This is a genomic window from uncultured Plantibacter sp. (assembly GCF_963518075.1).
Classification (GTDB): domain Bacteria; phylum Actinomycetota; class Actinomycetes; order Actinomycetales; family Microbacteriaceae; genus Plantibacter; species Plantibacter flavus_A.
In genome coordinates this window covers 1-57671 of sequence record NZ_CAUQHZ010000002.1, presented here as the reverse complement: position 1 = coordinate 57671, position 57671 = coordinate 1, and the positions used below count along the sequence as shown (strand labels likewise).

Annotated in this window: 54 protein-coding genes, 2 tRNA genes and 1 riboswitch (1 of these 57 running past the window's edge); of the genes, 19 read left to right on the top strand and 37 right to left on the bottom strand. The window is 69.3% G+C overall.

The features are described from left to right. The 6 genes from pepN to RWN05_RS04000 all read left to right on the top strand — a co-directional run. A protein-coding gene (pepN, locus tag RWN05_RS04025) for an aminopeptidase N (protein ID WP_314138643.1) crosses the window boundary here: on the top strand, positions 1–570 show its 3' end. Its footprint begins 1974 nt before the window's first position; the window shows 570 of its 2544 coding nt (coding positions 1975–2544); the start codon falls outside the window, past its left edge; its stop codon occupies positions 568–570. Positions 571–714: 144 nt separating this feature from the next. Next, entirely contained in the window at positions 715–2004 is a 1290-nt protein-coding gene (locus RWN05_RS04020) for a histidine kinase (protein ID WP_314138642.1), read from the top strand. Continuing rightward, positions 2001–2675: a response regulator transcription factor gene (locus tag RWN05_RS04015; RefSeq protein WP_064295144.1), complete on the top strand. Its 675-nt coding sequence runs from the start codon at positions 2001–2003 to the stop codon at positions 2673–2675. The genes RWN05_RS04020 and RWN05_RS04015 overlap by 4 nt, the downstream gene beginning before the upstream one ends. 81 nt (positions 2676–2756) lie before the next feature. Continuing rightward, on the top strand, positions 2757–3764 hold the full coding sequence (locus RWN05_RS04010) for a mechanosensitive ion channel domain-containing protein (RefSeq protein WP_314138641.1): 1008 nt from the start codon (positions 2757–2759) through the stop codon (positions 3762–3764). 20 nt (positions 3765–3784) lie between these two features. Continuing rightward, positions 3785–4189 (top strand): globin, encoded by a 405-nt coding sequence (locus RWN05_RS04005; RefSeq protein ID WP_314138817.1) that lies wholly within the window; start codon positions 3785–3787, stop codon positions 4187–4189. A 55-nt stretch (positions 4190–4244) separates the two neighbouring features. Beyond that, positions 4245–5927 (top strand): FAD-binding dehydrogenase, encoded by a 1683-nt coding sequence (locus tag RWN05_RS04000; protein WP_314138640.1) that lies wholly within the window; start codon positions 4245–4247, stop codon positions 5925–5927. Positions 5928–5930: 3 nt separating this feature from the next. Here the strand turns inward: RWN05_RS04000 and RWN05_RS03995 are convergent, their stop codons facing one another. Continuing rightward, a complete protein-coding gene (locus tag RWN05_RS03995) occupies positions 5931–6611 on the bottom strand; it encodes a hypothetical protein (RefSeq protein ID WP_314138639.1) in 681 nt (226 codons plus the stop codon). Between the two features lie 126 nt (positions 6612–6737). Between RWN05_RS03995 and RWN05_RS03990 the strand changes: the two genes are divergently transcribed. Further along, complete coding sequence (locus RWN05_RS03990) at positions 6738–7610, top strand: acyl-CoA thioesterase II (protein WP_240555750.1); 873 nt, start codon at positions 6738–6740, stop codon at positions 7608–7610. Positions 7611–7620: 10 nt separating this feature from the next. Here the strand turns inward: RWN05_RS03990 and RWN05_RS03985 are convergent, their stop codons facing one another. From RWN05_RS03985 to RWN05_RS03965, 5 genes are all read right to left on the bottom strand, one after another. Beyond that, positions 7621–8094 (bottom strand): thioesterase family protein, encoded by a 474-nt coding sequence (locus RWN05_RS03985; RefSeq protein WP_079002296.1) that lies wholly within the window; start codon positions 8092–8094, stop codon positions 7621–7623. 87 nt (positions 8095–8181) lie between these two features. Beyond that, the gene (ettA, locus tag RWN05_RS03980; protein ID WP_064295137.1) at positions 8182–9864 is read right to left on the bottom strand and encodes an energy-dependent translational throttle protein EttA; all 1683 of its coding nucleotides are present in this window, start codon (positions 9862–9864) and stop codon (positions 8182–8184) included. Between the two features lie 13 nt (positions 9865–9877). Then, the gene (locus tag RWN05_RS03975; RefSeq protein ID WP_314138637.1) at positions 9878–11323 is read right to left on the bottom strand and encodes an amino acid permease; all 1446 of its coding nucleotides are present in this window, start codon (positions 11321–11323) and stop codon (positions 9878–9880) included. 105 nt (positions 11324–11428) lie between these two features. Continuing rightward, entirely contained in the window at positions 11429–11953 is a 525-nt protein-coding gene (locus tag RWN05_RS03970) for a DUF6993 domain-containing protein (RefSeq protein WP_240555748.1), read from the bottom strand. Between the two features lie 22 nt (positions 11954–11975). Next, positions 11976–12428, bottom strand: a complete 453-nt coding sequence (locus RWN05_RS03965; RefSeq protein ID WP_079002294.1) for a single-stranded DNA-binding protein — start codon at positions 12426–12428, stop codon at positions 11976–11978. A 282-nt stretch (positions 12429–12710) separates the two neighbouring features. Between RWN05_RS03965 and RWN05_RS03960 the strand changes: the two genes are divergently transcribed. Next, positions 12711–12911 (top strand): hypothetical protein, encoded by a 201-nt coding sequence (locus RWN05_RS03960; protein ID WP_064295136.1) that lies wholly within the window; start codon positions 12711–12713, stop codon positions 12909–12911. Positions 12912–12990: 79 nt separating this feature from the next. Further along, positions 12991–13707, top strand: coding sequence for a hypothetical protein (locus RWN05_RS03955; protein ID WP_314138634.1), 717 nt, complete (start codon positions 12991–12993; stop codon positions 13705–13707). A gap of 69 nt (positions 13708–13776) precedes the next feature. On the opposite strand, the gene nadE is transcribed toward RWN05_RS03955, so the two are convergent. The 4 genes from nadE to orn all read right to left on the bottom strand — a co-directional run bounded on the left by nadE (position 13777) and on the right by orn (position 15842). Beyond that, on the bottom strand, positions 13777–14598 hold the full coding sequence (gene nadE / locus RWN05_RS03950) for an ammonia-dependent NAD(+) synthetase (RefSeq protein WP_314138633.1): 822 nt from the start codon (positions 14596–14598) through the stop codon (positions 13777–13779). 91 nt (positions 14599–14689) lie between these two features. Then, positions 14690–15040 carry a metallopeptidase family protein gene (locus tag RWN05_RS03945; protein WP_064295133.1) on the bottom strand — a complete coding sequence of 117 codons (351 nt, stop codon included), beginning with the start codon at positions 15038–15040 and terminating at the stop codon, positions 14690–14692. Between the two features lie 55 nt (positions 15041–15095). After that, positions 15096–15171: transfer RNA gene (locus RWN05_RS03940), tRNA-His, on the bottom strand. 50 nt (positions 15172–15221) lie between these two features. Then, complete coding sequence (gene orn / locus RWN05_RS03935; RefSeq protein WP_064295132.1) at positions 15222–15842, bottom strand: oligoribonuclease; 621 nt, start codon at positions 15840–15842, stop codon at positions 15222–15224. A 52-nt stretch (positions 15843–15894) separates the two neighbouring features. Between orn and RWN05_RS03930 the strand changes: the two genes are divergently transcribed. Next, positions 15895–16119: an SCO4848 family membrane protein gene (locus RWN05_RS03930; protein WP_064295131.1), complete on the top strand. Its 225-nt coding sequence runs from the start codon at positions 15895–15897 to the stop codon at positions 16117–16119. A gap of 30 nt (positions 16120–16149) precedes the next feature. Then, a tRNA-Arg gene (locus RWN05_RS03925) sits at positions 16150–16222 on the top strand. 164 nt (positions 16223–16386) lie between these two features. Here the strand turns inward: RWN05_RS03925 and RWN05_RS03920 are convergent. The 6 genes from RWN05_RS03920 to dinB form a co-directional block, all read right to left on the bottom strand. After that, the gene (locus RWN05_RS03920; RefSeq protein WP_314138630.1) at positions 16387–16965 is read right to left on the bottom strand and encodes a hypothetical protein; all 579 of its coding nucleotides are present in this window, start codon (positions 16963–16965) and stop codon (positions 16387–16389) included. Beyond that, positions 16962–17762, bottom strand: a complete 801-nt coding sequence (locus tag RWN05_RS03915; RefSeq protein WP_314138628.1) for an energy-coupling factor transporter transmembrane component T — start codon at positions 17760–17762, stop codon at positions 16962–16964. The genes RWN05_RS03920 and RWN05_RS03915 overlap by 4 nt, the downstream gene beginning before the upstream one ends. Then, complete coding sequence (locus RWN05_RS03910) at positions 17759–19156, bottom strand: ATP-binding cassette domain-containing protein (RefSeq protein ID WP_314138626.1); 1398 nt, start codon at positions 19154–19156, stop codon at positions 17759–17761. The genes RWN05_RS03915 and RWN05_RS03910 overlap by 4 nt, the downstream gene beginning before the upstream one ends. A gap of 86 nt (positions 19157–19242) precedes the next feature. Next, complete coding sequence (locus RWN05_RS03905) at positions 19243–19833, bottom strand: ECF transporter S component (RefSeq protein WP_314138625.1); 591 nt, start codon at positions 19831–19833, stop codon at positions 19243–19245. Between the two features lie 75 nt (positions 19834–19908). Then, positions 19909–20017, bottom strand: a riboswitch (TPP riboswitch). Between the two features lie 50 nt (positions 20018–20067). Then, on the bottom strand, positions 20068–20397 hold the full coding sequence (locus RWN05_RS03900) for a hypothetical protein (protein ID WP_064295126.1): 330 nt from the start codon (positions 20395–20397) through the stop codon (positions 20068–20070). Positions 20398–20406: 9 nt separating this feature from the next. Continuing rightward, complete coding sequence (dinB, locus tag RWN05_RS03895; RefSeq protein WP_314138623.1) at positions 20407–21705, bottom strand: DNA polymerase IV; 1299 nt, start codon at positions 21703–21705, stop codon at positions 20407–20409. 82 nt (positions 21706–21787) lie between these two features. On the opposite strand from dinB, the gene RWN05_RS03890 reads away from it, so the two are divergent. Next, a complete protein-coding gene (locus RWN05_RS03890) occupies positions 21788–23113 on the top strand; it encodes an acyltransferase (RefSeq protein ID WP_175116015.1) in 1326 nt (441 codons plus the stop codon). Here the strand turns inward: RWN05_RS03890 and RWN05_RS03885 are convergent. From RWN05_RS03885 to gatC, 4 genes are all read right to left on the bottom strand, one after another. Continuing rightward, complete coding sequence (locus RWN05_RS03885; RefSeq protein WP_064295123.1) at positions 23084–23680, bottom strand: hypothetical protein; 597 nt, start codon at positions 23678–23680, stop codon at positions 23084–23086. The genes RWN05_RS03890 and RWN05_RS03885 overlap by 30 nt on opposite strands. 115 nt (positions 23681–23795) lie before the next feature. Further along, entirely contained in the window at positions 23796–25295 is a 1500-nt protein-coding gene (gene gatB / locus RWN05_RS03880; protein ID WP_064295122.1) for an Asp-tRNA(Asn)/Glu-tRNA(Gln) amidotransferase subunit GatB, read from the bottom strand. Between the two features lie 3 nt (positions 25296–25298). Then, the gene (gene gatA, locus RWN05_RS03875; RefSeq protein WP_314138620.1) at positions 25299–26810 is read right to left on the bottom strand and encodes an Asp-tRNA(Asn)/Glu-tRNA(Gln) amidotransferase subunit GatA; all 1512 of its coding nucleotides are present in this window, start codon (positions 26808–26810) and stop codon (positions 25299–25301) included. After that, entirely contained in the window at positions 26807–27106 is a 300-nt protein-coding gene (gene gatC / locus RWN05_RS03870) for an Asp-tRNA(Asn)/Glu-tRNA(Gln) amidotransferase subunit GatC (protein ID WP_064295120.1), read from the bottom strand. The genes gatA and gatC overlap by 4 nt, the downstream gene beginning before the upstream one ends. 90 nt (positions 27107–27196) lie before the next feature. Between gatC and RWN05_RS03865 the strand changes: the two genes are divergently transcribed. Continuing rightward, positions 27197–28918 (top strand): long-chain-fatty-acid--CoA ligase, encoded by a 1722-nt coding sequence (locus tag RWN05_RS03865; RefSeq protein ID WP_314138618.1) that lies wholly within the window; start codon positions 27197–27199, stop codon positions 28916–28918. A 2-nt stretch (positions 28919–28920) separates the two neighbouring features. On the opposite strand, the gene ligA is transcribed toward RWN05_RS03865, so the two are convergent. After that, entirely contained in the window at positions 28921–31248 is a 2328-nt protein-coding gene (ligA, locus tag RWN05_RS03860; protein WP_314138617.1) for an NAD-dependent DNA ligase LigA, read from the bottom strand. A gap of 151 nt (positions 31249–31399) precedes the next feature. Here ligA and RWN05_RS03855 point away from each other — a divergent pair, with 151 nt between their 5' ends. After that, positions 31400–32878 (top strand): sugar porter family MFS transporter, encoded by a 1479-nt coding sequence (locus tag RWN05_RS03855; protein ID WP_064295118.1) that lies wholly within the window; start codon positions 31400–31402, stop codon positions 32876–32878. Positions 32879–32937: 59 nt separating this feature from the next. Here RWN05_RS03855 and mnmA read toward each other — a convergent pair whose 3' ends face one another. Both mnmA and RWN05_RS03845 read right to left on the bottom strand, forming a co-directional pair. Continuing rightward, complete coding sequence (gene mnmA, locus RWN05_RS03850) at positions 32938–34056, bottom strand: tRNA 2-thiouridine(34) synthase MnmA (RefSeq protein WP_314138616.1); 1119 nt, start codon at positions 34054–34056, stop codon at positions 32938–32940. Positions 34057–34116: 60 nt separating this feature from the next. After that, positions 34117–35340: a cysteine desulfurase family protein gene (locus RWN05_RS03845; protein WP_079002283.1), complete on the bottom strand. Its 1224-nt coding sequence runs from the start codon at positions 35338–35340 to the stop codon at positions 34117–34119. A gap of 68 nt (positions 35341–35408) precedes the next feature. Here RWN05_RS03845 and glgX point away from each other — a divergent pair, with 68 nt between their 5' ends. Both glgX and ybaK read left to right on the top strand, forming a co-directional pair. After that, complete coding sequence (gene glgX / locus RWN05_RS03840; RefSeq protein WP_285039198.1) at positions 35409–37451, top strand: glycogen debranching protein GlgX; 2043 nt, start codon at positions 35409–35411, stop codon at positions 37449–37451. A 2-nt stretch (positions 37452–37453) separates the two neighbouring features. Further along, complete coding sequence (gene ybaK / locus RWN05_RS03835) at positions 37454–37945, top strand: Cys-tRNA(Pro) deacylase (RefSeq protein ID WP_314138615.1); 492 nt, start codon at positions 37454–37456, stop codon at positions 37943–37945. Positions 37946–38002: 57 nt separating this feature from the next. On the opposite strand, the gene glgP is transcribed toward ybaK, so the two are convergent. Beyond that, positions 38003–40576, bottom strand: coding sequence for an alpha-glucan family phosphorylase (glgP, locus tag RWN05_RS03830; RefSeq protein ID WP_314138613.1), 2574 nt, complete (start codon positions 40574–40576; stop codon positions 38003–38005). Between the two features lie 149 nt (positions 40577–40725). On the opposite strand from glgP, the gene RWN05_RS03825 reads away from it, so the two are divergent. Both RWN05_RS03825 and glgB read left to right on the top strand, forming a co-directional pair. Then, positions 40726–42780 (top strand): alpha-1,4-glucan--maltose-1-phosphate maltosyltransferase, encoded by a 2055-nt coding sequence (locus tag RWN05_RS03825; RefSeq protein WP_314138611.1) that lies wholly within the window; start codon positions 40726–40728, stop codon positions 42778–42780. Positions 42781–42845: 65 nt separating this feature from the next. After that, entirely contained in the window at positions 42846–45068 is a 2223-nt protein-coding gene (gene glgB, locus RWN05_RS03820; RefSeq protein WP_153303581.1) for a 1,4-alpha-glucan branching protein GlgB, read from the top strand. A 78-nt stretch (positions 45069–45146) separates the two neighbouring features. Here the strand turns inward: glgB and RWN05_RS03815 are convergent, their stop codons facing one another. The 11 genes from RWN05_RS03815 to rpsB all read right to left on the bottom strand — a co-directional run bounded on the left by RWN05_RS03815 (position 45147) and on the right by rpsB (position 54999). Next, positions 45147–46127 (bottom strand): tetratricopeptide repeat protein, encoded by a 981-nt coding sequence (locus tag RWN05_RS03815; protein WP_071260873.1) that lies wholly within the window; start codon positions 46125–46127, stop codon positions 45147–45149. Next, on the bottom strand, positions 46124–47989 hold the full coding sequence (locus RWN05_RS03810) for a hypothetical protein (RefSeq protein WP_079002278.1): 1866 nt from the start codon (positions 47987–47989) through the stop codon (positions 46124–46126). The genes RWN05_RS03815 and RWN05_RS03810 overlap by 4 nt, the downstream gene beginning before the upstream one ends. A gap of 118 nt (positions 47990–48107) precedes the next feature. After that, positions 48108–48851, bottom strand: a complete 744-nt coding sequence (locus tag RWN05_RS03805) for an alpha/beta hydrolase (RefSeq protein WP_314138607.1) — start codon at positions 48849–48851, stop codon at positions 48108–48110. 52 nt (positions 48852–48903) lie between these two features. Then, on the bottom strand, positions 48904–49194 hold the full coding sequence (locus RWN05_RS03800) for a hypothetical protein (RefSeq protein ID WP_071260877.1): 291 nt from the start codon (positions 49192–49194) through the stop codon (positions 48904–48906). 50 nt (positions 49195–49244) lie between these two features. After that, positions 49245–49913, bottom strand: a complete 669-nt coding sequence (locus tag RWN05_RS03795) for a hypothetical protein (RefSeq protein ID WP_064295109.1) — start codon at positions 49911–49913, stop codon at positions 49245–49247. A 75-nt stretch (positions 49914–49988) separates the two neighbouring features. Continuing rightward, positions 49989–50546 (bottom strand): DivIVA domain-containing protein, encoded by a 558-nt coding sequence (locus RWN05_RS03790; protein WP_285039205.1) that lies wholly within the window; start codon positions 50544–50546, stop codon positions 49989–49991. 55 nt (positions 50547–50601) lie between these two features. Beyond that, positions 50602–51648, bottom strand: a complete 1047-nt coding sequence (locus RWN05_RS03785) for a phosphatidate cytidylyltransferase (protein ID WP_314138604.1) — start codon at positions 51646–51648, stop codon at positions 50602–50604. Positions 51649–51719: 71 nt separating this feature from the next. Further along, entirely contained in the window at positions 51720–52274 is a 555-nt protein-coding gene (frr, locus tag RWN05_RS03780) for a ribosome recycling factor (RefSeq protein ID WP_079003892.1), read from the bottom strand. Positions 52275–52346: 72 nt separating this feature from the next. After that, complete coding sequence (gene pyrH, locus RWN05_RS03775; RefSeq protein WP_056006822.1) at positions 52347–53060, bottom strand: UMP kinase; 714 nt, start codon at positions 53058–53060, stop codon at positions 52347–52349. 169 nt (positions 53061–53229) lie between these two features. Further along, the gene (tsf, locus tag RWN05_RS03770) at positions 53230–54057 is read right to left on the bottom strand and encodes a translation elongation factor Ts (RefSeq protein ID WP_079002272.1); all 828 of its coding nucleotides are present in this window, start codon (positions 54055–54057) and stop codon (positions 53230–53232) included. An 18-nt stretch (positions 54058–54075) separates the two neighbouring features. Then, a complete protein-coding gene (gene rpsB / locus RWN05_RS03765) occupies positions 54076–54999 on the bottom strand; it encodes a 30S ribosomal protein S2 (protein ID WP_064295105.1) in 924 nt (307 codons plus the stop codon). Positions 55000–55312: 313 nt separating this feature from the next. Between rpsB and RWN05_RS03760 the strand changes: the two genes are divergently transcribed. Beyond that, a complete protein-coding gene (locus RWN05_RS03760; RefSeq protein WP_314138596.1) occupies positions 55313–55837 on the top strand; it encodes a M23 family metallopeptidase in 525 nt (174 codons plus the stop codon). On the opposite strand, the gene RWN05_RS03755 is transcribed toward RWN05_RS03760, so the two are convergent. Continuing rightward, complete coding sequence (locus tag RWN05_RS03755) at positions 55810–56739, bottom strand: tyrosine recombinase XerC (protein WP_071260881.1); 930 nt, start codon at positions 56737–56739, stop codon at positions 55810–55812. The two genes, RWN05_RS03760 and RWN05_RS03755, sit on opposite strands and share 28 nt — an antisense overlap. 57 nt (positions 56740–56796) lie before the next feature. Further along, positions 56797–57671: DNA-processing protein DprA (gene dprA, locus RWN05_RS03750; protein WP_314138592.1), on the bottom strand; the 875-nt coding region annotated here is incomplete at its 5' end.

The window sequence follows — 57671 nt, the reverse complement described above, 5'->3', positions numbered from 1 at the left end:
ACCCCCGAGCACGGCGAGCACCTGCGTGCGCTGCGAGACGGCTCCGCGGCACTCCCGGGCCTGGAGATCGACACCGACCTCCACTGGGAGCTCCTCGAGGGCCTGGTCCTCCTCGGTCTCGCGGACGGTTCGGACATCGATGCGGCGCTCGCCGAGGACAACACGGCGAACGGTGCGCAGGCGGCCGCTCGCGCACGGGCGACGATCCCCACCGTCGAGGGCAAGCGTGCAGCGTTCGACTCGGTCGTCGAGCACGACGACCAGCCGAACGCGATCGTCCGGAACGTCGGTCTCGGGTTCGGGCATGTCATCGACCCGGCCGTCCTGCAGCCGCTCGTCGAGCCGTACTTCGCCGCGCTCACCTCGGTCTGGGAGTCCCGCAGCTACAAGATCGCCGAGTACATCGTCGAGGGGCTCTACCCGGCGGCGCTCGCCTCCACCGAGCTCCGCGACCGCACCCGCGCGTGGTTGGACGCCAACGCCGATGTCCCGGCACTCCGACGCATGCTCGTCGAAGCCCTCGCCGGGGTCGAGCGGGCACTCGCGGCACAGGCACGGGACGCCGCATGATCCACTCGGCCGGATAGCACTCCGGTACCAGGATCCTCTGGCGAGAACCCCTCCACGGCACGACCCGCTGTGGAGGGGTTCTCCGTATCCTGGAGGGATGCGCCGACCAGTGAACGACGACCGACCCTCAGGGTCGTCCTCGTCGTGACCGCTCGGAAGCCCTCCTCCGCCCCGGACCGGGCCGCGACGGAAGCCGCACTGATGCTCCCGCGCCCGCCCGGGGTCGTCCGACGCTGGTGGTCGAGGCATCCGTGGACCGCCGACTCGCTCATCGCCGCCGGGTACCTGCTCGTCGCGCTCTCGGTCAGCACCGTCGAGTGGTTCGACGTCGACCTGGCGGCCCAGCCCGGTCGCATCGCCCTCGCCGTCGCGATCGTGGGCGTCACGACGCTCGCCGTCCTGCTCAGGCGACGGCGTCCGCTCGCGATGGCCGTGCTCGTCATCGTCGTCGGGCTCGTCTCAGTCGCGCAGACGGTGGGCGTCGACGCGTTCGCGGTGCCGATCCTGCTGTACTCCGTGGCCGTGTACCGGACCGTCGCACTGGGCTGGCAGGCCTTCGCCGCCGCCGCGATCGTCGCCGTCCTCGCCCCCTTCCTGCCCTGGGCCGCGCCACACGCACCGGGAGAGCCGCAGCAGACCATCATCTCGGTCGTCCTCTTCGCGCTCTTCGGGCTGCTGATCGGGATCAACGTCGGCAATCGCAAGCGGTACGTCGAAGCCCTCGTCGATCGGGCGGCACAGCTGGCCCGCGAGCGCGACCAGCAGGCCCAGCTCGCCGCCGTCGCCGAGCGGACCCGCATCGCCCGCGAGATGCACGACATCGTCTCCCACAGTCTCACCGTCATCGTCGCACTGAGCGAGGGGGCCCTGGCGACGAAGGACCCGACGGCGTCCCGATCCGCCATGACCGCTGTCACCGACGCCGCCCGGAGCTCCCTCGTCGACATGCGACGCATGCTGGGGGTCCTCCGTGAGACGGGCAGCGCGCCCCTCGCTCCGCAACCCGACGCCGCGTCGATTCCCGCGCTCGTCGAGACCTTCCGCGGACTCGGTCTGCCGGTCGCCCTCACCGCCTCCGGGCCGTCGACGGACGACCCGTCGATCCTGCTCGCCGTGCACCGCATCACGCAGGAGGCCCTCACGAACGCGCTGCGGTACTCGGAGCGGCCGAAGCGCGTCGACGTCGTCATCACCACCGACGACGAGCACCTCGAGCTCATCGTCGAGAACGACGGGTCCATTCCGGACGCGCCGTCGCTCGGCGCCGGCCAGGGCTTGCTGGGCCTCCGCGAACGCGTCGCGTTCCAAGGGGGTCAGGTCACCGCCGGAGCCGTCGGCGATCGACTGTGGCGCGTCCATGCCGTCCTGCCACTGGAACCACGTCCGACGAGAACGTCTCCGCCGACCACCGAACCACGAGGAACCACACCATGACCGATCCCGTCCGCATCCTGCTCGTCGACGACCAACAGCTCATCCGGCTCGGATTCGGTCTCGTGCTCGGCGCGGAGGACGATCTGGACGTGGTCGGTGAGGCTTCGAACGGCGCCGAGGCGATCCTCCTCGCCGCCACCCTGCGGCCGGACGTGATCCTCATGGACGTCCGGATGCCGGGACTCGACGGGATCGAGGCGACCAGGAGGATCGTCGCCGCGAACCCGGACAGTCGCATCATCATCCTGACGACCTTCGACCTCGACGAGTACGCCTTCGGAGCGCTGCGGGCCGGCGCGAGCGGCTTCCTGCTGAAGGACGCCCTGCCGAACGAGCTGACGTCCGCGATCCGTGCGGTCCACGCCGGCGACGCCGCCGTCTCGACCCGCATCACGAAGCGGATGCTCGAACTCTTCGCGACGGCCCTCCCCGGCACCCCCGCGGCCGCCGAGGACGGCTCGGCCGCAGAACTCGCCGAGCTGACACCGCGGGAGCACGACATCCTCGTCGCCATGGCGGAGGGGCTGAGCAACGCGGAGATCGCCGCCCACTTCGTCCTCTCCGAGTCGACGGTGAAGACACACGTCGGTCGCGTGCTCATGAAGCTGCAGCTGCGCGACCGCGTGCAGGCCGTCATCTTCGCCTACAAGCACGGACTCGTGCGTCCATGACCGTCCACGCAGGCACCGTCCGGCTCGCACTCGGGCGGCTCACACGGTTCACTCCGGGTCGCTCGATACACTGGGGCCCATATGAACTGGGATGAGATCTGGCCTGACGTGACCGCCTTCCTCTGGACGGCGGGGTGGAAGATCATCGGCGTGGTGATCGTGATCGGCCTGGCGTTCGCCGCCGCATGGGTGCTCCGATTCGTCATCCGACGCGTCGTGGGCCGCATCGTGAGTGGCGTCAAGAAGAGCGCCGACGTCACCGACACGCAATCGCTGCTCGCCTCGCCGCTGGCCGCCGTCCGACTCGTCCAACGCACACGGACCCTCGGCACCGTGCTCAGCAACATCGTCAACGTCACCATCGTCATCGTCGCGGCCATCCTCGTCGTCAACGTCATCGACTCGAGCATCATCGGCTCCTTCGCCCTGCTGACGGCAGCGGTCGGCGCCGGTCTCGGTTTCGGCGCGCAGAACATCGTCAAGGACATCCTCAACGGCCTGTTCATGGTGGTCGAGGACCAACTGGGCGTGGGCGACGTGGTCGACCTCGGGCCCGCCACCGGCGTCGTCGAGACCGTCGGCATCCGGATCACCCAGGTACGCGACGTCAACGGCACGCTCTGGTTCGTCCGCAACGGCGAGATCCTGCGGGTCGGCAACATGTCGCAGGGCTGGTCGCGGGTCATCATCGACCTGGCGATCCCGTACGACACCGACGTCGAGGCCGTCCAGGAGCGCATGCTCGACACGGCGAACGAACTCGCCCACGACCCCAAGTGGCGCTCCCGCATCCTTGAGAAGCCCGAACTGTGGGGTCTCGAGTCGATGTCGGGCGACGCCCTCGTCATCCGCCTCGTCATCAAGACGCGCACGAGTGCCAAGGACGACGTGGCTCGCGAACTGCGGATGCGGTTGAAGCGGGCCGTCGACGAGATGGACGTCAAACTGCCGTCGCTCAACAGCATCGTCCTCTCGGGTTTCGAGGGTGCCGCAAGCGTGACCGGTTCGCGTCCCCCGCGCACCCACCCGACCACGGTGGTCCCGCCACGGGCGCCGAAGACCAAGCGACCCCCGAGAGGGCAGCAGTGACCGACTCCCAGGCACCGGGCATGTCCTTCTACGAGCAGGTCGGCGGACACACCACCTTCAAGGCCCTCGTCGACGAGTTCTATCGCGGTGTGGGCGGCGACCCCGTCCTGAAACCGATGTACCCCGAGGAGGACCTCGGTCCGGCGGCCGACCGGCTGATGCTCTTCCTCGAGCAGTACTGGGGCGGGCCCGGCACCTACAGTGCCGAACGCGGCCATCCGCGTCTCCGGCTGCGGCACCAGCCCTTCCACGTGAACCCCGACGCTCGCGACCGCTGGCTGCTGCACATGCGCGCCGCCGTCGACAGCCTCGACCTCGCGCCGGTGCACGAGGCGACGCTCTGGGACTACCTCGAGCGGGCAGCCCACGCCATGGTCAACACCTTCGACGAGGATCCAGGGGCACCGCGCCGCAGTCTCCTCTGATTCCGGCCGCGCGGTCGTAGGATCGGACGCACGTCCGTGCCGAAGGAGTCAACAGATGCCAGCAGCCGTCCCTCCCAATCCGTCCGCCGATCGAACCGAGGCCGACGCGATCGTGATCGGCAGCGGGCTGGCCGGGCTCGTCGCCGCCGCAGAGCTCATCGATGCCGGCAAGCGGGTCATCCTGCTCGAACAGGAGCCGGAGTCGAACCTCGGTGGCCAGGCGCACTGGTCGTTCGGCGGCCTGTTCCTGGTCGACTCCCCCGAGCAGCGCCACCTCGGCGTCCGTGATTCACTCGAGCTCGCGACCCAGGACTGGTTCGGCGCAGCAGCGTTCGACCGTCCCGAGGACCACTGGCCCAAGCGCTGGGCAGAGGCGTACCTCGATTTCGCCGCGGGCGAGAAGCGCGCCTGGCTCCACGACCAGGGCGTGCGGTTCTTCCCGGTCGTCGGCTGGGCGGAACGGGGCGGTTACGGCGCCATCGGCCACGGCAACTCCGTTCCCCGCTTCCACATCACCTGGGGCACCGGACCCGGTGTCGTCGCGCCCTTCGTCCGACGGGTGGGCGCCGGCGTCGAGGACGGCACGGTGTCGGCGCATTTCCGGCACCGCGTGGACGAGCTGCTCACCGAGGACGGCGCGGTCGTCGGCGTGCGCGGCTCCGTGCTCGCCCCGTCGCATGCCGAGCGCGGTGCTCCGAGCTCACGCGACGTCGTCGGCGAGTTCTCGTGCAGGGCGCCCGCGGTGCTCGTCGCGAGCGGTGGCATCGGAGGGAACCACGACCTCGTCCGCGAACAGTGGCCGGCCCGGCTCGGGACGCCGCCGACGACCATGCTCTCCGGTGTCCCCGCGCACGTCGACGGACGCATGCTGGCGATCAGCGAGCGTGCGGGCGGGCATCTCATCAACGGCGACCGGATGTGGCACTACGTCGAAGGCATCACCAACTGGGATCCGATCTGGCCGCAGCACGGCATCAGGATCCTGCCGGGGCCGTCGTCGCTCTGGTTCGACGCGACCGGGAAGCGGCTCCCGGTGCCGCTCTTCCCGGGCTTCGACACGCTCGGTACCCTCGCGCACCTGCGTGCCACCGGCCACGACCACAGCTGGTTCGTGCTGACCCAGCGGATCATCGAGAAGGAGTTCGCGCTGTCGGGGAGCGAGCAGAACCCCGACCTCACCGGGAAGGACCTCGGGCTGCTCGCGAAGCGCATCGGTCCGGGAGCGCCCGGCCCCGTCGAGGCGTTCAAGGAACACGGCGCTGACTTCGTCGTCGCAGACACGCTCACCGAGCTGGTCGCCGGCATGCAGGAGCTGAGCCCGGAGACGCCCATCAATGCGGCGAACGTCATCGCCGAGGTGGAGGCCCGCGATCGCGAGATCGACAACCCGTTCACGAAGGACCTGCAGATCACGGCGCTCCGCGGTGCCCGCTCCTACCGGGGCGACAAACTGATCCGCGTCGCCGCACCGCACCGGCTCCTCGATCCGAAGGCCGGACCGCTCATCGCGGTGAAGCTGCATGTGCTGACCCGCAAGAGCCTCGGTGGGCTCGAGACCGACCTCGCGAGCCGGGTCCTCGGTCCCGACGGGAACCCGGTGCCCGGTCTCTACGCCGCCGGTGAGGCGGCCGGCTTCGGCGGTGGAGGGATCCACGGCTATCGCGCGCTCGAGGGGACCTTCCTCGGCGGCTGTCTGTTCAGCGGTCGGACCGCCGGCCGCGCGATGGCCGCCGGCTGAGGATCAGGACACGGCACCCGCGAGCACATGCCCGCGTCGGGTGCTCAAGCGGACCCATCCGCCTGAGCGGAAGACGGCCGCACGCTCCGGCTCGGCGATGAAGCCGAGGCCCACCGCGGCGAACGCGGCACCGGTCGGGAGTCCGTGGCCGTCGCCGAGGGGCCGGGACCAGACCTGCGACCGCACCTTCTGGACGATCTGATCGCCCACCGCTGTGGGGAGCGTCTCGGCGATCTCCGAGGCCCCGGTCCTTGCGACGAGTTCGAGCTCGATGGTGTCCACGTCGCCCGCGCGTTCCCAGCCGCCACGCGGCGGCGCCTGTCCGACCCACGGAGCCGTCCTCGTGGACGGCGGCAGCTCGAGCGGCACGGTCTCGCGAGCATCCGCGACCAGGTCCTCGGGAGCGACGCCGCCGAGCGTGCGGACGATGCGGTCGATGAGTTCACGCGGGGTCGCGAGCACGTCGGCCGTGGCGGGTTCGGCGAGTGCGAAGGTACGCATCCCGATGATCGTCGGACTCCGGTCGAGCAGACCCTGCGGGTGTAGCACCGGAGCGGAGACCGCCAAGACGTCCCCGGCGGCCAGGAGTCGCACGCCGGAGTCGTCGATCCGGGCGGCGCGTGCGAGGAAGGTGCGGAGGTCGGCGAGCGAGGTGGCGTCGAGGAGCTGCAAGGTGGTGGACATCTCCTCTCAATCTACGCCACCGCCGCGTGCGCTCCGGCACCGCGCCGCCGGGGCCTGGATAGACTCGGCGGGTCGGGTCGGGCATCGACGACCGAGCCTCGACCCCCGGATGAAAGGCGTGTTCGCGTGAAGGAACCGATCCACTCCCTGCTGACCGCGCTGGACCTCAGTGCTCCCGGTGTCCGGACCGACGAGGACATCTTCACCGGTCCGTCGCAATGGATGCCACAGGGGCGGGTCTTCGGTGGTCAGGTGCTCGCCCAGTCCGTCGTCGCCGCGACCCGGACCGTCGACGCCGAGCGCATCATCCACTCGATGCACGGGTACTTCCTCCGACCGGGCGACGTCGACCTGCCGATCACCTTCGCGGTCGACCGCATCCACGATGGACGCTCGTTCGCCACCAGGCGCACCCAGGCCTACCAGAACGGGGTGCCGATCCTCTCGATGATCGCGTCCTTCCAGACCCAGGACGAGGGTCCGGAGCATCAGATCGAGCTGCCCGACGGGATCCCGGACCCGGAGACGCTCCCGTCAGCCGCCGAGCTCCTCAGCGGGATCGACCACCCGGCGGCCGAGGCGTGGGCGACGGGACGCCCCTTCGACCTCCGACACGTCGGCTCCCCCGTCTACCTCCGGGTGGAGGGCGAGCGGACCACCCGGCAAGCGGTGTGGTTCAAGACGATCGAAGACCTGCCCGACGACCCGGCGCTGCACCGTGCCGCGCTCGCCTACGCGAGTGACTACACGATCCTGGAGCCGGTGCTCCGTCGTCACGGCGTTCCGTGGGCCACGCCCGGCATCAAGATCGCCAGTCTCGACCACGCCATGTGGTGGCACCGTCCCGCGCGCGTGGACGAATGGCTGCTCTACCTGCAGGATTCCCCGAGCGCCACCGGCGGGCGAGGTCTGTCCCTCGGGCGCATCTACGATCGGGCGGGTCGCCTCGTCGCGAGCGTCGCCCAGGAGGGCATGGTGCGATTCCCGAAGCCTCGGTGACCGGGGTCGCTCAGCGTCGCGAGAACTCGATCGGATCCTCGAGGAACGGCTCCCATGCGGCACGTTCGACGTCCGAGATCCGGCGCGGCTTGAGGGTCTTGGCGTCCACCATGACGACCGTCGTCGAGGCTCGGGCGTACAGCGTCTGCGATGCCCCGCCCAGCGGCGAGTACACCTCGTACGCGACCTGCAGGCTGGCCCCGCCGATCTTGCCCATCCAGAGCTGGACGTCGAGCGGATCGCGCTGGTACGGGATCGGGGCCAGGTACTCGATCTCCTGGTGCGCCACGAGCGTCAGCGTCTCGGCCTCGACGCTCGCGTCGATGACCGCGGTCGGCGGCACGTCCTCCGACGCCAGCGTCGGGATCCAGAAGACGCGGACACGCGCCTCCTCCAGCAGTTTGAGCATCGAGGCGTTGTTGACGTGGTTGAAGGCGTCGAGGTCGCCCCACCGCAGTGGGATCGGCACGTGGAGTCTGGTCATTGCTGGGCCCTCCGTGGGTCGGGGACGTACGGGTCGTGAACGGACGACGGCCCACCGGCAGAAGCCGATGGGCCGTTCGCACGAGTCCTAGTCGCGCGTGAGCTTGCGGTAGGCGGAGCGGTGCGGCTTGGCCGCGTCCGGTCCGAGGCGCTTGATCTTGTCCTCTTCGTAGGACTCGAAGTTGCCCTCGAACCAGTGCCAGTTCGACGGGTTCTCCTCGGTACCCTCGTACGCCAGGATGTGCGTCGCGATGCGGTCGAGGAACCACCGGTCGTGGGTGATGACCACGGCACAACCCGGGAACTCGAGGAGTGCGTTCTCGAGGCTCGAGAGCGTCTCGACGTCGAGGTCGTTGGTCGGTTCGTCGAGCAGGAGGAGGTTGCCGCCCTGCTTGAGCGTCAGCGCGAGGTTCAGGCGGTTGCGCTCACCACCGGAGAGGACACCCGCTTTCTTCTGCTGGTCCGGGCCCTTGAATCCGAACGTCGACACGTAGGCGCGGGACGGGATCTCCTGGTTGCCGACCTGGATGTAGTCGAGCCCCTCGGACACGACCTCCCAGAGCGTCTTGTTGGGGTCGATGCCCCCGCGGGACTGGTCGACGTAGGAGAGCTTCACGGTCTCGCCGACCTTGAGCTCGCCGGCGTCGAGCGGTTCGATGCCGACGATGGTCTTGAACAGCGTGGTCTTACCGACACCGTTGGGGCCGATGATGCCAACGATGCCGTTGCGCGGGAGGCTGAAGGAGAGGTCGTTGATGAGGACGCGTCCGTCGAAGCCCTTCTCGAGCTTCTTGGCCTCGAGGACCGTCGAGCCGAGTCGTGGACCGGCGGGGATCTGGATCTCCTCGAAGTCGAGCTTCCTGGTGCGCTCGGCCTCCGTCGCCATCTCCTCGTAGCGAGCGAGACGCGCCTTCGACTTCGCCTGGCGGCCCTTCGCGTTGCTGCGGACCCACTCGAGTTCGCTCGCGAGGCGCTTGGCGAGCTTCGCGTCCTTCTTGCCCTGGACGTTGAGGCGCTCGCCCTTCTTCTCGAGGTAGGTCGAGTAGTTGCCCTCGTAGGGGTACAGGCGGCCGCGGTCGACCTCACAGATCCACTCCGCGACGTGGTCGAGGAAGTACCGGTCGTGGGTGACGGCGAGCACGGCGCCCGCGTACTGAGCGAGGTGCTGCTCGAGCCAGAGCACGCTCTCGGCGTCGAGGTGGTTGGTGGGCTCGTCGAGGAGCAGGAGGTCGGGCTTCTGCAGGAGGAGCTTGCAGAGTGCGACGCGACGCTTCTCACCACCGGAGAGGTGGGCGACCGTGGCGTCGGACGGCGGGCAGCGCAGGGCGTCCATCGCCTGCTCCAGCTGCGAGTCGAGGTCCCAGGCGTCAGCGGCGTCGATCGCCTCCTGCAGCACGCCCATCTCGGCGAGCAGGGCGTCGAAGTCGGCGTCGGGCTCGGCCATCGCGAGCGAGATCTCGTTGAACCGGTCGATCTTGCCCTTGATCTCGCCGACGCCCTCCTGGACGTTCTCGAGCACCGTCTTGTCCTCGTCGAGTTCCGGCTCCTGCATGAGGATGCCGACGCTGAAGCCGGGCGTGAGCTTCGCCTCGCCGTTCGAGGGGGTGTCGATCCCCGCCATGATCTTCAGGATCGTGGACTTACCGGCACCGTTGGGGCCGACGACGCCGATCTTCGCTCCGGGCAGGAACGCCATCGTCACGTCGTCGAGGATGAGCTTGTCGCCGACCGCCTTGCGGGCGCGGACCATCGAGTAAATGTATTCAGCCATGTCGCCGTCCAGTCTACGGCCGGACCCGCCGTCTGCGCTGCACGACGACGCCCGCGACGACGGCCGCCGCCGCGATCGCGCAACTCGTCGTCACCTCGAGGAGCCGGGCGGGTCCGCCGAAGAACATGGACGCCAGCAGCGCGACGAGCGCGACGACGACGATGACCGTGAGCCACGGGTGTCCCCACATGCGGATCCCGCCGACGCGGTCGCAGCTCTCCGACGCCGAGATCTGGTCGAACCGTCGGCTGCGCAGTTGGGCGACGGCGATCACGATCCACACGAAGATCGCGATCGCGCCGGTGGAGTTGACGAGGAACGTGAAGACCTCGTCCGGTGCGAGGTAGTTCAACAGGACGCACACGAGCCCGACGACGGCCGAGCACAGGATCGCGACCGCCGGCGTGCCGCTTCGCGTCGTCGCGCGGACCGCTCGCGGAGCCTCCCCGCGGCCCCCGAGCGAGAACAGCATGCGCGACGCCGTGTACAGCGACGCGTTGAGCGTCGACAACAGGGCTGTGAAGACGATGATGTCCATCGCCACCCCGGCACCGGGGATCCCGGCGGCGTGCAGCATGGTGACGAAGGGGCTGATCCCCGGCGTGATCTCCGTCCACGGCACCACGATGAGGACGACCAGGATCGAGCCGATGTAGAACAGCAGGATCCGCCAGACGACCGAGTTCACCGCTCGCCGGACGGCACCCTTCGGGTCCACCGATTCTCCTGCCGCGATCGTGGCGACCTCGGCACCGAACATCGAGAAGATGATCGGCAGCAGGGCCGCCAGGACGCCGCCGATGCCGAACGGCAGGAAGCCCCCGTCGGTCGGAGCGAGGTTGGCGACGGTCGCCGTCTCGGTCGGGACGACGCCGACGATGATGAGCGATCCGAGCGCGATGAACAGGATCACGGCCGCGATCTTGATCGACGAGAACCAGAACTCGAACTCACCGAAGGACTTCACCGAGACGAGGTTGGCGGCGAGGAACGCGACGGTGATGACGAGCGCCGGGATCCATTGCGGGAGACCTGGCACCCACTGGCTCACGATCTGCGCTGCGGCGGTCGCCTCGATGCCGACGACCACGACCCAGAACCACCAGTAGAGCCATCCGATCGCGAGACCGGCCCAGGGTCCGATGAATCGCGAGGCGTAGGCGGAGAACGACCCGGTCTCGGGCGACGCGGAGGCCATCTCCCCCAGCATGCGCATGACGAGCACCACGACCACGCCGGCCAGGGCGTACGCGAGGATCACGCCGGGCCCCGCTGCGAGGATCGCCGTGCTCGACGCCACGAGGAGCCCGGCGCCGATCATGCCACCGAGGGCGAGCAGCGCCAGGTGACGAGGCTTGAGCGTGTGCGCCAGCGCCGCCGGAGCGACGGCGAGACGTCCGTCGGCCAGGAAGACGGCCTCGGTGGCAGGTTCCCCGCCAGGTGATGGGTTGGCGGTCATGCGGGCCCTCGATTCCGGATCGAGCCACCCAGGAGGTGGCGATATCTGAAATGTCAGGTTATGGCATGCTCACTGCTTGCACCAGCCCGGGAGTGGTCAGCGGCTCTACCAGTCGATCGCGCGGGTGACCCCGACGAGGCATCGCCCGGTGTCGAGCTGCGACACCACCGACGAGTGGTATCCCGTCGCCGGCCCGTTCTGCCCGAGGATGCACTGTCCTTGCCACCGGATGGCGAACTGGATCGAGTCGGCCGGCTCGCCGATGCTCGTCGTGTCCGAGGAGACCTCCATCTCCGCCTTCGGGAAGCCGGCGGCGACGAGACCGTCGATGATCGCCTGGCCGCCAGCGGCGGGGTTTGCGGCGAGCGTGGCGGCGTTGACCGCGTCGAAGAACGGCAGGTTGTCGGTGGCGGTGCCCTCGGGGAGCAGCACCGGTGCCGCCGGAGCCGTCTCAGTGGCGGTCGGCGTCTGGCTCGGCGTGGCCGTCGGCTCGGGAGCGGGCTGGGTGCAACCCGTCACGACGATGCCGAGCAGGCCGAGCACCACGCCGGCCCGGACGCCGGCGATCGACGAGCGGCGACGGATCGAGGTGACGGCTGAGGCGGGGCGGTCGCGGAGGCTCTTCTGCACGTCGAGCAGTCTACGTGGCGCGTCAGAACGGCGTGTCCTGCGGCGACGCCGACGCCCACTCCCCGGTTCCGGATCCGGTCGACTCGGATGCGGCGGACGCCGGACTCGCCCCAGCTCCGACCGGCGACTCGACGGCCCCCTTCGGCTTCCAGCCGATGTCGGGCCCGATGTGATCGGCTTCGATGTCGACCGACGTTCCTCGTCGCTCACCCTGCTCCCAGTCGCGGATCCGCAGCCGACCGAGCACGATCACACGTTGTCCTTTGACGATCGATGCGGCGGAGGCGGTCGCCAATCCACGGAAGGCGCTCACCGTGTACCAGTTCGTCTCCTGCGCCACCCAGGAACCCTGCTTCTGGTCGTAGCGACGTTGCTGCGACGCCAGGCGGAAACTGGTGATGTCCAACCCGGACGTCGTGCGATGGTGCTTGGGGTCTGTCGCGACGTGTCCGCAGACGGTGATCTGGTCGTTCATGGGTTCCTCTCCTGTCGGTCCGACGATCCTGGCGGTGGATCGACGAAGCGTCCGGGGCGGGTCCGTGCCGATCGCCACCCCGGACGCGCTGCCAGCCTCACCGATTCCATAGGCCCCGTGTCGAGCCGGGCGGCCCTCGTCGATGTCCACAACCGCGCACCTCGCTGTGGAGGACCCTCGCTCCGCTCCGACCAGGGCCGATGTCGGTGGCCCCGCATACGCTGACGAGTACCAGCCGGCAGTCCCAGTCCGGTATCGCCCCAACGACGCACGAGGAGTCCCATGCCCAACGCCCTGAGCATCCGTCCCGGCTACTGGCGCGTGACGACCCCCGACGGCCGCGTGCTCGGCAACATCGAGGCCGTCGGAGCGGACGGCGTTCCGGAGTACCGGGCCAACCGGTTCCGACCGGCCGTCCTCGGGTACGCCCCATTGGGCAGCTTCAGCGATCTCGCGGTCGCCATCGACGCCTTCCGCAACTGAACGACGACCCTCCCGCCGTTCCCGTCGAACCCGGTGCGTCGCCCGTGTTCACGCCCGAACGAGGGGTAGTCTGCGGCCCATGCAGTGGTGGAATGACTTCGTAGAGTGGGTGACCTCAGCTGAGGTCCGCCCCATGCTGTTCGCTGCGGCCCTCTTCATCGTGGCCGTCGTGGTGTCCTCGCTCGTCGCCGCCGGCGCAAGCCGTCGTGCGCTGCGAGCCATCGTGGACCAACGCGATCGAGAGCAGAAGAACGTCGCGATCCTGGCGCTCGTCGATGCCGCCACCGAGGCCAGCGTCTGGAACTCGCTCACCCCGCAGGAGCAGGTGCTCAGCGATCGGGCCGTCGCCCAGGCCGACACGCTCGTGCGGCTCAGCCCGATCAAGGGCGCGGCGGTCGCAGCGGACTGGGCGAACCATCAGCTCCACGAGATGAAGCGCAACTCCGCGACGTTCGGGTACGAGTTGGATCCGGTGGTCGAGGACTTCCGCGACCGCCTCGTCGAGTGGTCGAAGAAGCCTGCACGGGCCCGGAAGGACTTCGACGGCGACCTCCGTCGCTGGCGCGCCGAGTCCTCCGGATCAGAACAGGCGCTGGTCGCGGAGCAGGAGTCCTGGGTGGCCAAGCAGCACCACGAGCAGCACGCCGGTGTGAAGCCCGCGTCCACCGCACCGGCTTCACGGCCCGGCGACATCACCCGCTCGACGGGCGGCACGATCAACACGAGTACGACGCAGCGCATCATCGACGACGTCGCGGTCCTGGAAGCCGAACGCAAGCAGTCCAGCGTCAGCTGACCACCGCGACTGACAGACGGCGGTCCGATCATCCGATCGGGCCGTCGTCTGCATGTCAGGGGTTCGTGGTCAGCGCCACCAGGTGTCGAACTTGCTGACCGGGACCTGGCGCTTGTGCTCCGTCGCCGCATATCGGGCCTCGATCGCTTCGGCGGCCACCGGATCGATCTCGCTCCCCTCGAGGAAGTCGTCGATCTGCTGGTAGCTGAGTCCGAGGTTCTCCTCATCGGTCTGGCCGGGAGTGCCGTCGAGGAGATCGGCGGTCGGTGCCTTCAGGTAGAGCCGTTCCGGAGCGTCGAGCGACTCCAGGAGGGCTCGCCCCTGACGCTTCGTCAGACCGCTGAGCGGGAGCACGTCGGCTCCGCCGTCGCCGAACTTCGTGAAGAAGCCGGTGACCGCCTCGGCCGCGTGGTCCGTCCCGACGACCAGGAGGCCCTGCTGACCGGCGATCGCATACTGGGCGACCATCCGTGCCCGGGCCTTCGCGTTGCCCTTGACGAAGTCACTGAGGGGTTCACCGGTCGCATCCGCGTACTCGGCTTCGAACCCGTCGACCGCGCGCTGGATGTTGAACACGACGGAGTCGTCCGGGCGGATGAACGACAGCGCCAACTGGGCGTCATCCTCGTCATGCTGCACGGCGTACGGCAGACGGACGGCGACGAACCGGGCCTCGCCACCCTCGGCTCGGACCTCTTCCGCCGCCAGCTGGCACAGGCGCCCGGCGAGCGAGGAATCCTGCCCCCCGCTGATGCCGAGAACGAACCCTTTCGTGTGTGTCGCCCGCAGGTACGACTTCAGGAAGTGGATCCGGGAACGGACCTCGGCCGCTGGGTCGATCGTGGGGCTGACATGGAGTTCCGCAATGATGCGGGCCTGGATCTCGCGCATGTCCCCAGGCTACTCGATCGCCGGAGGCGCACCCGGAACTCCGAGGCACTTGCAACACACCGGAAACACGACTCGGTGGGCGAGGCGGATCTCAGGCCCAGCCGAGCTCGTGCAGCCGCTCGTCGTCGATCCCGTAGAAGTGCGCGATCTCGTGGACCAGGGTGGTGTGGATCTCGTCGGCGAGCTCGTCGAGCGTCTCGCATGCCGCCAGATGCGGCTCGCGGTAGACGATGATCCGGTCGGGCATCTCGCCGAAACCGTAGCGGTCACGCTCCGTCAAGGCGACACCGTCGTACAACCCGAGCGTGTCGAGCGTGCCGTTCTCAGGGCGATCCTCGACGACGAAGACGACGTTGTCGAGACCGTCGACCATCTCGTCGGGTAAGCGGTCGAGTTCGTCCACCACGAGGGCTTCGAACGCCTCGGTGTCCAGCTCCAACATGCCCGCTCCCCGGATACGACAGAAGCCGGAGGGATCCTCCGGCTTCTGTACGACATGGGGTGAGTAACGGGGCTTGAACCCGCGACCTCCTGGACCACAACCAGGCGCTCTGCCAACTGAGCTATACCCACCATGCGACCTGCTCCGCGGAGACCGCGTCACAAGCGACTGGATGAGTCTATTACATGTTTGGGGCGTACCGTGACACGACCGCTTCCGAAACCTGCTTCGCGTCGTCGGAGGACGGGCCGGGGAGGTCGACGAACAACGCTCCGCGGTAGTAGGCGAGCTCACGGATCGACTCGAGGATGTCCGCCAGCGCGCGGTGACCGCCGTGCTTCGACGGGGCGTTGAAGTAGACACGCGGGTACCACCGACGGGCGAGTTCCTTGATCGAGGAGACGTCGACGTTGCGGTAGTGCAGGTGGGCGTCGAGTCGTGGCATGTAGCGCGCGAGGAACCCTCGGTCGGTCCCGATGGTGTTCCCTGCCAGCGGAGCCTTCGACTCGTCGGGGACGAAGCGCTGGATGTACTCGATGACCTGGAACTCCGCGTCCGCGACGCTCACGCCGTTCGGGATCTCCTCGAGCAGCCCCGAGGTGCGGTGCATGTTCGTCACGAACTCACCCATGTTGTCGAGTGCCGACTGATCGGGCTTGATCACGACGGAGTAACCCGGGTCGAGGATGTTCAGTTCGAAGTCGGTGATCACGACGGCGATCTCGACGAGTTCGTCGACCTCCAGCTCGAGTCCGGTCATCTCGCAGTCGATCCAGACCAGACGGTCCCCAGCTGTGCTCATGGGTCGAGTCTACTCAGCACGACCGACGCCGCCGGTTCCGTAGACTCGAGCGGTGATCATCGCCATCTCCGTCCTGCTGCTCGTCAACGGTGTCTACAACGTCGTCGTCTGGCCCCGCTTCCTCAAGCGGATCGTCGCCGACCCGCGTGCCCGCGATGATCAGGGACGTGCGACGACGTTCCTGCGCGTGCACGTCATCCTCATCAGCATCGCCCTCGTCCTCGCAGCCCTGTCGCTCGTCTTCGGTGTCCTCGGCCTCCTCGGCGTCGGCGCCTGAGACACCGCTGCGGTATCCTGGACGACGCCCGCCTCCGTAGCTCAGGGGATAGAGCAGGAGCCTTCTAATCTCTTGGTCGCAGGTTCGAATCCTGCCGGGGGCACCTCACACGACATCGCGGACCCTTCTCATCTCTTGGTCGCAGGTTCGAATCCTGCCGGGGGCACCTCACACGACATCGCGGACCCTTCTCATCTCTTGGTCGCAGGTTCGAATCCTGCCGGGGGCACACCCTTCGACAAGCTCAGGGACCGAATACCCGGAAGCTCATGGTTGCTCGCGCAACCAAGGATTCCAACGTCCACGACCGTCGTGAGCGAGGGCGTCGAGGACGAGTGCGGAGACCTGGTCCGCCGCGCCGGTCGCCTCGATGCGGAGCCCGGCATCGAGGTCGGGCCGCTCCCGCTCGATGAACGCGTCCTCCTGGAGGGTCCACCCCGCGAGCCAGTCCACACCGTCACCGCGCCCGATGAGGCGGTCGGTGCGCTGGACCACCGGCGCGTCGAGCCACAGCGCCGTGTCGGCGAGTATTCGCGACGCCCGCGACGACGAGCCGCAGCCCTCGACGATGAGTGGACGGTCGCTCGGCACGAGGTGCACCTCCGCACGGGCGGACCGTTCCCAGTCCCAGCGCCGCCACTCCCCCGCGCGCCGCTCGGCGAACGGTCTGACGATCCACTCGACGAGGAGTCGAGCACCTTCCTCGAGCCCTTCCCACCCCGGATACAGGTCGTCCATGTGGATGACCGTGCTGTCGGTCAACGCGGACGCCACCGAAGAGGCGAGCGTCGTCTTCCCCGTGCCCGAGCGACCGTCGACGAGCAGGACCGGCGGGACCGCGCTCACTGACCCACGACCCGGAACGTACCGGCGAGGACCGCCGTGGACAGCGCGAGGGCCATGATCACGACCGTCACCAGGACGGCCACGAGATCGGCCCGGCCCAGGCGGGACGGTCTCGCCCAGGTGCGTTCGATCGGCGCCCCGAACCCCCGCGCCTCCATCGCCGTCGCGAGTTTGCTCCCGCGGCGGATGGCGAACACGAGCAGCACGAACGCCATGGACGCGAACCGGCGGACCACTCCCCGGTCCCCCAAGCCACGGGCACGACGGGCGAGCGCGAGACTGCGCCAGTCGTCGATGAAGAGTCCGAGCATCCGCGCTCCAGCGAGGATCCCGAGCACGAACCTCGACGGCAGCTTCGCGATCTGGGACAGGCCGTCGGCCAGATCGGTCGGGTCCACCCGCGCGAAGAGCAGGATCGTCGGGAGACCGAGCGCCAACACGCGGATCGTCACGGCGACCGCCAGCTCGATCGAGTTGTCCGTCACGCGGACGAACCCGAGCGACAGGTACTCCGTCCCTCCCGGCTTCGCGTACAACAGCATGCTGATCCCGCCGATGGGCGCGAAGACGAGCACCGGCAGGGCCCGCTTCAGCAACGCGGTGAACCGCAGGCCGGAGAGCGGGAACAGCATCACTTCGAGCAGCACCGCCGTGCTCGCACTCACCCAGTCGATCGTCAGCAGCAACGGGATGGACAGGATCAGGACGGCCAGCACCTTCGTCACCGGATTCACCCGGTCGAGCGGCGGTCGATGGTGCAGCACCGTCGAGCGCTCCGCTGCCGTGAGGCTCGTCATGCGGCCCGCCTCCGGAGCTCCGGCGGTTCGAGGAGGATGCGATGGTCGCCCAGATGCTCGACGACCCCCGCGTCATGCGTGACGGAGACGATCGTCGCGCCGCGTTCGAGCTCGTGCTGCAGCAGGCGGACGAGTGACAACCACGTGCGTCGATCCTGCCCGAACGTCGGTTCGTCGAGGACCATGACCGCCGGCCGGGCGGCGAGGACGGTGGCCACCGACAACCGGCGCTTCTGCCCCCCCGAGAGACTGAACGGGTTCGCCTCGGCGAGACGACCGAGACCGAGCGCATCGAGGATCTCGGAGACCCGCTCGTCGATGGCGGTCCGGGACCAGCGGAGGGCCTGCAGGCCGACACCGAGCTCGTTCCGCACGGTCGATGAGACGAACTGGTGCTCGGGATCCTGGAAGACCGTCCCGATGCGCGTGAGCAACTCGGTCGACTTCCAGCGGATCGGCCGGGATCCCAGCCTGCCGGCGAGCTGCGGAGCGGCGGTCACCGTCCCCGTGATCTCCGGCAGCAGTCCCGCCAGCGTGAGCGCGAGCGTGGACTTCCCCGCGCCGTTGGGGCCGACGATGACGGTCCCCGCGCCTTCGGGCACCGCGAGCCCCAGGTGCTCCTGTACCGGCTGCTTCCGCGTTCGACCGATCGCCAGGTCGTCGGTCGTGATGACCGCCGCTGACGGGCCGGACACCGGACGAGGGGCCAACCCCAGCGGGATGCCCGGCACCCAGACGCCCGCATCGGCCAGGCGCCGCCCGACGTCGTCGAGGACGAGGTCGGGTGGCCCGTCGGCGAGGACACCGCCGTCGGCGTCGAGCACGACGACCCTGGTCATCAGCTCGCGCCAGACGTCGACGCGGTGTTCGATGACGACCAAAGTGGACGAACCGTCATCGACCAGCCGAGCGACGGCGTCCCGCACCTCGGCCACCCCGGCCGGGTCGAGGTTCGCGGTCGGTTCGTCGAGCAGGAGGAGCGAGGGCTGCATGGCGAGTACGCCGGCGAGGGCCAGCCGCTGTTTCTGACCGCCGGACAGCGCCGAGGTCGAGTGGTCCAGCGGCAGGTCCAGTCCGACGGCCTCCAGCGAGGCGTCGACGCGGCGCCAGATCTCCTCGCGCTCGATGCCGAGGTTCTCGCAGCCGAAGGCGACGTCGTCGCCGACCTTGGACAGGATCACCTGCGAGTCGGGATCCTGCAGCACGAGCCCGATGCGACCCCTCGCTCGTTCAGGCGGAACGCCGTCCACGAGGAGCGAGCCGTGGGACTCCCCCTCGTCCGCTCCGCCGAGCACGCCGGCCAGTGCGTGAATCAGCGTCGACTTGCCGGCACCGGATGCCCCCAGCAGGAGGACCCGCTCGCCCGGTTCGATCACGAGGTCGAGGTCGCTCACCGCCCAGGCCTTCCGACCGGCATGCCGCCACCCCCAGTCCCGCGCGACGACGCGCGCCGGACCGGTCGCAGCCGCTCCCGGCACGGTCAGACCTCGCGCCGAGCGTCCCGCCCCGACGCGAACCGACTGAGCGCTCCGGTCGACGCGAGTGCCCTGACGAGTGCCCAGCCGACGACACCGGCGAGGATCGCGCCCGAGACGAGCAGCGAACCGAGGTAGATCGCGTTGAACTCGACACCCTTCTCGAGGTTGCCCGACATGACGAGTTCGAGGAGCCACGCGCCGGCCCCGGCACCGGCCCCGGCGAGGATCGCCGGAACGAGGCCGAAGCGCTTGTACGCGAACGCCGCGAACACCAGCTCGGCACCGAGGCCCTGAGCGAGCCCGGAGTACACAGTCGTGATGCCCCATGCGTTGCCGATGAGGGCGGAGACGATCGCCCCGATGGTCTCGACGAGGAGGGCAGCGCCGGGCTTCCGGATGATGAGTCCGCCGAGCACCCCGCCGAGGAGCCATATCCCGACGGCGATCCCGCCGAAACCGGGCGTGACGGCGCTGGCACCCGCGTACCAGAGTGATCCGAGCGTGTTCCACGCCCAGAAGATGAGGCCGGTCGCGACGCCGAGTACGGCGACCACGACGATGTCGACGACCCTCCAGCGCAAGGTGAGCGACACAGCGCGTTCAGAGGGTGAGATCTTGGTCGATGCTGACACGATACGTGCCCTTCCTGTAGACGGAAAAGAGCACGGGATAGCGAGAAATGGTCTCCCTGCGCTGGCATGATCCAGATCAGGTTCGACGGTCGAAGGCGAATACCTTCCTCTCAGCCCGGTTCACCGGACTCCCGTGGTGGCACGAGTCTAACCCCTGCCGTGCGGAGCCGCACGACAGGGGTTGGACGGAGGGGGCTACTTCTTGAGGGCCTTGATGAGGCCGGCGAGCGCCTTGCCGCTCACCCAGATGAACGGGATCGCGACGGCGATCAGCGAGATGAGGTTCGGGTCGAAACGGAGACCCTCGTCGGTCTTGATGTAGGCACCGACGGGGATGGAGACGCCACCGCCGCCACCGCCGCTCGGGGCGTCGTCGCCGTCGCCCTCGGAGCCGCCGCCGAAGCCGTAGTACGTCAGCGCGACGGGCACGAGCTTCGTCCCGTCGATGTCCTGCTGCTCCCCATAGGCCGCGGTCACGCCGAGCCCCTTCGCCTGTTCTGCCAGCTTCTCCACGAGATTCGTCATACGGCGAGGCTATCGCTCGGCATCTCCCGGTCCAAGGGGTTGATCCGTGCTCGCAGCACCCTGCGAGTCTCCGCGACTGCCGAGTCCGCGACGCCTCGGCTTCCCGAGGAGGGAGGCGGGGGCGATCGCGAGATCGCCGAACCGGCTTGCGACCCGGTCGATCGTCTGCTCGGCTTCACGCCACTCCTCGTCCGGGTCCCAGAGCCCGGTACCGGCCTCATCGGCCGGGACGAGCTGGTCGACCTTCACCCCCACGAGGCGCACGAGGCGTCCGCCGCGATCGAGGTCGTCGAACAGCGAGGCCGCTTCGTCGTACACCCGCCGGCCCACGTTCGTGGCCTCGCCGATGGTGCGCGACCGGGTGACGACGCTGAAGTCCGCATAGCGCACGCGGATGCTGATCGTCCGGCCGGCGTAGCCGCCCTTCCGGAGTCGGATCGCGACGAGGCCGGCGAGGTTCAGCAGTTCGCGCTTGAGGATGGTCGGGTCGGAGACGTCGGTCGGGAAGGTCACCTCGTGGCTGACGCTCTTCTCGCGACGTGCCAGCTCGATGCCGCGCGGATCGATCCCGTTCGCGAGCTCGAGGAGTCGGCGACCGGAGGCTTCACCGACCGCGCGCTGGAGCATCGACAGCGGGGTGGAGGCGAGCTGACCGATGGTCCGGATGCCCCGGTTCGTCAGCTGCTCCTCCGTCCGACCACCGACGCCCCACAGTGCACCGACCGGCAACGGGTGGAGGAACGCCAGGGTCTCGTCGGCCGGCACGACCAGCAGACCGTCGGGCTTGGACAGGCCGGAGGCGAGCTTCGCGACGTACTTCGTCGCCGCCAGGCCCACCGAGCACGGCAGGCCGGTCGCGTCGAGGACCCGTTGCTTCACGAGCGCGGCGATCGTCCGCGGGCTCCCGAGCAACCGGACCGCGCCGGAGACGTCGAGGAAGGCCTCGTCGATGCTCAGGGGCTCGACGAGCGGCGTGACCGACTCGAACACCTCCATCACCCGATCGGAGTACTCGCGGTACCTGCCGTGGTGGGGCGGCAGCACGACGGCGCTCGGACAGAGCCGCATCGCCTGGGACACCGGCATCGCCGCGCGCACGCCGTACCGGCGAGCCTCGTAACTGGCGGAGGTGACGACCGACCGCCCCTCGTTGTTGCCCACGATGATCGGCAGACCGCGCAGCTCGGGCCGTTCCAAGAGCTCGACCGAGACGAAGAACGCGTCCATGTCGACATGGAGGATGGGGGTAGCGCTGTCGTCGGCATCGTGCGCCGAGACGCGACGAGACGCTCCATCCTGCCGACTCATACCTCCATTGTCGCAGTCGCCTCCGACACGCTCTCCACAAGGGCCGAGGCGGGAGCGCCCGGCGACGCTAGGCTGTCCGGCGATGAGCACGCGAACGCGGACCGGGTCGGCCCCGGCGGTCCCAGACCTCTCCGGGCGTGACCTCGCCCTCGACCTCGTGCGCGTCGCCTGCGTCGTCACGGTGGTCGTCGTCCACCTCCTGATGGTCGCCGTGGCGATCGAGCCGGACGGCGCGATCGGCATCTCCCGGGCGCTCGAGCAGCAGCCGTGGTTCGACACGGGCACCTGGTTCGGCCAGATCATGCCGCTGTTCTTCATCGTGGGCGGCTTCGCGACGATCACCGGCTGGCGCAGCACCGTCCGACGTGGTGGCGGGACCAGCGACTTCCTCCGGTCCCGGGTCTTCCGACTCGCCCTGCCGACGATCCCGGTCCTACTCTTCCTCGCCGTCGGACTGTGGCTCGCCGGGGCGCTCGGTGTCGACCCCGCCATCATCGAGGCAGTCGCCGCAGGCGTCGGATCCCCGCTCTGGTTCCTGGCCGCCTACCTGCTGTGCCAGGCGGTCGCGCCCTTTCTGGCCACCTGGCACGACCGCCACCCCGTCCTGACCTGCGCGGCACTGCTGGCCGGTGTGATCCTCGTCGACGTCGTCCGGTACTCGACCGGCCTCCTGGGCATCGGTCTCGTCAACCTGGTGTTCGTCTGGCCGCTGCTGCAGCAGTTCGGGTTCTTCCTGGCCGATGGTCGTCTCCGCACCGTCCCTCGCCTCGTCCTCGTGGCCGTGGTGCTCGTCTCCTACGGTGCGCTCGTGCCGATCACGACCTGGCTGCCGTACTCGACCAGCATGCTCGGCAACCTCAACCCACCGACCCTCCCCCTCGTCGTCCTCGGCGTCGGGCAGCTCGCCCTGCTCGCCCTGGTGCACCCGCTGCTCACGGCGATCATGCGGACCCGCGCCGCGCGAGCCGTCGTCTTCCTCATCGGGTCCCGGCTGATGACGGTGTACCTCTGGCATCTCCCCCTGATCATCGCGGTCGCCGGTCTCCAGCTCGCCCTCGGCATCCCCTTCGCGGAACCGCTGAGCGCGGCATGGTGGTGGACCCGACCGGTCGTGCTGCTGGTCGTCGCGGTCCTGCTCGCGGGCGTCGGCACACTCCTCGGCCGCGTCGAGCACCCCCGCAAGCTGCGCCTCGACCCGGAGCGCAAGCCGACGCACGTCGCCGTGTGGATCGCGCTCGCGAGCGCCTTCATCATGCCCTTCGCGGAGATCTCCCACCCGCTCACCGCCGCGATGGCGGCTGCCGGCGCTGTCGGCTCGATCATCGCGGTCGTGCTCCTGAACCCGACCCGTCGGCCGGTCGAGCGCGTCGCGAGCGGATCAGACCAGGCCGTGGACCAGCGGCCGTAGCCATTCGCGAAAGGCCTCCCGGTCGTCCCGGAGCGACTCACTGACCACGATCGTGTCGGGCGCGACCACCCAGGCCCCCGGTCGGCAGATCGGGAGCACCTCGAGGTCCAACCGGAACGAGCTGGATTGCCGACGCAACTCGAACTGACGCTCGCGGATGAGTTCGTAGACGTCGGTGAGACGGCTCGGCGATCGACCTGCGAGCGCGCGTTCGTACTCACGGATACGAGCCGACGCCCATCGGTGCGCCTCGTCGTACGCCCGGTAGGCGAGCTCCTGCAGGTCGAGGGCTCGATCGAACACCTCGAAGTGTGGTGGACGGACCTCGGCCATGAAGAGGCGCGTGTCGCGACGAGCGATCCCGGTCCACCAGCCGTCGAATTGGACCGCGAGCGCGTCGAGGTCGAGGCCGGCGACGTCGATCCGCTCCAGCCCCGGCGTGACGGCGGGAAGCTGCGCGACGCATCGCTCCCCGAGCCCTGCCATGTCGCGGAACGCGAGCGCCAGCATGAGGGCCATCGGAGCGTCTTCCGTGACCTGCCACCGCATGGTGCCTTCGACCAGCATGGCGGAAGTGTATGCCGGGCCAGCAGTCGGCACCAGGGCTTCCCCTCGCCGACGACATCGGGCCCGTGCCGCCGTCGTCGACGCTGGCACGGGCCCGATGGTGCAGCAGTGACCGCTACTGCGAGGCGCGTTCCAGGACGAGTTCGCGCACACGTGCCGCATCGGCCTGTCCGCGCATCGCCTTCATCACGGCGCCGATGACCGCGCCGGCCGCCTGGACCTTGCCGTCGCGGATCTTGGCGAGGACGTCAGGCTGAGCGGCCAGTGCCTCGTCGATGGCGGCGATCAGCGGACCGTCGTCGGACACGAGCGCGAGACCGCGAGCGTCGATGACCTCCTGAGGAGTGCCCTCCCCATCGATGACGCCCTCGAGCACCTGGCGCGCGAGCTTGTCGTTGAGCGTTCCGTCCTCGACGAGCGCAGCGAGTGCCGCGACGTGCTCGGGCGACACGAGGCTCGTCGCCTCGACGTCGCGCTGGTTCGCGATCCGCGAGATCTCACCCGTCCACCACTTCCGTGCGGCGGCCGGAGCGGCGCCGGCCTCGACGGTGGCCGTGATCTCGTTCAGCAGACCACCGTTCACGACGTCCTGGAACTCCAGGTCGGTGAAGCCCCACTCGCTCTTCAGCCGACGGCGGCGGACCGCCGGCTGCTCGGGCAGGGCCGCTCGGAGTTCCTCGATGAGTTCGGGCGACGGCACGACCGGGAGCAGGTCGGGCTCCGGGAAGTACCGGTAGTCGTCGGCGTCGCTCTTCGGCCGGCCGGCGGACGTGGCCCCGGTGTCCTCGTGCCAGTGCCGCGTCTCCTGAACGATGGATCCGCCGTCCTTGAGGATCGCAGCCTGCCGCTGGATCTCGTAGCGGACGGCGCGCTCGACGGAACGCAGGGAGTTGACGTTCTTCGTCTCCGTGCGCGTGCCGAGCTTCTCCTGGCCGCGCGGGCGCAGCGAGATGTTGGCGTCGCAGCGGAGGTTCCCGCGCTCCATCTTCGCGTCGGAGATGCCGAGCGCCACGACGATGTCGCGGATCGCGGAGACGTAGGCCTTCGCGATCTCGGGCGCCCGGTGCTCGGTGCCGTAGATCGGCTTCGTGACGATCTCGACGAGCGGCACACCGGCGCGGTTGTAGTCGACGAGCGAGTACTCGGCACCCTGGATACGGCCGGTGGAACCGCCGATGTGCGTGAGCTTGCCGGCGTCCTCCTCCATGTGCGCGCGCTCGATCGGCACCGTCACGATGGTGCCGTCGGCCAGCTCGACGTCGACCGAGCCCTCGAAGGCGATCGGCTCGTCGAACTGCGAGATCTGGTAGTTCTTCGCGAGGTCGGGGTAGAAGTAGTTCTTCCGCGCGAACCGGCTCGAGGGTGCGATCGAGCAGCCGAGGGCGAGCCCGAGGCTGATCGAGTACCGCACCGCCTGCTCGTTCACGACCGGGAGCGATCCGGGCAGACCGAGGCAGACCGGCGAGATGTTCGTGTTCGGAGCGTCGCCGAAGCCGTTCGGTGCCGAAGAGAACATCTTCGTCTTGGTGTTCAGCTCGACGTGCACCTCGAAGCCGAGCACCGGCTCGTACAGTTCGAGGGCTTCTTCGTAGGAGAGGAGCTTGTCCTTGGCCATGGGTTACCGACCTCCGAGAGCGGGTGCCTGCGAGATGAGGGTGTGCCCCCACGTCGATTCGAGGAGCGCCTCGAGGGCGGCGCCGACCCGGTAGAGCCTGGCGTCCTCCCGTGCTGGCGCCATGAACTGGATGCCGACGGGCAGACCGTCTTCGGGCGCGAGACCGATCGGCACGCTGATGCCGGGCACACCGGCGAGGTTCGCCGGGATGGTGGTGACGTCGTTCAGATACATCGCCAGCGGGTCGTCGATGCGCTCGCCCAGCTTGAACGCCGTCGTCGGGGCGCTCGGGCTCACGAGGACGTCGACCTGGTCGAACGCCGCCGCGAAGTCGCGCTGGATGAGCGTCCGGACCTTCTGGGCGCTACCGTAGTAGGCGTCGTAGTAGCCCGCGCTGAGCGCGTAGGTGCCGAGGATGATCCGTCGCTTCACCTCGGGACCGAAACCGACCTCGCGCGTCGCGGACATGACCTGCTCGACCGTGCCGCCACCCTCGGGCGTGACCCGCATCCCGAAGCGCACCGAGTCGAACTTCGCGAGGTTGCTCGACGCTTCGGCCGGCAGGATGAGGTAGTAGGCGGCGACGGCGTACTCGAAGTTCGGAGCGGAGACCTCGACGATCTCGGCACCGTTCGCCTCGAGGACCGCGAGCGCCTCCTGGAAGCGGCTCTTCACACCGGCCTGGAAGCCTTCACCGTTGAGCTCGGTGACGACGCCGACCCGCAGACCGCGCAGCACGTCGCCGCGCGCGCCCTCACGGGCCGCAGCAGCCATCGAGGGCCAGGCGTCGCGGAGCGAGGTGGAGTCGAGGGCGTCGTGCCCGGCGATGACGTCGTGGAGGAGGCCCGAGTCGAGGACCGTGCGGCTGACCGGTCCGACCTGGTCGAGCGAGGAGGCGAGTGCGATCGCCCCGTAGCGGCTGACCGCGCCGTAGGTGGGCTTCACGCCGACCGTGCCGGTCACGTGCGCCGGCTGGCGGATGGAACCACCGGTGTCGCTGCCGAGGGCGATGGGCGCCTCGAACGCGGCGACCGCGGCAGCGGACCCACCGCCGGAACCGCCGGGGATGCGGTCGAGGTCCCACGGGTTGTGGGTCGGGCCGTAGGCCGAGTGCTCCGTGCTCGAGCCCATGGCGAACTCGTCCATGTTCGTCTTGCCGAGCGGCACGAGACCGGCGGCACGTGACCGCGCGACGACGGTCGCGTCGAAGGGCGACAGGTACCCCTCGAGGATCTTGCTCCCCGAGGTGGACGGCATGTCCGTCGTCACCAGGACGTCCTTGATGGCGAGCGGGACGCCCGCCAGCTCGCCGAGGTCCTCACCCGCGGCACGGCGTGCGTCGACGTCGGCGGCGACGTCGAGCGCGTGGTCCGACACGTGGAGGAAGGCGTGGACGTCGCCGTCGACCTGCGCGATGCGGTCGAGGTGGGCCTGGGTGGCTTCGACGCTGGAGACCTCGCCCGCGCGGAGCTTGCTCGACAGCTCCGCTGCCGTGAGACCGATCAACCCGCTCACTGCTCCTCCCCCAGGATCGCCGAGACCTTGAAGCGGCCGTCGGCCGATTCCGGCGCGTTCTGCAGCGCCTGTTCGCGCGTGAGCGTGTTGCCGACGACGTCGTCGCGGTACACGTTCTCGAGCGGGATCGGGTGGCTCGTCGCCGGGACGTCAGGCGTGGCCACCTGCTGCACCTTCTGGATGTTGTCCACGATGGAGTCGAGCTCCGTCGTGAGGTGGGCGATCTCGTCCTGGCTCAGGGCGATTCGAGCGAGGTTCGCGAGATGCGCGACCTGCTCGGTAGTGATTTCCGACATGCGTCTCCCGTACGTGTAGCGGTGGCGGTCGCTCCAGTCTATTCGCCAGGGACGTGGTCGTCCGTCGGGCTCCGCCCCTACAGTGGAACGGTGACCCAGAACGACTCGAGCAGCCGTCCCCGTCCCCCGCACGAGCGTCCGTGGCTCGCGAGCTACGCCGTCGACGTGCCGGACGACATCCCCGAGCAGACCGGCAGCCTCGGCGATCTCGTCGAGGCCTCGGCGGCGAGCTACCCGGACGCGGTCGCGCTGGAGTTCTTCGGGTCCACCACCACCTACACGGAGCTCGAGGCGCTGATCGCACGTGCCGCCGCGGGTCTGCGCGCACTCGGTGTCCGGGCGGGCGACCCCGTCGCCCTCATGCTCCCGAACTGCCCGCAGCACATCGTCGCGTTCTACGCCGTCCTCAGGCTGGGCGCCGTCGTCATCGAGCACAACCCGCTCTACACCCCCCAAGAGCTCCGCCACCAGTTCGAGGACCACCGCGCGACGTTCGCGATCGTCTGGGACAAGGTCGCCGAGCACCTGCAGGACTTCCCGGCCGACCTGGCGGTGCACTCGCTCGTGACGATCGACGTGACCCGGGCGATGCCGCTCCACATGCGCGCCGCTCTCCGTCTGCCCATCCCGAAGGCGAGAGCCTCACGGGCCCAGCTCACCGCACCGGTTTCGGGCACGGTGCGGTGGGAGCAGCTCCTGACCTCGGCGCCGCTGCCGGCGAGCCACCCGAAGCCCGCGACCGACGCCCTCGCGCTCATCCAGTACACGAGCGGCACGACCGGCTCGCCCAAGGGGGCCGCACTCACCCACGGCAACCTGCTCGCGAACGCGGCGCAGTCCCGAGCCTGGGTGCCCACGGTGAAGCGCGGGGAGGCCGTCGTCTACGCGGTGCTCCCGATGTTCCACGCCTACGGCCTGACGCTCTGCCTGACCTTCGCCATGAGCATGGGCTCGCGCCTCGTCCTCTTCCCGAAGTTCGACCCGGCGCTCGTCCTCAAGGTCATGAAGAAGCGACCGCCGACCTTCCTGCCCGCCGTCCCGCCCATCGCCGACCGACTCCTGACCGCGGCGACCGAGCAGGGCGTGTCGCTGCAGGGCACCGAGATCGCCATCTCGGGCGCGATGCCGCTGCCGCACGACCTCGTCGTCCCGTTCGAAGCCGCGTCCGGCGGCTTCCTCGTCGAGGGCTACGGGCTCTCCGAGTGCTCACCGGTCATCTCCGCGAACCCGGTCTCGACCGCACGGAAGCCCGGGACCATCGGCCTCCCGCTCCCGAGCACCGAGGTGCGCGTCGTGGACCCCGACGACCCGGAGACCGACCGTCCGGCCGGCGAGGCGGGCGAGCTGCTCGTCCGCGGTCCGCAGGTCTTCCGCGGCTACTACAACAAGCCCGAGGAGACCGCCGCCGTCCTGCTCCCAGGCGGCTGGTTCCGCACCGGCGACATCGTGTCCATCGACGAGGAGGGGTTCATGACCGTCGTCGACCGGATCAAGGAGCTCATCATCACCGGCGGGTTCAACGTGTCGCCGAGCGAGGTCGAGCAGGTGCTCCGCGGACACGCGTCGGTCGCCGACGCCGCCGTCGTCGGTCTCCCCGATCCCCACTCCGGCGAGCAGGTCGTCGCGGCCGTCGTCGCGGCTCCCGGTGCCACCGTGGATGCGGACGCGCTCAGAGCCTGGGCGCGGGAGATCCTCACCCCGTACAAGGTGCCGAAGCGGGTCGTCGTCGTCGACGAACTCCCCAAGTCGCTCATCGGCAAGGTGCTGCGGCGCCAGGTCCGCGACGAGCTGCTGCAGGCCGGCCAGGACTGAGCTCAGTCCGTCGGCGCCTCGTCGGCGGACGCTGCGCCCTCGGCCTCGTCCTCGGCCGGAACGTCCGACTCGCCGAGCGCCGCCGGACCCTCGGAGACGAGCAGGGCGAACTGCTCGGCGTCGATGATCCGCAGACCGAGCGCTTCGGCCTTGGCGAGCTTCGACCCGGCACCCGGGCCGGCGGCGACGAAGTCGGTCTTCTTCGAGACGCTCGAGGCAGCCTTCCCTCCCGCCTGCACGATCGCTTCCAGCGCACCCTCCCGGGTGAAGCCCTCGAGCGAACCGGTGGCGACGACGGTGACACCCGACAGCACCCCGCCGGCCGCGACAGCGGCGCCCGGCCCCGGGTGTCCCGGAGTCGCCCACTGCACGCCCGCCGCAGTCCACTCCTCGACGATCTCGCGATGCCAGTCGACCTCGAACCAGGCGATGAGCGCATCGGCGATGATCCCGCCCACGCCGTCGACCTCCGCGAGCTCGTCGCGGGTGGCCGCACGGATGGCATCGAGCGAACCGAAGTACTCCGCGAGTGACCGGGCGGCGACCGGGCCGACGTGGCGGATGTTGAGTGCCACGAGCAACCGTGCGAGCGGGCGGGTCTTCGCGCCGTCGAGGTTGGCGAGGAGTTCGATCGCGTTCTTGGACGGCACCGAGGACTCGTCGCCGTCGAACTCTGCCGCGGCCGGATCGTGCACGCCGTCCTTCTTGGCGCGTCGACGACGGAAGGGCGTGACGCGCTTCTCGGATCCGTCCTCGTTGAGCTTGGGCAGGCCGGTCTCGTTGTCGCGGACGATCACCGTGACCGGGAAGATGTCGGCCATCGTGAGCGAGAAGAGTCCGGCCTCGGTCGTCAGCGGTGGTTCCGCGGGCTCCACCGGCTGGGTGAGCGCCGCTGCCGCCACCTCGCCGAGCGCCTCGACGTCGAGCGCGCCACGGGAGCCGATGTGCTCGACGCGTCCGCGCACCTGCGCCGGGCAGCTCCGCGCGTTCGGGCAGCGCAGGTCGATGTCGCCCTCCTTCGCGGGGGCGAGGGTGGTACCGCACTCGGGGCAGTGCTCGGGCATGACGAACTCGCGCTCCGAACCGTCGCGGAGCTCGACCACCGGGCCGAGGACCTCGGGGATGACGTCGCCGGCCTTCCGGAGGACGACGGTGTCACCGATGAGCACCCCCTTCGCCTTCACGACGTCCTGGTTGTGCAGGGTCGCCTGACGCACCTCGCTGCCGGCGACGAGCACCTTCTCCATGACGGCGAACGGGGTGGCGCGACCGGTGCGCCCGACGCTCACGACGATGTCGAGCAGCTTCGTGTTCACCTGCTCGGGCGGGTACTTGTAGGCGATGGCCCATCGCGGAGCACGACTCGTCGCGCCGAGCTCGCCGTGGAGCGCGAGATCGTCGACCTTCACGACGACGCCGTCGATCTCGTGCTCGACGCTGTCGCGGTGGGCGCCGAAGTACTCGATGAACTCCGCCGCACCGGTCGCCTCGTCGTGGACCCGGTAGTGCGAGGAGGTCGGGAGCCCCCAGCTGTGCAGCAACTCGTAGACCTGTGACTGCCGAGCGACTGGTGGCTGTTCCCACGCACCGATGCCGTGGACGAGCATCTGCAGGCGGCCGAGCCGGTCGTGCATGAGTGCGAGCTGGGCCGGGTTCTTGCTCTCCGCCTTCTGGCGCAGGGAACCGCTCGCCGCGTTGCGCGGGTTGGCGAAGACCCGTTCACCGGCCGCCGCCTGGTTGGCGTTCAGTTCGCGGAAGGCCTCGACCGGGAAGAAGATCTCGCCCCGGACCTCGACGACCTCCGGGAACTCGACCTCGGGGTCGGACGAGGTCAGTCGCTCGGGGATGGAACGGATGTACCGCACGTTCTCCGTAACGTCCTCGCCGACGACGCCGTCGCCTCGCGTGGCCGCGCTCACGAGGCGGCCGCGCTCGTACCGGAGGTTGATGGCGAGGCCGTCGATCTTCAGTTCGCAGAGGTACTGGACGGACCCTCCGGCGTCGCGCTCGACCTTGGCGGCCCAGGCGAGGAACTCCTCGATCGAGAAGACGTTGTCGAGGCTGAGCATGCGCTCGAGGTGCGTGACCGGGGCGAACAGCGTGGTCTCGGCGCGCCCGCCGACGGTCTGGGTGGGGCTGTCCTGGCTCTGCAGCTCGGGGAACAGACGCTCGAGCTCCTCGAGCCGCCGGAGCATCGCGTCGTACTCTTCGTCGGAGGCGAGCGACTCGTCTCGCTCGTAGTACGCGTCGCGGAGCTCGAGGATGCGCGAGGTGAGTTCCTCGGCCTCGGTCGATGCCTGCTGGAGGGTCTGTCCGGTGCTGTTCGCCACGGCGTCCAGTCTACGAGCGGCGTCCGACACCGGCGGGCGCTTGACACCCGGCACGTCCTCCCGGATGTGCGCAACGGGGTCAGGGCGGGTCTCATCGAGGAGTAGGGTGTCGCAGTGCCGCAGGAACCATGCGCGCGGAATCGGAGGAACCATGTCCCAGTCCAGCAGTCCGGGAACGGGGGCGGCTCCTACCAGCAAGCAGCTGACCGCGCGCGTCATCGGCATCTCCGTCTCGGCCGCGGTCGGTGGCTTCCTCTTCGGATTCGACTCATCCGTGGTGAACGGCGCGGTCGACGCGATGCAGGACCACTTCGCGCTCAGTGAGGCGCTCATCGGCTTCGCGGTCGCGTCAGCGCTGCTCGGTTGCGCGCTCGGCGCCTACCTCGCGGGCCGGATCGCCGACAGCCGCGGTCGCATCTTCACGATGCTGCTCGGTGCAGGCCTGTTCTTCGTCTCCTCCTTCGGAGCCGGCTTCGCCTTCTCCCCCTGGGACCTCGTCATCTGGCGCATCGTCGGCGGGCTCGGTATCGGCATCGCCTCGGTCGTGGCTCCGGCGTACATCGCCGAGATCGCGCCGAGCGCCATCCGCGGCCGTCTCGCCTCGCTGCAGCAGCTCGCCATCACCCTCGGCATCTTCGCCGCGCTCCTGTCAGACTCCGTCCTGGCGGGCGCCGCCGGCGGCGCGTCGAACCCGCTGTGGTTCGGCGTCGAGGCCTGGCGCTGGATGTTCATCGCCTGCGCGCTCCCGGCCGTGGTCTACGGCGTGCTCGCGATGCGGCTCCCCGAGTCGCCCCGGTTCCTCGTCCGCAAGGGTAAGTCCGACGAGGCCCGTCGGATCTTCGCGACCGTCTGGCCGCAGGAAGAGGTGGATCGCGCCGTCAAGCTCGCCGAGCAGGCGGTGAAGGACGATGAGCAGCAGAAGAAGGCGACCCTCTGGGGCGGACGCTTCGGGCTCCTACCGATCGTCTGGATCGGCATCATCCTGTCGATCTTCCAGCAGTTCGTCGGCATCAACGTGATCTTCTACTACTCGACGACGCTGTGGAAGGCCGTCGGGTTCCAGGAGTCCGATTCGCTCCTCATCTCGGTCATCACCTCGGTGACGAACGTCGCGGTCACCATCGTCGCCATCCTGCTCGTGGACCGCATCGGTCGACGGCCGATCCTCCTCGCGGGCTCCATCGGCATGACGGTCTCGCTCGGTGCGATGGCGATCGCGTTCACACAGTCGGTGACCGACAGCGCTGGTGAGGTGTCGTTGCCCCAGCCGTGGGGAACGATCGCCCTCGTGGCCGCCAACGTGTTCGTGGTCGCGTTCGGCGCGTCGTGGGGACCGCTCGTCTGGGTGCTCCTCGGCGAGATCTTCCCGAACCGCCTGCGCGCGAAGGCACTCGGTGTCGCGGCGATGGCGCAGTGGATCGCGAACTTCCTCATCACGGTCAGTTTCCCGGCCCTCGCCGCGTTCTCCCTGCCGGTGACCTACGGCATGTACGCGCTGTTCGCGCTCCTCTCGTTCGTCTTCGTCCTCGCGAAGATTCCTGAGACCAACGGCCTGACGCTCGAGGAGGCGGAGACCCTCTTCGTCAAGAAGCCCAAGAAGTCCAAGGCGGGCGCACCGTCCCGATCCTGAGACTGACGCGGAACGCCCGACGAGCCTGGCTCGTCGGGCGTTCCGTCGTTCCGGGGTCGTCAGGCGGAGGCGGCGGCTCCGACGGGTACCGCGCTGACGGTGCGGTCGATCGTGAACTGACCGAGGACGCGCGTCCCGCTGTACAGCACGGCGGTCTGTCCGGGAGCGACGCCGTCGAGCGGTGTCTCCGGGTGGACGACGAGTTCGCCACCGACGAGCGTCAGCTCGGCGGGGACCGGGTCCGCGTGCGCACGGATCTGGACGTCGCACGGGATCGGTTCGGCACCGACCTCCGGAGCCCTCCCAGCCCAGGTGAAGCGCGAGCCGGCGATCTCGCCGATGGCGAGCGCCTCCTTCGGCCCGACGACGACCGTGTTGTCCTTCGGACGCACCTCGAGGACGAAGCGCGGACGTCCGTCCGGCGCCGGCACGCCGAGGTGCAGGCCCTTGCGCTGGCCGACGGTGAACGCGTGGGCACCCTCGTGCGAACCGACGACGGCTCCGTCGCGGTCGAGGACCTGGCCGGTCTCGGTACCGACCCGCTCCCCCAGCCAGCCCTTCGTGTCGCCGTCGGGGATGAAGCAGATGTCGTGGCTGTCGGGCTTGTTCGCCACCGTGAAGCCGCGCTCAGCGGCCTCGGCACGGACCTCGGCCTTCGACGGCGTCGCTCCGAGCGGGAACATCGAGTGCGCGAGCTGTTCGGCGGTGAGCACGCCCAGGACGTACGACTGGTCCTTCGCCCAGGCACTCGCCCGGTGCAGTTCTCGAACACCGTCGGGGCTCGTGACGATCGTGGCGTAGTGGCCGGTCACGACCGCGTCGAACCCGAGATCGAGCGCCTTCTCGAGCAACGCGGCGAACTTGATCTTCTCGTTGCATCGCATACACGGGTTCGGGGTCCGGCCGGCGCGGTACTCGGCGATGAAGTCGTCGACCACGTCGAGCTTGAAGCGCTCCGAGAAGTCCCACACGTAGTACGGGATGCCGATCAGGTTCGCCGCACGCTGGGCGTCCATCGAGTCCTCGATGGTGCAGCACCCGCGACTGCCGGTCCGGAGCGTGCCCGGCATCCGGCTGAGCGCCAGGTGGACACCGACCACCTCATGGCCCGCGTCGACGGCGCGTGCCGCTGCCACGGCGGAGTCGACTCCGCCACTCATCGCTGCCAGAACTTTCACCGTGCAAGTCTACGCGCCAGCCGCCGGACGGCCACCCGCAAGCAGCGACGGGAGGGCTGCTCAGGGACGAGCGCCCAGTGCCGTGTCGCGGTCGGCGGAACCGGCCCGACTCGCCTGCGCGTACGCGCGCGGCAGTGCCTGGAGGAAGTCGTCCACGTCGCCCTCGGTCGTCGTCCGGCCCAGCGTGATCCGGAGGACCGATCGGGCCTCGGTCTCCGGGCGTCCCATCGCGAGCAGGACATGCGACGGTTCCGGGACGCCGGCCTGGCATGCGGAACCCGTCGAGACCGCCACCCCCGCGAGGTCGAGCAGGAAGAGCATCGAGTCCCCCTGTGCGCCGGGGAACACGAAGTTCGCGTTCGACGCGAGTCGTTCGCTGGGATCACCCGTCAGCTCGGCCTCCGGAACGGTCGCCCGCACGCCGGCCACGAGTCGGTCGCGCAAGGCGCTGAGACGCTCCTGTTCCGCGGTCCGCTCGAGCGCCATGAGCTCTGCGGCGACGGCGAATCCGACGGCTGCCGCGACGTCCTGCGTGCCGGAGCGGAGTCCGCGTTGCTGTCCGCCACCGTGCTGCAAGGGCTCGACCACGGCTGCGCGACTCACGACCAGGGCTCCGATCCCCACGGGACCACCGATCTTGTGCGCGGAGACGCTGAGCGCGACGAGACCACCGGCACCGACGGATCCGGATGCGGCGCGAAGGTCGGCGAGGTCGATGGGGAGGTGTCCGTAGGCCGAAACCGCGTCCAGGTGGAACGGCACCTCGGACGCTGCGGCGAGCGCCGCCAGCCGGACGACGGGCTGGATGGTGCCGACCTCGTTGTTCGCCCAGAGCGCCGTCGCCACGGCGATGTCGGGGCCGTGGTCGGCGAAGCGCGCGGCCGCCGTGTCGAGTGAGACGCGGCCGAGGTCGTCGAGCGGGATCCAGAGCGGGGATGCACCCTCGTGGCGCTCGAGCCACTCGACGGTGTCGAGCGTGGCGTGGTGCTCCCCCGCGGGTGCGAGCACGGCGGCGCGGCGTCGATCCTGCTGGCGGTGCCAGTAGAGCCCCTTGAGGGCGAGGTTGATGGATTCGGTGCCGCCGGAGGTGAAGACGAGTTCGATGGGGTCGCATCCGAGGGTCGCCGCGACCCGCTCACGTGCCTCTTCGAGGAGGCGGCGGGCCTGTTGCCCGGGGCCGTGGATGGAGGCCGGGTTGCCGACGGTCGCCATCGCGGACGCGTAGGCCTCGATCACCTCGGATCGCACCGGGGTCGTCGCGGCGTGGTCCAGGTACACCACCATGCCGCTCCTCCCCTCGCCGCGTTGTCCGCGGATCTTCGCGCACTCCCGCACTCACTACTGTAGAACCCATGAACGCTGGTGACCCCTTCCACGATCTCGGCGTCCGCCTCGGCCCGTCCGGTGGTGAGCTCCGTGTGTGGTCCGAGCATGCGGATGCCCTCGAACTCGTGATCTTCGACGACAAGGATCTGAACTGGATCACCCACTCGGTCGAGATGACCCGCGACGACGACGGTGTCTGGAGTGGGAGTTCCGAGGAGCTGGTGCTCGGCCGACGCTATGCGGTCCGCGCCTCCGGGCCGTCCTCGCCGAACAACGCCTTCGACCCGAGCCTCCTGCTGCTCGACCCCTACGCCCGCGGCCTCGCCCGGGTGTCGGCAGAGCAGTGGCGGTCCGTCGTCGTCGACGACGCGTTCGACTGGGGCGGTGTGCAGAAACCCCGTATCCCGCTCGACCGGACCGTCGTGTACGAGGCGCACGTCAAGGGGCTGAGCAAGCTGCACCCCGACGTGCCGGAGGAGCTGCGGGGCACGTACGCGGGCCTCGCCCACCCCGCGATGATTGCGCATCTGCACGACCTCGGGGTGACGAGCGTCGAACTGCTTCCGGTGCACGCGTTCACCTCTGAGCAGCGTCTCATCAAGCAGGGCCTCGTCAACTACTGGGGCTACAACACCCTGAACTTCTTCAGTCCACACGCCTCCTATGCGACGAAGACGGCGCAGGCGGGTGGCGCGGACGAGGTCCTCCGCGAGTTCAAGGGCATGGTGAAGCTGCTGCACGAGGCCGGCCTTGAGGTCATCCTCGACGTCGTCTACAACCACACCGCCGAAGAGGGGCCCGGCGGCCCCCGCACGAGCTTCCGCGGCATCGACAACGCGACCTACTACCGTCAGGACGCCACCGGCGCCTACATCGACGTGACGGGCTGCGGCAACACCGTGGACTTCGGCCATCCGGTCCCCCAACGGCTCGTGCTCGACTCGTTGCGGTACTGGGCGGACGAGGTGCAGATCGACGGCTTCCGGTTCGACCTCGCTGCGACGCTCGGTCGGAACGAGGCGGTCGAGTTCACGCCCGACCACCCCCTGCTCGAGGCGATCGTCCACGACCCGTCGCTCGTCGACGCGAAGATGATCGCCGAGCCCTGGGACGTCGGGATGGGCGGCTGGCAGACGGGGAACTTCCCCGCCGGTTGGCACGAGTGGAACGACCGGTACCGGGATCGCGTCCGCAACTTCTGGCTCTCCGACATCGACTACGCGAGACGGGCGGACGCCCCGGTCGGGATCGGTGGGTTCGCGACCCGTCTGGCCGGATCGAGCAACACCTTCTCCGCTGAGCGCGGTCCGCTGGCCTCCGTCAACTTCATCACGGCCCACGACGGGTTCACCCTGGCCGACCTCGTCTCGTACGACGTCAAGCACAACGTCGGGAACGGCGAGTCCAACCGCGACGGGACGGACAACAACCGTTCCTTCAACCACGGTGCCGAGGGCCCCACGGACGACCCCGCGATCCTCGCCGCTCGTCGCAAGGCGATGCGGAACCTGCTCGGCACGCTCCTGCTGTCGGCGGGTGTCCCGATGCTCACCGCTGGCGACGAGTTCGGGCGGAGTCAGCGTGGCAACAACAACGCCTACTGTCACGACTCCGAACTGACCTGGGTCGGGTGGACGAGGGAGCCCTGGCAGGACCAGTTGCTCGCGCACAGCCGTCGGCTCCTCGAACTGCGCCGAGAACACCCCGCCCTCCGACCGGAGCATTTCGCCGCCGCCGGGACGACGGTGCCCGGCGCGAGCGTCATGGACTGGTTCGACGCGTCGGGCGGGACCATGAGCACCGAGGACTGGACGAGTCCACGGAACCGGACGTTGCAGTTCTTCTCGACGAGCACGCCGGAGTCCGAGGAGCTCGACCGCGTGCTGCTCATCGTGCACGGCGTCGAGCAGCCGGTCGAGGTCACCTTGCCCCAGCACGAGGGCGTGACCGCGTTCGTGCGCATCTGGAACTCCGCGGACGATGCACCGACGTCCGAGGAGGAGCAGTTCGTCCCCGGCCAGACGGTCCCGGTCTCGGCCACGTCGATGCAGCTCTTCCGAGCCGTCTGACGATGGCGAAACGGAGGGCCGAGGGAGGCGGCACCCCGGCGACGGTGACGTTGACCTCGCTGGGCATCCCCTTCACCCCGCGTTCCTACCGACACGACCCGTCGGTGACGGCCTTCGGTCTCGAGGCCGCCACGGCGCTCGGGGTCGAACCGCCCAGGGTGTTCAAGACCCTGCTGGCGGAGGTGGACGGCTCGCTCGTCGTCGCGATCGTCCCGGTCGCCGACCAACTCGACCTCAAGGCGCTCGCGGCGGCCCTCGACGGGAAGCGGGCGACGATGGCGGACCCTGCCGTCGCCGAGCGCAAGACGGGCTACGTGGTCGGCGGCATCAGTCCGATCGGGCAGCGCACCAGGCTCCCGACGGTGCTCGACGAGAGCGCCTTCGAGCACGAGACGGTGCTGGTATCGGGTGGTCGGCGCGGGTTCGACCTCGAACTCGCGCCGTCCGACCTCGGATCGGCCGTCTCCGCCGTCGTCGCACGGATCGCCAGATAGCCGGATCCCTCGACGCACCGGTCCGAGGGTCGCACCGGTGCGTCGGAGGGGATTGCCCTACTGATCCGCCACGGTGACGAGCCCGAGTTCCGCGGGGGTGAGGAGCAGCTCGTGTCTCGGCACGATGCGCACCGTGTACCCGAACCCGCCGGCCCGATCGAGGGGAAGCGTCCCGGCGTACTCGAGCGTGTGCTCCGGCCGACTCGTCGACGGGGACTGCTGCTGCTCGAGCGGCTGCGTCCGGATGTCGAGCAGTTCTCCCCCGGCACCGGGTACCCCGCAGACCACCTCGACGGTCACGTCCTCCGGTGACAGCGATCCCAGCTGGACGTAGGCGCGCAGCCGCAGTACGTCACCGACCTGCGGGACCGCGTCGACACCGCCGCTCTCGACATGGGCGACCGCCAGCTGTGGCCAGGCCTCGCGCACCCGCTGCTTGTAGGCTGCCAGCTCGCGCGCCCGCTGCTGATCGGACGCGTTGAGCTCGCGCTCCATCGCCGCCGCCGGGAGGTACATGCGCTCCGTGTACTCGCGGACCATGCGGTCGGCGCTGAGCGGTTCGGACAGCGTCGAGAGCGTGTGTCGCACCATCTGCATCCAGCGCTGCGGCAGCCCGTCGTCCTCACGCTCGTAGAACCGCGGCACCAGCTGGTGCTCGAGGATCTCGTACAGCGCCGTGGCCTCGAGGGCGTCGCGTTCCTCGTCGTCCGCCGCCCCGTCCGCCGACGGGATGACCCAACCGTTCTCGCTGTCGGCGTACTCGTTCCACCATCCGTCGAGGATCGACAGGTTCAGGGCCCCGTTGAGGGCGGCCTTCATGCCGGAGGTCCCGCAGGCCTCGAGGGGACGCAGCGGGTTGTTCAACCACACGTCACAGCCCGGGTAGAGCGTCTTGGCCATCCCGATGCCGTAGTCGGGCAGGAAGACGATGCGCGATCGGAGCTCGGGATCCTGGGCGAACTGTACGAGGCGCTGGATGAGCCGCTTGCCGTCGTCGTCCGCCGGGTGCGCTTTGCCCGCGACGACGATCTGGACGGGCCGTTCGGGATGGAGCAGGATCGCGCGAAGTCGATCGGGATCGCGCAACATGAGGGTGAGCCGCTTGTAGCTCGGCACGCGCCGGGCGAACCCGATCGTCAACACCTCGGGGTCGAGCAGTTCATCGATCCAGGACGGGAGCACCGCTTGCGGGTTCTGGGTCCGATACCCGTCGGCGATCCGGCGCCGCACGTCGGCGACGAGGCGCTCCCGCATCCCGTGCTTCCGCGACCAGAGCTCGGCGTCCGAGACCGAGGGGTCGGACCAGTCCGCCCGACTCGTGTCGGTCGTCCCCCACCGGTCCACGGCGAGGTCGACGAGCGACGGATCGGTCCAGCTCGGGGCGTGGACACCGTTCGTGATGGACGTGATCGGCACGTCCGAGACGTCGAAGCCGGGCCAGAGGCCTCGGAACATCGCCCGGCTCACCTCGCCATGCAACCGACTGACGCCGTTCGCACGCTGCGCCAGACGCAGACCCATGATCGCCAGGTTGAAGACGTCGGCCGAGCCGCCGTTCGCCGTCTCGTCGCCGAGTGCGAGGGCGTCCTGTGCGGCGACGCCCGGAAGCAGGTCACCGCTGAAGTAGCGCGTGATCACCTCACGGTCGAACCGGTCGATCCCGGCCGGAACGGGGGTGTGCGTCGTGAAGACGGTCCCGCCGCGTACGAGCTGCAGCGCCTCGTCGAAGGAGAGTCCGTTCCCGACGAGGTCGCTGATCCGCTCGAGCCCCAGGAAACCGGCGTGGCCTTCGTTGGAGTGGTAGACCTGCGGCAGCGCGTGGTCCGTGAGCTCGCTCCACTGCTTGATCGCTCGGACGCCGCCGATGCCGAGGAGGAGTTCCTGCAGGAGTCGATGCTCGCCGCCACCGCCGTACAACCGGTCCGTCACGCCGCGCAGCTCGGCGACGTTCTCCGGGATGTCCGTGTCGAGCAGCAGCAGTGGCACCCGACCGACCTCGGCGATCCAGACCCGTGCCGACAGGCTCCGGTCGTCAGGGAGCGCCAGGGTGACGGTGACCGGTGTCCCGTCCGGTTCCCGGAGCACCGTGACCGGGAGTCCGTCGGGGTCCTGCACGGGATAGGACTCCTGCTGCCAGCCGTCGTTCGTGATCGACTGCGCGAAGTATCCGGAGCGGTAGAGGAGGCCCACGCCGACGAGCGGTACGCCCAGGTCGGACGCGCTCTTCAGGTGGTCGCCGGCGAGGATGCCGAGGCCACCCGAATACTGCGGCAGGGCCGCGGCGATACCGAATTCGGGCGAGAAGTAGGCGATCGTCTGTGGTTTCGGGTCCGGGAGGCCCTGGTACCACCGCGGCTCCTCCAGATACCGGCGGAGGTCGGCGTGCAAGGCGTCGGCCCGACCGACGAAGTCCGCATCGGCGGCGAGTTCCGCCAGTCGCTCCGGTGTCACGAGTCCGAGGCCGCTGATCGGATCATGGTCGGACTCGCGCCAGACGTCCGGTGCGATCTCATCGAACAGGCGCTGCGTCGGCTCGTGCCACGACCACCGCAGGTTCGCAGCGAGGGCGGTGAGCGAGGTCAGGGACTCGGGGATGAGCGCGCGGACGGTAAACCTGCGGATAGCCTTCACGCGCTCACTCTAGGGCAACCGCGGTGGCCGCTCAGGACACGGCAGCACCCGAGGCCTTAGCATGACGCGCGACACCCCGCGCGCCCCTTCATCGGTGGTCGTTTCGCGGTACGGTCGGACCAGTGGCACCGAAGGAGATGGAACGCACTATGCCGAAGTCAGTACCGCAGTCCTCCACCGTCGACGACGCCGGACCGGTGTCGCTCACGCTGTCCCCGAGCATCGGGCGCATCCCGATCCTGGATCCGACGCCCTCGGTCGAAGGTGGCCGTTGGCCGGCCAAGGCGTTCTCGGGCGAGGTGGTGCCGTTCGGCGCGACCGCGTTCCGCGAAGGACACGACCTCATCGGCGTCGAGCTCCTGCTCACCGATCCGCGCGGGAAGACGGTCACGCGTCGGATGTCTCCGGGCGCCCCGGGCACCGACCGCTTCGAGGTCGAGGTCCAACTCGCGACGGAGGGCACCTGGCGGTACCAGGTCCGCGCCTTCGCCGACGAGTTCGCGACCTGGGAGCACAACGCCCGGGTCAAGATCGAGGCCGGGGTTGACGTCGAGCTCATGTACCTCATCGGTGCGGAACTCCTCGAGCGCGCCGCGACGGACAAGCTCCGCCCGGCGAAGGACCGCCGCTTCCTCACCGCCGCCGCCAAGCTCCTCCGCGACACCGACGCCGAGCCGGAAGCCCGGTTCGCGGTGCTCGACGATCCAGAACTCCTGGCCATCGCCGACCGTCGGCCGTTCGCCGGTCTCGCGAGCACGAGCGACGAGCGCGTGGTCCGCGTCGAGCGCACCCGGGCCGGCGTCGGTTCCTGGTACGAGTTCTTCCCGCGGTCGGAGGGTGCCGAGCGGAACCCGGACGGCTCCTGGACGTCGGGCACCTTCCGCAGCGCGGCCGGTCGGTTGCCGGCCGTCGCCGCGATGGGGTTCGACGTCCTCTACCTGCCGCCAATCCACCCCATCGGCGTGACGTTCCGCAAGGGACCGAACAACACCCTCACCCCCGGCGAGCACGACCCGGGCTCCCCCTGGGCGATCGGTGGTGCCGCGGGCGGTCATGACGCGATCCATCCCGACCTCGGTACGGAGAAGGATTTCGTCGCCTTCGTCCGCCAGGCGAAGAAGGTCGGTCTGGAGGTCGCCCTCGATCTCGCCCTGCAAGCGTCGCCGGACCACCCCTGGGTGACTGAGCACCCCGAGTGGTTCACGACCCTCCCCGACGGCACGATCGCGTACGCCGAGAACCCGCCGAAGAAGTACCAGGACATCTACCCGGTCAACTTCGACAACGACCCCGAGGGCATCCGGGCCGAGGTGATGCGCATCGTCCGCCACTGGATCTCGCTCGGCGTCCGCATCTTCCGCGTCGACAACCCCCACACCAAGCCGCTCGACTTCTGGGAGTGGTTGCTCGCGACCGTCAACCGGACGGACCCCGACGTCGTGTTCCTCGCGGAGGCCTTCACCCGTCCGGCCCTGCTGCAGGGTCTGGCGAAGGTCGGGTTCCAGCAGAGCTACACCTACTTCACCTGGCGCAACACGAAGGAGGAGCTCGAGGAGTTCCTCGGTGCGGCGGCGACCGAGACCGCCGACTTCCTCCGGCCCAACCTGTTCGTCAACACGCCGGACATCCTCACCGAGTACCTCCAGTTCGGTGGCCGGGCGGCGTACAAGGTGCGTGCGGCGATCGCCGCGACCGCCGCTCCGACGTGGGGGGTCTACGCCGGGTACGAGCTCATCGAGAACGTCGCCCGTCCCGGTGCCGAGGAGAACATCGACAGCGAGAAGTTCGAGTACCGTCCGCGGGACTGGGCCGCTGCGGAAGCCGCCGGCACCTCGCTGTCGCCGTACCTCACCCTGCTCAACCGGATCCGGCGTGCGCATCCCGCCCTCCGGCAGTTGCGCAACATCAGCTTCCACTGGAGCGACGATGACCAGATCCTCGTCTTCAGCAAGCATCTCGACCAGCGGTTCACCGGGACCGATGAACACGACACCCTGCTCGTCGTCGCCAACCTCGATCCACACTCGGTCCGACAGACCATGGTGCACCTCGACCAGACCGTGTTCGGTGGTGTCCCGGGCGGCAGCTTCGACGTCACGGACCTCGTCACGGGAGCCGAGTGGATCTGGTCCGACAGCAACTTCGTGCGCCTCGACGCCTTCACCGAGCCCGTGCACATCCTGAGCGTGAGGATTCGACCATGACGACCAGCCCTGTGACCCCAGACGGAGCCGCTGCACCGAAGCGCTCCGGCCGTCGAGCCGCACCCATGCCGGTCGACGCCACACCGGCGCCGCGGGAGCTCCCGCTCCCCTCCGTCGAGGACTGGATCCTCGACGCCGTCGCGGAGGGCCGCTACCACGACCCACACGAGATCCTGGGGCAGCACCTGATCGACCTGGGCGGGGTGAGCGACCCCCTCGTGGTCGTCCGCGCCAGACGCCCGCTGGCCGAGCAGGTGACGGCGGTGCTCGCCAACGGTGCGCGCGTCGAGCTCGCGCACGTCCGCGCCGGCATCTGGCAGGGCTTCCACGTCGACGGCATCATCGACTACACGCTCGACGCCCGCTACAGCGACGGATCGATCTGGAACGCCGACGACCCGTACCGGTTCGCGCCGTCGATCGGCGAACTCGACCTGCACCTCATCGGCGAGGGTCGCCACGAACGACTCTGGGACGCCCTCGGCGCACACGTCACCGAGCTGCGTGGGGTCACCGAGTCGGTCGCCGGCACCGCGTTCGCCGTCTGGGCACCTCACGCACGTGCGGTCCGGGTCATCGGCGACCTCAACTCCTGGGACGGCACGGCGCACGCCATGCGCAATATGGGTGCGACGGGTGTCTGGGAGCTGTTCATCCCCACCATCGGCGCCGGCGAGCTGTACCGCTTCGAGATCCTGACCCAGCACGGCGACTGGGTCCGTCGGTCCGACCCGATGGCCCGGTTCACCGAGCGCTCCCCCGCCACCGCATCCGTGACCGGTGTCAGCGACTACCGCTGGACCGACGAGGCGTGGCTCGATCGGCGAGCCGCGAGTGATCCGCACAACGGACCCATGAGCGTCTACGAGCTCCACGTCGGCTCGTGGCGTCCCGGGCTCGGCTACCGGGACCTCGCGGACCAGCTCATCGAGTACATCGCGGAGCTCGGCTACACGCACGTCGAGTTCATGCCGCTCGCCGAGCACCCCTTCGGCGGCTCCTGGGGCTACCAGGTCACCGGCTACTACGCGCCGACGAGCCGCTTCGGTTCGAGCGACGACCTCAAGTACCTGATCGACCGTCTCCACGGCGCGGGGATCGGCGTCCTCATGGACTGGGTGCCCGGCCACTTCCCCAAGGACGAGTGGGCCCTCGCGAACTTCGACGGTCAGCCCCTCTACGAGCACCCCGACCCGCGACGTGGCGAACAGCCGGACTGGGGCACCCTCGTCTTCGACTTCGGGCAGCCCCAGGTCAAGAACTTCCTGGTGGCCAACGCCCTCTACTGGCTCGAGGAGTTCCACGTCGACGGCCTGCGCGTCGACGCCGTCGCCTCGATGCTGTACCTCGACTACTCGCGGAAGGACGGCGAGTGGCTGCCGAACGTCCACGGCGGGCGCGAGAATCTCGAAGCGATCAGTCTCCTCCAGGAGGCGAACGCGACGGCCTACCGGCGGAACCCCGGGATCGTCATGATCGCCGAGGAGTCGACGAGTTGGCCCGGCGTCACCGCGCCGACGAGCGCGGGCGGTCTCGGGTTCGGCCTGAAGTGGAACATGGGCTGGATGCACGACTCGCTCCAGTACATCGAGCACGACCCGCTCTACCGGTCACATCACCACGGCGAGATCACCTTCTCGATGGTCTATGCCTTCAGCGAGAGCTTCCTCCTGCCGATCAGCCACGACGAGGTCGTCCACGGCAAGGGCTCCCTCCTCGCGAAGATGCCCGGTGACCACTGGCAGCAACTCGCGAACATGCGCGCCTACCTCGCCTTCATGTGGGCCCACCCCGGCAAGCAGTTGCTCTTCATGGGCCAGGAGTTCGGTCAGCCCTCCGAATGGTCTGAGGAACGCGGTCTCGACTGGTGGATCCTGGACCAGCCGAGCCACCGGGCGCTGCTCGGCCTCGTGTCACGACTCAACGCCGTGTACACGGAGCACCCGGCGCTCTGGGCCCTGGACCACGACGCCGCCGGCTTCGAATGGCTCGACGCCGGGGACGCGCAGAACAGCGTGCTCTCCTTCCTGCGCTGGGACGACGACGGCAACGTGATCGCCGCACTGGTCAACTTCTCCGGCGCCCCCGTCGGCCCGTACCGGGTCGGCCTGCCTCGCGCCGGTCGGTGGGAGGAACTCCTCAACACCGACGCCGTGGAGTACGGCGGATCCGGCGTGGGCAACTACGGATCGATCGAGGCGTCGGCGTCACCGTGGGCAGGACGCCCGGCTTCCGCCGAGCTCACGCTCCCCCCGCTCGGCATGATCTGGCTCAAGCACGTCGGCTGATCAGGCTTCCGCAGCACCCGGATGCACGACGAAGGCCCGCCTCCCGAGGGAGGCGGGCCTTCGTCGTGCATCGGTCGGTCAGTAGAGGAGGCCGGTCAACCGGGCCCTGGCCTTCATGACGCGCGGATCGGTGACGCCGGCGACCTGGAAGAGCTCGAGCAGGCGCGTCCGGACGGTGTCCTTACCCGACTGGTCGAGGTCGGGGAACAGCGTCAGCAGACGGTCGAAGGCGTCCTCGAGGTGTCCTCCGGAGAGGTCGAGGTCGGCGACGGCCAGCTGGGCGTCGAGGTCGTCGGGAGCAGCAGCGGCGCGTGCGCGGATCTCATCGAGGGTCTTCCCCGTGAGGCGGTGCAGCAGACGGACCTGAGCGAGGCCGGCCACGGCCATGTCGTCCTTCGGATTCTGCGCGATGGCCTTCTCGTACGCGGCGATGGCCGTCGGGTAGTCGGCACGCTCGATGGCCTCGTACGCCTCGGCGTGGAGGGGCGGCAGCGGCTCCTCCACGGGTTCGGCTGGAGCTGCGGCGTCCCCTTCGGCGACGACGGCCCGACCGGAGACCCCGTTCTGTTCGGCCAGCTGCAGCAACTGCTCGATCACATCGCGCACCTGCGACTCCGGGATGGCGCCGTTGAACATCGGCACCGGGCGTCCGCCGACGACGGCGACGACCATCGGGATCGACTGCGCCTGGAACGCCTGGGAGAGCTGCGGGTTCGCGTCGACGTCGACCTTGGCGAGCACGAAGCGGCCGGCGTATTCGGCGGCGAGCCGCTCGAGCACCGGGGAGAGCTGCTTGCACGGTCCGCACCACTCGGCCCAGAGGTCGATGACGACGGGGACGACGGAGGACAGCTCGACGACCTGACCGAACCCGTCGTCCGTCGCGTCGAAGACCAGGGACGGGACCTGGACGGTCTGGCCGGTCGTCGCGCCGGGCGCCTCTGCCGGTGCGCCCGCCTGCGTCGACGCGCCCGCGGGCGGCGTCTGGTGGCGACGAGCGAGGCCGGAGAGGTCGACGGCGCCGCGCAGGTGTGCTGCGCTCGGCTCCGCGGCACTCACGGGAGCTCCGATGCGGCGATGAGGGTCTGGGTGAATCCGAGCAAGGTGATCTTCTCTCCGGAGTTGACGGCTGGCACGTAGAACAGGAGCTGGTCGCCGTAGGTGGCCTGCGTCCCCTTCGCGCTCTCGGTGATCCCGGAGAGCGCGGCGACCGCACCCGAAGGTTTCACGGTAGCACCGGCCGTGACGACCGAGACCACCTCGCCCTCCTGCACGTTGACGGCGACGATCGCACCCGAGTCGTTGGTCGCCAGTGCGACGTTCGGGCCGGTACCGGCGGCCGCCGAGAAGGCGATGCTCGCCGTCGTCGGCAGGTTCGCGGCCTTCGTGGCGCGGTCCGCGGCGACCTGCGTCCGGAAGACGTCACCGTCGGCGTTGAACATGCCGGCGAAGGTGCTCGCATCGCCGTTGGTGATGATGTCGGCGTATGCCGCGGCGATCTCCTCCGGCGGCATGACGAGCAACTTCGAGTCCGGCGGGACGCTCGCGGCACCGATGGTCGCGGGCGCGACGTTCTCGAGTCGAGCGCCCTCGAGGAGCTTCTCCGCGTAGACGACCTGGTAGTTCGACCGCGGGTCCTGCTGGGTCATCACGAGGACCGTCGGCGACACCGTCTCGTCGGCCTTGTCCTGGATGGCGGTCATGACCGTCCGAGGCCAGGCATCCGTCGCCTGGGGCAGGGTGAGCGTGACTGGCGACGCGGGGATGGGCGTCGCTCCGGCGGCGTCCGCAACCTTCGAGCGGAGGGCGTAGTTCGCGGTGCGCTCCTCGAGAGCCGGCCCCGAGAACCGGACGGCTGCAGCGGTGCCGTCGAGCGCAGCATCGGCCTCGGACGCCGCCGTCGAGATCCGCGACACGATCCGCTCGACCTGTGGCACGGTGACGACGGGCGCGGCGAAGTCCTGGTCCTGACTGTCGGCCGGGAGGTCCGTCGCAGTGACGGTGGGCGTCGGTGACGGCGCTCCGATGGTCGGCCAGTAGTCCTGGGAGCAGCCACTCAGGCCCAGGGTCCCGATGAGGACGAGCGGTACGCCCACGACGAGTGAACGGCGCAGCGAAGAGCGCTTCGTCTTGCCGGCTCCGAGTTCACGGGGGCGGCGCGGCTTCGGTTGTCTCGACATCTTCGTGATGCCCTTCTGTCCTTGTCCCGGACCCTTGCGACGCGGGCCTCGCGAGCGACGCATGCGCTGGATCCCCGAGAGGTAGAGCACGATGCCGGCGAGGAGCACGAGGATGCCACCGGCGATCAGCGGACCGGCCCACGGGGTGGCGTTGTCGAGTGGCCATGAGAGTCGGATGGAATCCGGAGCTGCGGCCGAGCCGTCGGTCGCGATGAGCACGTCGATGTCCTTCGGCAGGTTCATCGTCGCGATGACCGCGCCCGCCTCGTCGTACTCACCGAGCCAGAGGTCGGATCCGCGCGGGTCCGGGCCCTTCTCGGCGGTGGTGGTGTCGTCGCTGGCCTCGGGGGCCGGCGTCGCCGACGGCTCGGGACTCGGGGTCGCCCCGTCGTCGTCGGTGGCGTCCGCCTCGGCCGTGACGGTCGTGGTCGTCAGGGCGGTACCGGCACTGTTGACGCCCACACGGCTGTAGGGCTCGTCGCCGAGCCAGGCCGTGATGTCGTCGGAGCGCCCGTAGCTCATGAACACCTGCGTGTCGCCGCCCGCGCCCGCCACGATGGACTGCGCTCCCGGCTGCGACTGCAGCACGCTCCCGGGGATGACGATGAACCGGTCTCCGCTGTCGACCGTCGTCGACAGGCTGAAGGTGCCGGGCGAGAGGAACACGGTCCGTTGCGCGATTCCCGTCACGATCATGACGGCTGCCACGACGAACGCGGCGATGGCGAGAACGAAACGCACGGATTACTCTCCTCTGGCGTCGGAACGACGCGGGTGATCCTGCGTCCGACGGGATCCGGCGGGTCGGGCCGGCAGGAGACGCAGGTGGTTCAGGCTATCGGAAATGACTGAGAGGCGGCTAGACGGCCGCTGGGAGGCCGGGAGCCGGCCAGTGGGTCGGCAGCGGCAGCGCCTCGGGACGCACTGCAGCGACGATCTCGGTGAGCACGCGTCGGGTCTGGCTCTCCCCCACCCACAGGTGCTTGGCGCCGTCCACCGGGACGAGCGTGACCCCGGGGAGGACGCCGAACCGTTCCGCCGCTTCCGCGGGTCGGAGGTAGTCGTCGAACTCGGGCACGAGGACGACCATCGGCCGGTCGTCGCCGGCCCATGCCCGGAGCTCGTCCTCCGTCGTCCGGTGCAGCGGCGGAGACAGGAGGATCACTCCGTCGACGGCCGGGTCGCGCCCGTACTTCAGGGCCAGCTCGGTCCCGAACGACCATCCCACGATCCACGGGTGCGGAAGCCCGCGCTCGGCCACGAACGCGAGCGCGGCCTCGACGTCGGCCCGCTCCCCGACGCCGCCGTCGAAGGCGCCGTCGCTCGTCCCTCGAGGAGACGAGGTGCCGCGGGTGTTGAAGCGGAGCACCGCGATCCCCGCGAGCGCAGGCAGGCGCGCCGCGGCCTTCCGCAGCACATGGGAGTCCATGAACCCGCCGGCGGTCGGCAGCGGGTGGAGCGTCACCAGGGTCGCGACGATCTCGCCATCGGCCGGCACCGCGAGCTCGCCGACGAGAGTCAGGCCGTCGGCCGTGTGCAGCTCGATCTCCTCGCGGACGGCGGGGAGCTCGGCGCCACCACGGATCTCGATGGTGTCGGTCATGAGTCAGTCCTCCGGGGCAGTGTGGTCGGGTCGATTCGCGGCGTGCGGGCGTTCACCGGATCCGCCAGCAGTGGGAGTGCCAATGCCGCCGGGCAGCGATGTCGGCCTGGTCGCCCAGGACCCCGTCGGCGCGCCACGTCACCACATGTGCGGTGCCGGGCGGGATGGACTGTCCGCATCCCGGACACACGTAGGTCTTCTGCGCACTGGAACCGCTGACGGGCTGGACGAACCAGGATCCGTCTCGATGGTCCTCGGTGCGTTTCCACCCTGCCATCAGCCGTTCGAGACCGTTACCCTCGTCGTCGCCGGGCCGTGGCCGGTGGCGGTGGTGTCGGGGCATGGGTCAAGTCTAGGCTCAGCCTCCACGACCGTGTCGGGGGGCGGTTCCGGTCAGTACCAGCCGTTGGACTCCGAGTGGGCCCACGCGCCGCACGGCGTGCTGTACCGACTCGTGATATATCCGAGACCCCAGGTGATCTGCGTCGCTGGGTTGGTCGCCCAGTCGGCGCCGGCCGAGGCCATCTTGGAGCCGGGAAGCGCCTGCGGGATGCCCGTGGCACCGGAGCTGGCGTTGTAGGCGTACACGTTCCAACCCGACTCACGGTTCCACAGGGAGACGAGGCAGCTGTACTCGCCCTCGCCCCAGCCATTGGCCATGACCATGTCGTAGGCGATCGCCTGAGCCGTACCCGGGTCGGGCGTGCCTGCCGCGGGAGCGCTGCCCGTGGACGAGGAACCGCCGTCGGTCGCGGCCGGCGTCGCCACGGGAGGCGGCGGGGGCGGAGCGACGACCTCGTAGCTGTCGCGGGCGAAGGTGTACTGGTAGTTCGAACTCGCGACGACGGACTGCGCCGCGTTGCCACCGAACTGCGCCTGCTTCTCCGCATAGGAGGACGCCACGACGCTCGAGGTCGGGTCGACCATCGTCACGGCGACGAAGCCGAATGCAGCCGTCGCGGCGAAGATGCCGAGGACTTTCTTGCCGCGAGATCGCGGCCGACGGTACGGCTGGACCGCCTTACCGGTGTTCGGCTGGGCTGATGGTTTCCACGGGGTCACGTCAGTTGAGTCTTGAGGCACGATGCATCGATGGTAGCCGAGAATGCCTGATCAGGCCACCTGGTCGCCCGACGCTCAGCGAACCGCCAGCATGACGTCCACGACGCTGTCGAGCAGTGCGTCGACCTGCGACTCGCGGTAACCGGCCCATTCGTTGCGGAACACGGCCGTGCGGACGCGGTCGATGTTGAGCGGTGTGCCGTCGTGGAAGTAGGCGACGAGGCGATCCGCGAGGGCGTCCACGTCCTTCCGGCTGTAGCCGCGGGCGAGCAGGCTCACGCGCTGGAACCGCTGGCCCTCCGGCCTGGTCAGCCGGTTGAGGATGACCTGCGCCGTGCCGCGGGCGTCCCGCAGCCACTCCTTGGCACCGCGCTCCTCGACCGACCGCTCCCGCTCGCGGAGCGAGAAGGCGTCCTCGAGTCGCTCGAGCGCCGCGTCGACGTGCTCGGTGCTGTAGCCACCCCGGACGAGCCGGAACGCCACGTGCCGGATGTCCTCCGCGCTCAGAGTCGCATCCGCGTCGGCGTCGGCGTCCTGCCCGTAGGCGGCGCGAGCGCGGTCGAGGAATTCGTCGACCTCGGCCGGATCGTAGCCACGCTTCGAACGCTTTGAGGTGGGGAAGATCGTGCTCACCGGACCATTCTCCCCCATGAGGGGCTGATCGGGCGAAATCGGACCGGGCCAGAGCTCAGACCGCTAGTCCGCCGAACAGCAGGAAGACCACGTAGGCGACGACCGCCGACGGCAGGATCGAGTCCAGACGGTCGAGGAATCCCCCGTGTCCCGGCAGCCACGAGCTCATGTCCTTCACGCCGATGTCGCGCTTGATGAGCGACTCGGCGAGGTCGCCGACCGTGGCACTGCCGAGGAGCAGCAGGCCGAGCAGGACACCGACCCACCACGGCACACCGAGCATGAGGATCGCGAGCAGCACACCGGCCACGACAGCGACGACACCCGCCCCGGCGAAGCCCTCCCAGGTCTTGTTCGGGCTGATCACCGGCGCCATCTTGTGCTTGCCGAACGACAGGCCACTCACGTAGGCGCCGACATCGACGCAGATGACGAGGATCAAGAACGCCAGCGTCCACCACTCGCCCTCGGGCTGGGCGACCAGAAACACGGCGAAGGAGGCGAGGAAGGGGACGTAGACCTGGATGAACGTCCCGGACGCGAGGTCGCGGACGAGCGTGGGAAGGTCGGTCCGCTTCGAAGCGATGGCCTGCTCGGCCACGCGCCAGACGATGACGAGCAGGATGCCGAGCAGGACGACGGACCAACGCCAGACGTCGTGGAGGAAGAACGCCGCCGGCTGCATCGCGACGGCGGAGATGACGGTCGGGATCGCCGGCACCCGGCGCCCGGTCTGCTCGAGGGCCTTCCGCAGCTCCAGCGTGGCGAAAGCCACCACGGCCGAGGCCAGGACGACGAAGATCACCTTGAAGATGATCAGGCTCACGAGCATGATGCCGCCCGCGGCCACCCCGATGAGGATGGCGTTCACGAGGTTGCGGCCGACCCGCGCCTCGATGCGTTCGTTCGTCGCGTCGAACTGCGCCTTCGTCGCCTGGACCTGCCGTTCGATGTCGGCGCGTTTGGCGTCGACCTGCCGCTCGAACTTCGCGCGGCGGTCCTTCAGCTGGGACCGCAACTCCTGCGAGCCCGACTTGCCGGACCGGCCGGGCTCGGGTTTCGACGGTTCGCTCGATCGCCCGGGAGCGACATCGTCTTCCACAGGTACCTCCAGCGGGCGTGCCGTCGGTCGAGGGACCGGTCGGCGAACGGAATCAGCGGTGGGACAGCGGCTCAGATGGAGAGCAGCTCGGTCTCCTTGGCCTTCAGCGCGGCGTCGACGGCGTCGATGTGCGACTTCGTGACGACCTCGAGCTCCTTCTCGCCGCGTGCGACGTCGTCGTCGCCGACCTCACTCTTGAGCGCCTCGAGGTCGTCCTTGCCCTTGCGACGGATGTTGCGGATGGACACCTTCGCGTCTTCACCCTTGCCGCGGACGATCTTGACGTATTCCTTGCGACGCTCAGCGGTCAGCTCGGGCATGGTGACCCGGATGACGGTGCCGTCGTTCGTCGGGTTGGCACCGAGGTTCGGGATGTCGCGGATCGCCTGCTCGATGTCGCGCAGCGCGGACTTGTCGTAGGGCGTCACGACGATCGTGCGCGCTTCCTGGTTCTGCAGGGAGGCGAGCTGCGCCAGCGGCGTCGGCGTGCCGTAGTAGCTCACCAGGACCTTCTGGAACAGCTGGGGGTTGGCGCGACCCGTACGCACCGTGGCGAAGTCATCCTTCGCGGCCTCGACGGCCTTCGACATCCGGGTACCAACATCCGAGAGGACATCCGCGATCACGAGCACTCCTTTGATTGCATTTCTGGGTTCAGTCTAGTCGGGCGGCGGGGCTCGGCCTGGCCGCCCTGCCGCCTAGGCGGAGGTGACGAGGGTGCCGATCGCGGCACCGCGGATGGCCGCCGTGACGTTGCCGGCCGGCTCCATACCGAAGACGCGCATCGGCATGCCGTTGTCCATGCAGAGGCTGAAGGCCGTCGAGTCGACGACCTTGAGGCCGCGCTGGAGCGCCTCCTGGTAGGAGATGGTGTCGATCTTCGTCGCGGTCGGGTCGACGCGGGGGTCGGCGGTGTAGACGCCGTCGACACCGTTCTTGGCGACGAGGACCTCGACGGCTCCGATCTCGAGCGCGCGCTGTGCGGAGACGGTGTCGGTCGAGAAGTACGGCAGCCCTGCGCCCGCTCCGAAGATGACGACGCGACCCTTCTCCAGGTGTCGCTCGGCGCGGAGCGGGATGTACGGTTCGGCGACCTGCGTCATGGCGATGGCCGACTGCACGCGCGTGGCGGCGCCGGCCTGTTCCAGGAAGTCCTGGAGCGCCAGGGCGTTCATGACTGTTCCGAGCATGCCCATGTAGTCGGCTCGGCCGCGGTCCATGCCGCGCTGGCTGAGCTCGGCTCCGCGGAAGAAGTTGCCGCCTCCGACGACCACTGCGACCTCGACCTCGGCGGTCGCCTCGGCGATCTCGCGGGCGATGGACCCGACCACGTCGGGGTTGACACCCAACTGGCCGCCTCCGAACGCCTCACCTGACAGCTTGAGCAGTACCCTGCGCTTCTTCTCCGGCATCCGCCTGTCCTTCCTCGTCCCTCACACAACTTAGCGTCATGAGCCGCCCGCTGTCCGCGACAGTGGTCGACTCGCTGACCGGATCGTCACCGATCCCACGTGCGCGGGTATGCCCGCGCACGCAAAGGGGTCCGGATCGCCACTGGCGATCCGGACCCCGTCACAACTGCTACGCGCCGACCTTGAAGCGGGCGAACCCGGTCACGGTGAGGCCCGCGTCAGCGAGCACCTTCTGCACGGACAGCTTGTTGTCCTTGGCGTAGTCCTGCTCGAGGAGCGCGACCTGCTTGAAGTACGAGGTCACGCGGCCCTCGACGATCTTCGGCAGTGCGGCCTCGGGCTTGCCCTCGTTCTTCGAGATCTCGGTGACGATCTCGCGCTCCTTCTCGACCTCGTCGGCCGGGACGTCGTCGCGGCTGAGGTAGGACGGGTTGGCGAACGAGATGTGCTGCGCGATGCTGCGAGCCGTCTCCGCGTCGTCACCCGAGTAGCCGACGACCACACCGACCTGCGCGGGCAGGTCCTTGTTGGTCTTGTGGAGGTAGACGGCGAAGTGCTCACCGTGCACCACCGCGAGGCGGCGGAGCTCGAACTTCTCACCGATGATCGCAGCGGAGTCCGCGATGACCTCGGCGACGGTCTTGCCGTCGGCCGGAGCCGCGTTCCCCTCTTCGACGGTGGTCGCGCCGGCGGCGACGACCGCGTCGAGGACGAGGTCGGCCAGGGCGAGGAACTTCTCACCCTTCGCGACGAAGTCGGTCTCGCAGGCGAGCTCGATGAGCGTGGCGGTGTCGCCGTTCTCCTTCGCGGCGACGAGGCCCTCGCTCGTGGAGCGGTCGGCACGCTTCGCGTTGCCCTTCGCACCCTTGAGACGCAGGATCTCGGTCGCCTTCTCGACGTCGCCATCGGCTTCGACGAGTGCGTTCTTGGTGTCGACCATGCCGGTGCCGAGCTGCTCGCGCAGCACCTTCAGGTCAGCGAGAGAAAAGTTGGCCATTGCTGGTGTCCTCCTTGATTACTTCTCGTCGGCGACGACGGCGGCAGCTGCGCCCTCGGCGTCGGCGGCGGACTCGGTTGCAGCGACCTCGACGTCTTCGACAGCCGGGGCTGCCTCGACGGCGTCGGTTGCGGCGATCGCCTCATCGGCGACCTTCTCGGTCTCGGCGGAACCCTGCTCGCCGCCCTGGAGCAGCTCCTGCTCCCACTCGGCGAGCGGCTCGGCCGGGGCGTCGCCCTCGGTCGGCTTCTGGTGGCGCTGGATGAGGCCCTCGGCGGCGGCGTCGGCGATGATGCGCGTCAGCAGGCCGACGGAACGGATCGCGTCGTCGTTACCCGGGATCGGGTAGGTGACCTCGTCGGGGTCGCAGTTGGTGTCGAGGATGCCGATGACCGGGATGCCGAGCTTGCGCGCCTCGTCGATCGCGAGGTGCTCCTTCTTGGTGTCGACGACCCAGAGCGCCGACGGCGTCTTCGAGAGGTTGCGGATACCACCGAGCGACTTGTGGAGCTTGTCCAGCTCGCGCTTCTTGATGAGGAGTTCCTTCTTGGTGAAGCCGCTCTTGGAGGCGTCTTCGAAGTCGAGCTCCTCGAGCTCCTTCATGCGGGCGAGTCGCTTCGACACCGTCTGGAAGTTGGTGAGGAGGCCACCGAGCCAACGCTGGTTGACGTAGGGCTGGCCGACGCGCGTCGCCTGCTCGGCGATGACTTCCTGCGCCTGCTTCTTCGTGCCGACGAAGAGGATGGTGCCGCCGTGGGCGACCGTCTCCTTGACGAAGTCGAAGGCCTGGTCGATGTAGCCGAGCGACTGCTGCAGGTCGATGATGTAGATGCCGGAACGCTCGGTGAAGATGAAGCGCTTCATCTTCGGGTTCCAACGGCGGGTCTGGTGCCCGAAGTGCACGCCGCTGTCGAGCAGCTGGCGGATGGTTACGACGGCCATGAGCCGTTCTCCTGTTCTGCGCTCGCCACCGCACCGCTGACGCGGACGAGTGGGAGTGCCTCGGTTGTCTGACGGACCGGATGGCCTCGTCCCTGGTGCCCGGCGCACGTCCGCCACGCTCCGGAGAGCGAGGACCGATTGGAAGTGGTGGCCGAAATGGCACGCGTAGTCACCCCGACGAGCGAGGTGCTCCGTTCAGCATAGCATCAGGCCACCGTGATGACGGCGCTCCACAGGCCGTCCGACCAGGTCCGTCTCCCCGCTCCGAGGCGCCCGCCCGCCCTCGCTCTCCCGACCCCGTCAGGCTCGGATCATGATGACCTCGATCGCCAGTTGGATCCTCATCTCCTGCCTGGTGCTCCGCGCACCCGTGAGCACGTCCGGAGCGGCGCCGGCCTGGAGCTGGCCGATCGCTCCCCCGCACCTCGTCACCGAGCCGTTCGTCGCGCCGCCCGACCCGTACAGCGCCGGCCACCGGGGTGTCGACATCGCGACATCGCCCGGTCAGCCGGTGGCCGCAGCGGCAGCCGGCGTCGTGACGTTCAGCGGGACGGTGGTCGACCGCCCACTCGTCGTGATCCGGCACGACGACGGACACGTCTCGAGCATCGAGCCGGTGGTGGGTTCGGTCGACGTCGGCAGTCCGGTGACCCGTGGGGCACCGATCGGGACGGTCGGCGTCGGCGGGCACTGCGCCGACGGCTGCGTCCACTTCGGGGTGCGGCGCGACGGCGTCTACGTCAATCCGATGCTGCTGCTCGGCGAGGTGCCACCGGCCGTCCTGCTCCCGCTGACCGCGACCGCGGGGACTCAGGCCCGCGGGTGGGCGTTGCGGTAGCTCTCCTTGATGCGTTCGACGGAGACGTGCGTGTAGATCTGCGTCGTCGCGAGACTCGCGTGGCCGAGGAGCTCCTGGACGGCGCGGAGGTCCGCTCCTCCGTCGAGCAGGTGCGTCGCGGCGGTGTGCCTCAGGGCGTGAGGCCCTGCCGGACCGCCGCCGGGCACGGCGTCGAGGAGCCGGGCGACGAGTGTGTAGACGGAGCGCGGGCCGAGCCGCCCTCCGCGCGCGCCGAGGAAGAGGGCTGCGCCGGGCGTCGGTCCGCGGTCGTTCGCGGCTGCACGGGCGACCAGCTGCGGGCGGGCGCTCGTGAGGTAGTCGACGATCGCCGACTGAGCGGGGACGCCGAACGGCACGACCCGCTCCTTGTCGCCTTTGCCCGTGACCCGGACGGTGAGTCGGTCGAGGTCGAGGTCGTCCCGGTCGAGTCCGCACAGCTCGGACACGCGAAGGGCCGAGGCGTAGAGCAGTTCGACGACGGCGAGGTCGCGGAGGGCGTTCGGCTCCCCCGATGCGGCGCGGTCCTCGAGCCCCGCGAGGAGGTCGTCGAACGGGCCCCGGCCGACGACGCGTGGCAGGGTCCGACCCGTCTTCGGACTCCGGAGACGTGCTGCGACGTCCGAATCGACCCTGCCGGTGCGGAGGAGCCAGGCGCTCCAGGCCTTCGCCGTGGCGGTGCGTCGCGCGAGCGTCGCCTTGGACGAGCCGGCCTCGGAAGCGGCCCAGAGCCAGTCGCGGAGGAGGTCCAGCGTCACGCCGTCGACGAGCTCGACGTCGCGTCCGGTGGCGAAGTCGGCGAGCTGCCGAAGATCGGAGGCGTAGGCGCGAACGGTCTGCGGCGACAGCCGACGCTCGGAAGCGAGGTGCTCCGAGAACCCGTCGATGCTGCTCCAGATGTCCACGTGGACAGCATGCCCCACGCGTCCGACGCCGTGGCCTTCCCCCGCCGAGCGATCACCTCACGCCCGTCCCCCGACGAGCACCCACCCGCGCTCCCGTTCCTCGACGGCCCCGGCGAGATCGAGCGCACCGAGCACGCCGGTGACCTCGCGAGGACTCAGACCACTCGCTTTCGCGAGCGCCTCGACGGTGCGTGGCGAGCGCGCACTCATCACATCACGGACCCGGCGTTCCTCCGGGGAGGCGAACGCCTGCGCGTCCGCATCGACCGCGGTCCACCCGGCGAGCTCCGCCATCTGCGCGGCGTTCGTCACGCACGTGGCGGCGTACTCACGGATCAGGCGGTGACAGCCCGCCGACGACGGACTCGTGACCGGGCCGGGCACGGCTCCGAGCGGACGCCCGAGGGACGCAGCGTGACCCGCCGTGTTGATCGACCCGGAGCGGTCGCCGGCCTCCATGACCACCGTCGCAGCCGAGGCTGCGGCGATGAGTCGGTTCCGCTGCAGAAATCGCCATTTGGACGGTGTGGACCCGCACGGTGATTCGCTGATGACGGCTCCACCGGCCTCGCGGATCCGACGGATGAGCGCATCGTGACCGGCCGGGTACGGCCGATCGACCCCGCCTGCGAGGTAGGCCACGGTCACGCCCCCGCTCCCGAGGGCGGCTCGGTGCGCCGCGCCGTCGATGCCGTACGCGGCACCCGACACGATCGCGAAGCCCCGATCGACGAGCCCGGCCGCAGCCTCGAGGGTGACGTGCTCGCCGTAACCGGACGCGGCCCGGGCCCCGACCAACGCGATGGCGCGTTCTCCCGCAGGGGCGTTGGGAGAACCGCGCAACCAGAGGGCGTGCGGCGCGTGCACACCGAGGTGCTCGAACCCCGCATGCCAGCCCGGAGCGCCGGGCAGGAGGAGCCGGACGCCGATCT

Bases quoted from the DNA above. Each gene is read 5' to 3' on its own strand.
- RWN05_RS03960 (WP_064295136.1), top strand. From the start codon at position 12,711: ATGCCCAACGCCCTGAGCATCCGTCCCGGCTACTGGCGCGTGACGACC.
- orn (WP_064295132.1), bottom strand. From the start codon at position 15,842: ATGAGCACAGCTGGGGACCGTCTGGTCTGGATCGACTGCGAGATGACC.
- nadE (WP_314138633.1), bottom strand. From the start codon at position 14,598: ATGCGCGAGATCCAGGCCCGCATCATTGCGGAACTCCATGTCAGCCCC.
- RWN05_RS03825 (WP_314138611.1), top strand. From the start codon at position 40,726: ATGCCGAAGTCAGTACCGCAGTCCTCCACCGTCGACGACGCCGGACCG.
- RWN05_RS03975 (WP_314138637.1), bottom strand. From the start codon at position 11,323: ATGACCGCCAACCCATCACCTGGCGGGGAACCTGCCACCGAGGCCGTC.
- RWN05_RS04015 (WP_064295144.1), top strand. From the start codon at position 2,001: ATGACCGATCCCGTCCGCATCCTGCTCGTCGACGACCAACAGCTCATC.
- RWN05_RS03805 (WP_314138607.1), bottom strand. From the start codon at position 48,851: ATGACCGACACCATCGAGATCCGTGGTGGCGCCGAGCTCCCCGCCGTC.
- dinB (WP_314138623.1), bottom strand. From the start codon at position 21,705: ATGAGTCGGCAGGATGGAGCGTCTCGTCGCGTCTCGGCGCACGATGCC.
- ettA (WP_064295137.1), bottom strand. From the start codon at position 9,864: ATGGCTGAATACATTTACTCGATGGTCCGCGCCCGCAAGGCGGTCGGC.
- RWN05_RS03995 (WP_314138639.1), bottom strand. From the start codon at position 6,611: ATGTCCACCACCTTGCAGCTCCTCGACGCCACCTCGCTCGCCGACCTC.
- tsf (WP_079002272.1), bottom strand. From the start codon at position 54,057: ATGGCCAACTTTTCTCTCGCTGACCTGAAGGTGCTGCGCGAGCAGCTC.
- glgB (WP_153303581.1), top strand. From the start codon at position 42,846: ATGCCGGTCGACGCCACACCGGCGCCGCGGGAGCTCCCGCTCCCCTCC.
- pyrH (WP_056006822.1), bottom strand. From the start codon at position 53,060: ATGCCGGAGAAGAAGCGCAGGGTACTGCTCAAGCTGTCAGGTGAGGCG.
- RWN05_RS03800 (WP_071260877.1), bottom strand. From the start codon at position 49,194: ATGCCCCGACACCACCGCCACCGGCCACGGCCCGGCGACGACGAGGGT.
- RWN05_RS04005 (WP_314138817.1), top strand. From the start codon at position 3,785: ATGTCCTTCTACGAGCAGGTCGGCGGACACACCACCTTCAAGGCCCTC.
- rpsB (WP_064295105.1), bottom strand. From the start codon at position 54,999: ATGGCCGTCGTAACCATCCGCCAGCTGCTCGACAGCGGCGTGCACTTC.
- RWN05_RS03890 (WP_175116015.1), top strand. From the start codon at position 21,788: ATGAGCACGCGAACGCGGACCGGGTCGGCCCCGGCGGTCCCAGACCTC.
- RWN05_RS03955 (WP_314138634.1), top strand. From the start codon at position 12,991: ATGCAGTGGTGGAATGACTTCGTAGAGTGGGTGACCTCAGCTGAGGTC.
- RWN05_RS03985 (WP_079002296.1), bottom strand. From the start codon at position 8,094: ATGACCAGACTCCACGTGCCGATCCCACTGCGGTGGGGCGACCTCGAC.
- gatB (WP_064295122.1), bottom strand. From the start codon at position 25,295: ATGGCCAAGGACAAGCTCCTCTCCTACGAAGAAGCCCTCGAACTGTAC.
- RWN05_RS03845 (WP_079002283.1), bottom strand. From the start codon at position 35,340: ATGGTGGTGTACCTGGACCACGCCGCGACGACCCCGGTGCGATCCGAG.
- RWN05_RS03855 (WP_064295118.1), top strand. From the start codon at position 31,400: ATGTCCCAGTCCAGCAGTCCGGGAACGGGGGCGGCTCCTACCAGCAAG.
- RWN05_RS04010 (WP_314138641.1), top strand. From the start codon at position 2,757: ATGAACTGGGATGAGATCTGGCCTGACGTGACCGCCTTCCTCTGGACG.
- RWN05_RS03885 (WP_064295123.1), bottom strand. From the start codon at position 23,680: ATGCTGGTCGAAGGCACCATGCGGTGGCAGGTCACGGAAGACGCTCCG.
- RWN05_RS03900 (WP_064295126.1), bottom strand. From the start codon at position 20,397: ATGACGAATCTCGTGGAGAAGCTGGCAGAACAGGCGAAGGGGCTCGGC.
- RWN05_RS03965 (WP_079002294.1), bottom strand. From the start codon at position 12,428: ATGAACGACCAGATCACCGTCTGCGGACACGTCGCGACAGACCCCAAG.
- ybaK (WP_314138615.1), top strand. From the start codon at position 37,454: ATGGCGAAACGGAGGGCCGAGGGAGGCGGCACCCCGGCGACGGTGACG.
- RWN05_RS03945 (WP_064295133.1), bottom strand. From the start codon at position 15,040: ATGTTGGAGCTGGACACCGAGGCGTTCGAAGCCCTCGTGGTGGACGAA.
- RWN05_RS03915 (WP_314138628.1), bottom strand. From the start codon at position 17,762: ATGACGAGCCTCACGGCAGCGGAGCGCTCGACGGTGCTGCACCATCGA.
- RWN05_RS04000 (WP_314138640.1), top strand. From the start codon at position 4,245: ATGCCAGCAGCCGTCCCTCCCAATCCGTCCGCCGATCGAACCGAGGCC.
- glgX (WP_285039198.1), top strand. From the start codon at position 35,409: ATGAACGCTGGTGACCCCTTCCACGATCTCGGCGTCCGCCTCGGCCCG.
- gatC (WP_064295120.1), bottom strand. From the start codon at position 27,106: ATGTCGGAAATCACTACCGAGCAGGTCGCGCATCTCGCGAACCTCGCT.
- RWN05_RS03760 (WP_314138596.1), top strand. From the start codon at position 55,313: ATGATGACCTCGATCGCCAGTTGGATCCTCATCTCCTGCCTGGTGCTC.